58 protein-coding genes, 4 tRNA genes and 1 pseudogene (3 of these 63 running past the window's edge) are annotated in these 54,432 nt (G+C 70.0%); 23 read left to right on the top strand and 40 right to left on the bottom strand.

The window, feature by feature from the left end:
* The 4 genes in view from BLU02_RS01525 to BLU02_RS01510 are tightly spaced (at most 10 nt apart) and all read right to left on the bottom strand, a layout consistent with a single transcriptional unit that may run on beyond the window.
* A protein-coding gene (locus BLU02_RS01525; protein WP_060922598.1) for a helix-turn-helix transcriptional regulator crosses the window boundary here: on the bottom strand, positions 1 to 216 show its 5' end (the start). It extends 777 nt beyond the left edge of the window; only the first 216 of its 993 coding nucleotides appear in the window; it begins with the start codon at positions 214 to 216; the stop codon falls past the left edge of the window.
* Positions 216 to 1,148, bottom strand: coding sequence for an FKBP-type peptidyl-prolyl cis-trans isomerase (locus tag BLU02_RS01520; protein ID WP_060922599.1), 933 nt, complete (start codon positions 1,146 to 1,148; stop codon positions 216 to 218). The genes BLU02_RS01525 and BLU02_RS01520 overlap by 1 nt, the downstream gene beginning before the upstream one ends.
* Positions 1,149 to 1,158: 10 nt before the next feature.
* Positions 1,159 to 2,178 carry a tRNA (adenine-N1)-methyltransferase gene (locus BLU02_RS01515; RefSeq protein ID WP_060922600.1) on the bottom strand — a complete coding sequence of 340 codons (1,020 nt, stop codon included), beginning with the start codon at positions 2,176 to 2,178 and terminating at the stop codon, positions 1,159 to 1,161.
* Positions 2,175 to 2,858, bottom strand: a complete 684-nt coding sequence (locus tag BLU02_RS01510) for an HAD family hydrolase (RefSeq protein WP_324970194.1) — start codon at positions 2,856 to 2,858, stop codon at positions 2,175 to 2,177. The genes BLU02_RS01515 and BLU02_RS01510 overlap by 4 nt, the downstream gene beginning before the upstream one ends.
* Before the next feature lie 88 nt (positions 2,859 to 2,946).
* Here BLU02_RS01510 and BLU02_RS01505 point away from each other — a divergent pair, with 88 nt between their 5' ends.
* Positions 2,947 to 3,795 (top strand): PAC2 family protein, encoded by an 849-nt coding sequence (locus BLU02_RS01505; protein WP_060922601.1) that lies wholly within the window; start codon positions 2,947 to 2,949, stop codon positions 3,793 to 3,795.
* On the opposite strand, the gene BLU02_RS01500 is transcribed toward BLU02_RS01505, so the two are convergent.
* A complete protein-coding gene (locus BLU02_RS01500) occupies positions 3,796 to 4,626 on the bottom strand; it encodes an undecaprenyl-diphosphate phosphatase (protein WP_060922602.1) in 831 nt (276 codons plus the stop codon).
* 47 nt (positions 4,627 to 4,673) lie between these two features.
* Positions 4,674 to 5,969 (bottom strand): M20/M25/M40 family metallo-hydrolase, encoded by a 1,296-nt coding sequence (locus tag BLU02_RS01495; RefSeq protein ID WP_060922603.1) that lies wholly within the window; start codon positions 5,967 to 5,969, stop codon positions 4,674 to 4,676.
* 113 nt (positions 5,970 to 6,082) lie between these two features.
* Here BLU02_RS01495 and BLU02_RS01490 point away from each other — a divergent pair.
* Positions 6,083 to 6,165, top strand: a tRNA-Leu gene (locus BLU02_RS01490).
* 103 nt (positions 6,166 to 6,268) lie between these two features.
* On the opposite strand, the gene BLU02_RS01485 is transcribed toward BLU02_RS01490, so the two are convergent.
* Complete coding sequence (locus BLU02_RS01485) at positions 6,269 to 7,366, bottom strand: VIT1/CCC1 transporter family protein (protein WP_060922604.1); 1,098 nt, start codon at positions 7,364 to 7,366, stop codon at positions 6,269 to 6,271.
* Between the two features lie 130 nt (positions 7,367 to 7,496).
* Positions 7,497 to 9,239 (bottom strand): DEAD/DEAH box helicase, encoded by a 1,743-nt coding sequence (locus tag BLU02_RS01480; RefSeq protein ID WP_060922613.1) that lies wholly within the window; start codon positions 9,237 to 9,239, stop codon positions 7,497 to 7,499.
* A 146-nt stretch (positions 9,240 to 9,385) separates the two neighbouring features.
* Between BLU02_RS01480 and BLU02_RS01475 the strand changes: the two genes are divergently transcribed.
* Complete coding sequence (locus tag BLU02_RS01475) at positions 9,386 to 10,213, top strand: SGNH/GDSL hydrolase family protein (RefSeq protein WP_060922605.1); 828 nt, start codon at positions 9,386 to 9,388, stop codon at positions 10,211 to 10,213.
* 8 nt (positions 10,214 to 10,221) lie between these two features.
* Here the strand turns inward: BLU02_RS01475 and BLU02_RS01470 are convergent, their stop codons facing one another.
* Positions 10,222 to 11,028, bottom strand: a complete 807-nt coding sequence (locus BLU02_RS01470) for a TrmH family RNA methyltransferase (RefSeq protein WP_060922606.1) — start codon at positions 11,026 to 11,028, stop codon at positions 10,222 to 10,224.
* Between the two features lie 65 nt (positions 11,029 to 11,093).
* On the opposite strand from BLU02_RS01470, the gene BLU02_RS01465 reads away from it, so the two are divergent.
* Positions 11,094 to 11,933: a Sir2 family NAD-dependent protein deacetylase gene (locus tag BLU02_RS01465; RefSeq protein ID WP_060922607.1), complete on the top strand. Its 840-nt coding sequence runs from the start codon at positions 11,094 to 11,096 to the stop codon at positions 11,931 to 11,933.
* Complete coding sequence (locus BLU02_RS01460) at positions 11,930 to 12,517, top strand: histidine phosphatase family protein (protein ID WP_060922608.1); 588 nt, start codon at positions 11,930 to 11,932, stop codon at positions 12,515 to 12,517. Before BLU02_RS01465 ends, BLU02_RS01460 begins: the two co-directional genes overlap by 4 nt.
* Before the next feature lie 8 nt (positions 12,518 to 12,525).
* Here BLU02_RS01460 and BLU02_RS01455 read toward each other — a convergent pair whose 3' ends face one another.
* Genes BLU02_RS01455 through BLU02_RS01435 form a run of 5 tightly spaced genes read right to left on the bottom strand, consistent with a single transcriptional unit; the run spans position 12,526 to position 18,468 of the window.
* Complete coding sequence (locus tag BLU02_RS01455) at positions 12,526 to 13,332, bottom strand: HpcH/HpaI aldolase/citrate lyase family protein (protein WP_060922609.1); 807 nt, start codon at positions 13,330 to 13,332, stop codon at positions 12,526 to 12,528.
* Positions 13,329 to 13,817: a MaoC family dehydratase gene (locus BLU02_RS01450; RefSeq protein ID WP_060922610.1), complete on the bottom strand. Its 489-nt coding sequence runs from the start codon at positions 13,815 to 13,817 to the stop codon at positions 13,329 to 13,331. Before BLU02_RS01450 ends, BLU02_RS01455 begins: the two co-directional genes overlap by 4 nt.
* A gap of 9 nt (positions 13,818 to 13,826) precedes the next feature.
* Positions 13,827 to 14,975 (bottom strand): acyl-CoA dehydrogenase family protein, encoded by a 1,149-nt coding sequence (locus tag BLU02_RS01445; RefSeq protein WP_060922614.1) that lies wholly within the window; start codon positions 14,973 to 14,975, stop codon positions 13,827 to 13,829.
* The gene (locus BLU02_RS01440; RefSeq protein ID WP_083370858.1) at positions 14,975 to 16,909 is read right to left on the bottom strand and encodes an acetyl/propionyl/methylcrotonyl-CoA carboxylase subunit alpha; all 1,935 of its coding nucleotides are present in this window, start codon (positions 16,907 to 16,909) and stop codon (positions 14,975 to 14,977) included. Before BLU02_RS01440 ends, BLU02_RS01445 begins: the two co-directional genes overlap by 1 nt.
* A 5-nt stretch (positions 16,910 to 16,914) precedes the next feature.
* The gene (locus tag BLU02_RS01435; RefSeq protein WP_060922008.1) at positions 16,915 to 18,468 is read right to left on the bottom strand and encodes a carboxyl transferase domain-containing protein; all 1,554 of its coding nucleotides are present in this window, start codon (positions 18,466 to 18,468) and stop codon (positions 16,915 to 16,917) included.
* 111 nt (positions 18,469 to 18,579) lie between these two features.
* Between BLU02_RS01435 and BLU02_RS01430 the strand changes: the two genes are divergently transcribed.
* The gene (locus tag BLU02_RS01430) at positions 18,580 to 19,182 is read left to right on the top strand and encodes a TetR/AcrR family transcriptional regulator (RefSeq protein WP_060921987.1); all 603 of its coding nucleotides are present in this window, start codon (positions 18,580 to 18,582) and stop codon (positions 19,180 to 19,182) included.
* Here the strand turns inward: BLU02_RS01430 and BLU02_RS01425 are convergent.
* The 3 genes from BLU02_RS01425 to pdhA are packed head-to-tail and all read right to left on the bottom strand — an operon-like array spanning position 19,175 to position 22,682.
* A complete protein-coding gene (locus BLU02_RS01425) occupies positions 19,175 to 20,557 on the bottom strand; it encodes a dihydrolipoamide acetyltransferase family protein (protein WP_060921988.1) in 1,383 nt (460 codons plus the stop codon). The genes BLU02_RS01430 and BLU02_RS01425 overlap by 8 nt on opposite strands.
* A complete protein-coding gene (locus BLU02_RS17335) occupies positions 20,554 to 21,564 on the bottom strand; it encodes an alpha-ketoacid dehydrogenase subunit beta (RefSeq protein WP_060921989.1) in 1,011 nt (336 codons plus the stop codon). Before BLU02_RS17335 ends, BLU02_RS01425 begins: the two co-directional genes overlap by 4 nt.
* 2 nt (positions 21,565 to 21,566) lie before the next feature.
* Positions 21,567 to 22,682 carry a pyruvate dehydrogenase (acetyl-transferring) E1 component subunit alpha gene (gene pdhA, locus BLU02_RS17330; RefSeq protein WP_060922009.1) on the bottom strand — a complete coding sequence of 372 codons (1,116 nt, stop codon included), beginning with the start codon at positions 22,680 to 22,682 and terminating at the stop codon, positions 21,567 to 21,569.
* A gap of 171 nt (positions 22,683 to 22,853) precedes the next feature.
* Between pdhA and BLU02_RS01415 the strand changes: the two genes are divergently transcribed.
* On the top strand, positions 22,854 to 23,327 hold the full coding sequence (locus tag BLU02_RS01415) for an Lrp/AsnC family transcriptional regulator (protein ID WP_025103414.1): 474 nt from the start codon (positions 22,854 to 22,856) through the stop codon (positions 23,325 to 23,327).
* Here BLU02_RS01415 and BLU02_RS01410 read toward each other — a convergent pair.
* A complete protein-coding gene (locus BLU02_RS01410) occupies positions 23,299 to 24,198 on the bottom strand; it encodes an alpha/beta fold hydrolase (RefSeq protein WP_060921990.1) in 900 nt (299 codons plus the stop codon). The two genes, BLU02_RS01415 and BLU02_RS01410, sit on opposite strands and share 29 nt — an antisense overlap.
* 136 nt (positions 24,199 to 24,334) lie before the next feature.
* Here BLU02_RS01410 and BLU02_RS01405 point away from each other — a divergent pair, with 136 nt between their 5' ends.
* Both BLU02_RS01405 and BLU02_RS01400 read left to right on the top strand, forming a co-directional pair.
* Positions 24,335 to 25,249, top strand: coding sequence for an AraC family transcriptional regulator (locus BLU02_RS01405; protein WP_060922010.1), 915 nt, complete (start codon positions 24,335 to 24,337; stop codon positions 25,247 to 25,249).
* A 185-nt stretch (positions 25,250 to 25,434) separates the two neighbouring features.
* Positions 25,435 to 25,752, top strand: coding sequence for a DUF7882 family protein (locus BLU02_RS01400; protein WP_060921991.1), 318 nt, complete (start codon positions 25,435 to 25,437; stop codon positions 25,750 to 25,752).
* A 53-nt stretch (positions 25,753 to 25,805) separates the two neighbouring features.
* Here BLU02_RS01400 and BLU02_RS01395 read toward each other — a convergent pair whose 3' ends face one another.
* From BLU02_RS01395 to BLU02_RS01375, 6 genes and pseudogenes are all read right to left on the bottom strand, one after another.
* Entirely contained in the window at positions 25,806 to 26,066 is a 261-nt protein-coding gene (locus BLU02_RS01395) for a DUF6458 family protein (RefSeq protein WP_060921992.1), read from the bottom strand.
* Positions 26,067 to 26,174: 108 nt separating this feature from the next.
* Complete coding sequence (locus tag BLU02_RS17905) at positions 26,175 to 26,897, bottom strand: FAD-binding oxidoreductase (protein ID WP_407939471.1); 723 nt, start codon at positions 26,895 to 26,897, stop codon at positions 26,175 to 26,177.
* A gap of 114 nt (positions 26,898 to 27,011) precedes the next feature.
* Positions 27,012 to 27,389: pseudogene (locus BLU02_RS17900) on the bottom strand (globin domain-containing protein); the annotation flags it as partial.
* A gap of 88 nt (positions 27,390 to 27,477) precedes the next feature.
* A complete protein-coding gene (locus tag BLU02_RS01385) occupies positions 27,478 to 27,984 on the bottom strand; it encodes a hypothetical protein (protein ID WP_060921994.1) in 507 nt (168 codons plus the stop codon).
* 147 nt (positions 27,985 to 28,131) lie between these two features.
* Positions 28,132 to 29,898, bottom strand: a complete 1,767-nt coding sequence (locus BLU02_RS01380; protein WP_060921995.1) for a DUF5979 domain-containing protein — start codon at positions 29,896 to 29,898, stop codon at positions 28,132 to 28,134.
* A 306-nt stretch (positions 29,899 to 30,204) separates the two neighbouring features.
* Positions 30,205 to 30,651, bottom strand: a complete 447-nt coding sequence (locus tag BLU02_RS01375) for a DoxX family membrane protein (RefSeq protein ID WP_060921996.1) — start codon at positions 30,649 to 30,651, stop codon at positions 30,205 to 30,207.
* Positions 30,652 to 30,955: 304 nt separating this feature from the next.
* Here BLU02_RS01375 and BLU02_RS01370 point away from each other — a divergent pair, with 304 nt between their 5' ends.
* Positions 30,956 to 33,262 (top strand): prealbumin-like fold domain-containing protein, encoded by a 2,307-nt coding sequence (locus BLU02_RS01370; protein WP_060921997.1) that lies wholly within the window; start codon positions 30,956 to 30,958, stop codon positions 33,260 to 33,262.
* On the opposite strand, the gene BLU02_RS01365 is transcribed toward BLU02_RS01370, so the two are convergent.
* From BLU02_RS01365 to BLU02_RS01355, 3 genes are all read right to left on the bottom strand, one after another.
* Positions 33,232 to 33,516, bottom strand: a complete 285-nt coding sequence (locus BLU02_RS01365) for a hypothetical protein (protein WP_060921998.1) — start codon at positions 33,514 to 33,516, stop codon at positions 33,232 to 33,234. The genes BLU02_RS01370 and BLU02_RS01365 overlap by 31 nt on opposite strands.
* Before the next feature lie 52 nt (positions 33,517 to 33,568).
* Positions 33,569 to 33,642 (bottom strand) — tRNA-Ile (locus tag BLU02_RS01360).
* Positions 33,643 to 33,671: 29 nt separating this feature from the next.
* On the bottom strand, positions 33,672 to 34,208 hold the full coding sequence (locus BLU02_RS01355; RefSeq protein ID WP_060921999.1) for a gamma carbonic anhydrase family protein: 537 nt from the start codon (positions 34,206 to 34,208) through the stop codon (positions 33,672 to 33,674).
* Between the two features lie 130 nt (positions 34,209 to 34,338).
* Here BLU02_RS01355 and BLU02_RS01350 point away from each other — a divergent pair, with 130 nt between their 5' ends.
* Positions 34,339 to 34,824: a Dps family protein gene (locus BLU02_RS01350; protein ID WP_025103404.1), complete on the top strand. Its 486-nt coding sequence runs from the start codon at positions 34,339 to 34,341 to the stop codon at positions 34,822 to 34,824.
* A gap of 63 nt (positions 34,825 to 34,887) precedes the next feature.
* On the opposite strand, the gene BLU02_RS01345 is transcribed toward BLU02_RS01350, so the two are convergent.
* From BLU02_RS01345 to BLU02_RS01325, 5 genes are read right to left on the bottom strand one after another with little or no spacing between them, the layout of a single operon-like run.
* Positions 34,888 to 36,384, bottom strand: a complete 1,497-nt coding sequence (locus BLU02_RS01345) for an amidohydrolase (protein ID WP_060922000.1) — start codon at positions 36,382 to 36,384, stop codon at positions 34,888 to 34,890.
* Positions 36,381 to 37,022 (bottom strand): FMN-binding negative transcriptional regulator, encoded by a 642-nt coding sequence (locus BLU02_RS01340; protein ID WP_060922001.1) that lies wholly within the window; start codon positions 37,020 to 37,022, stop codon positions 36,381 to 36,383. The genes BLU02_RS01345 and BLU02_RS01340 overlap by 4 nt, the downstream gene beginning before the upstream one ends.
* 42 nt (positions 37,023 to 37,064) lie before the next feature.
* Entirely contained in the window at positions 37,065 to 38,063 is a 999-nt protein-coding gene (locus BLU02_RS01335) for an Fpg/Nei family DNA glycosylase (RefSeq protein ID WP_060922002.1), read from the bottom strand.
* A 1-nt stretch (position 38,064) separates the two neighbouring features.
* On the bottom strand, positions 38,065 to 38,550 hold the full coding sequence (locus BLU02_RS01330; RefSeq protein ID WP_060922011.1) for a ribose-5-phosphate isomerase: 486 nt from the start codon (positions 38,548 to 38,550) through the stop codon (positions 38,065 to 38,067).
* 33 nt (positions 38,551 to 38,583) lie between these two features.
* Positions 38,584 to 39,768 (bottom strand): ferrochelatase, encoded by a 1,185-nt coding sequence (locus BLU02_RS01325; RefSeq protein WP_060922003.1) that lies wholly within the window; start codon positions 39,766 to 39,768, stop codon positions 38,584 to 38,586.
* Between the two features lie 170 nt (positions 39,769 to 39,938).
* Here BLU02_RS01325 and pepN point away from each other — a divergent pair, with 170 nt between their 5' ends.
* The 4 genes from pepN to BLU02_RS01305 all read left to right on the top strand — a co-directional run bounded on the left by pepN (position 39,939) and on the right by BLU02_RS01305 (position 45,756).
* Positions 39,939 to 42,491 carry an aminopeptidase N gene (pepN, locus tag BLU02_RS01320; protein ID WP_060922004.1) on the top strand — a complete coding sequence of 851 codons (2,553 nt, stop codon included), beginning with the start codon at positions 39,939 to 39,941 and terminating at the stop codon, positions 42,489 to 42,491.
* Positions 42,492 to 42,572: 81 nt separating this feature from the next.
* Complete coding sequence (locus tag BLU02_RS01315) at positions 42,573 to 43,649, top strand: mechanosensitive ion channel family protein (RefSeq protein ID WP_060922005.1); 1,077 nt, start codon at positions 42,573 to 42,575, stop codon at positions 43,647 to 43,649.
* Positions 43,646 to 44,095, top strand: coding sequence for a globin (locus BLU02_RS01310; protein WP_060922006.1), 450 nt, complete (start codon positions 43,646 to 43,648; stop codon positions 44,093 to 44,095). Before BLU02_RS01315 ends, BLU02_RS01310 begins: the two co-directional genes overlap by 4 nt.
* Positions 44,092 to 45,756, top strand: coding sequence for an FAD-binding dehydrogenase (locus BLU02_RS01305; protein ID WP_060922007.1), 1,665 nt, complete (start codon positions 44,092 to 44,094; stop codon positions 45,754 to 45,756). The genes BLU02_RS01310 and BLU02_RS01305 overlap by 4 nt, the downstream gene beginning before the upstream one ends.
* 31 nt (positions 45,757 to 45,787) lie before the next feature.
* Here BLU02_RS01305 and BLU02_RS01300 read toward each other — a convergent pair whose 3' ends face one another.
* On the bottom strand, positions 45,788 to 46,453 hold the full coding sequence (locus BLU02_RS01300) for a DUF8185 domain-containing protein (RefSeq protein ID WP_083370857.1): 666 nt from the start codon (positions 46,451 to 46,453) through the stop codon (positions 45,788 to 45,790).
* A 50-nt stretch (positions 46,454 to 46,503) separates the two neighbouring features.
* Between BLU02_RS01300 and BLU02_RS01295 the strand changes: the two genes are divergently transcribed.
* Positions 46,504 to 47,391 carry an acyl-CoA thioesterase gene (locus BLU02_RS01295; protein ID WP_060922777.1) on the top strand — a complete coding sequence of 296 codons (888 nt, stop codon included), beginning with the start codon at positions 46,504 to 46,506 and terminating at the stop codon, positions 47,389 to 47,391.
* Between the two features lie 8 nt (positions 47,392 to 47,399).
* On the opposite strand, the gene BLU02_RS01290 is transcribed toward BLU02_RS01295, so the two are convergent.
* From BLU02_RS01290 to BLU02_RS01275, 4 genes are all read right to left on the bottom strand, one after another.
* Positions 47,400 to 47,888 carry an acyl-CoA thioesterase gene (locus BLU02_RS01290; protein ID WP_060922776.1) on the bottom strand — a complete coding sequence of 163 codons (489 nt, stop codon included), beginning with the start codon at positions 47,886 to 47,888 and terminating at the stop codon, positions 47,400 to 47,402.
* A gap of 7 nt (positions 47,889 to 47,895) precedes the next feature.
* Positions 47,896 to 49,575, bottom strand: a complete 1,680-nt coding sequence (gene ettA, locus BLU02_RS01285; protein WP_060922775.1) for an energy-dependent translational throttle protein EttA — start codon at positions 49,573 to 49,575, stop codon at positions 47,896 to 47,898.
* Between the two features lie 80 nt (positions 49,576 to 49,655).
* Entirely contained in the window at positions 49,656 to 50,141 is a 486-nt protein-coding gene (locus BLU02_RS17665; RefSeq protein WP_231919615.1) for a DUF6993 domain-containing protein, read from the bottom strand.
* 9 nt (positions 50,142 to 50,150) lie between these two features.
* Positions 50,151 to 50,606 (bottom strand): single-stranded DNA-binding protein, encoded by a 456-nt coding sequence (locus tag BLU02_RS01275; protein WP_082750102.1) that lies wholly within the window; start codon positions 50,604 to 50,606, stop codon positions 50,151 to 50,153.
* A gap of 206 nt (positions 50,607 to 50,812) precedes the next feature.
* Here BLU02_RS01275 and BLU02_RS01270 point away from each other — a divergent pair, with 206 nt between their 5' ends.
* Complete coding sequence (locus BLU02_RS01270; RefSeq protein WP_060922774.1) at positions 50,813 to 51,085, top strand: hypothetical protein; 273 nt, start codon at positions 50,813 to 50,815, stop codon at positions 51,083 to 51,085.
* Positions 51,086 to 51,113: 28 nt separating this feature from the next.
* Here the strand turns inward: BLU02_RS01270 and BLU02_RS01265 are convergent.
* Positions 51,114 to 51,186 (bottom strand) — tRNA-Arg (locus tag BLU02_RS01265).
* Between the two features lie 61 nt (positions 51,187 to 51,247).
* On the opposite strand from BLU02_RS01265, the gene orn reads away from it, so the two are divergent.
* The 6 genes from orn (at position 51,248) to BLU02_RS01235 (ending at position 53,848) form a co-directional block, all read left to right on the top strand.
* Positions 51,248 to 51,874, top strand: a complete 627-nt coding sequence (orn, locus tag BLU02_RS01260) for an oligoribonuclease (RefSeq protein WP_060922773.1) — start codon at positions 51,248 to 51,250, stop codon at positions 51,872 to 51,874.
* 36 nt (positions 51,875 to 51,910) lie between these two features.
* Positions 51,911 to 51,986 (top strand) — tRNA-His (locus tag BLU02_RS01255).
* A 67-nt stretch (positions 51,987 to 52,053) separates the two neighbouring features.
* Positions 52,054 to 52,683: a LysE family transporter gene (locus BLU02_RS01250; RefSeq protein ID WP_060922772.1), complete on the top strand. Its 630-nt coding sequence runs from the start codon at positions 52,054 to 52,056 to the stop codon at positions 52,681 to 52,683.
* Positions 52,684 to 52,716: 33 nt separating this feature from the next.
* Positions 52,717 to 53,064, top strand: a complete 348-nt coding sequence (locus BLU02_RS01245; protein WP_060922771.1) for a metallopeptidase family protein — start codon at positions 52,717 to 52,719, stop codon at positions 53,062 to 53,064.
* A 2-nt stretch (positions 53,065 to 53,066) separates the two neighbouring features.
* Positions 53,067 to 53,354, top strand: a complete 288-nt coding sequence (gene clpS / locus BLU02_RS01240; RefSeq protein ID WP_060922779.1) for an ATP-dependent Clp protease adapter ClpS — start codon at positions 53,067 to 53,069, stop codon at positions 53,352 to 53,354.
* Positions 53,351 to 53,848 (top strand): DUF2017 family protein, encoded by a 498-nt coding sequence (locus BLU02_RS01235; RefSeq protein ID WP_060922770.1) that lies wholly within the window; start codon positions 53,351 to 53,353, stop codon positions 53,846 to 53,848. The genes clpS and BLU02_RS01235 overlap by 4 nt, the downstream gene beginning before the upstream one ends.
* Positions 53,849 to 53,854: 6 nt before the next feature.
* On the opposite strand, the gene BLU02_RS01230 is transcribed toward BLU02_RS01235, so the two are convergent.
* On the bottom strand, positions 53,855 to 54,432 hold the 3' portion of the coding sequence (locus BLU02_RS01230; RefSeq protein WP_060922769.1) for a nucleoside/nucleotide kinase family protein. 4 nt of this gene lie beyond the right edge of the window; only the last 578 of its 582 coding nucleotides appear in the window; its start codon lies beyond the right edge, outside the window; the stop codon is at positions 53,855 to 53,857.
* A protein-coding gene (locus BLU02_RS01225; RefSeq protein WP_060922768.1) for a hypothetical protein crosses the window boundary here: on the bottom strand, positions 54,420 to 54,432 show its 3' portion. It continues 305 nt past the right edge of the window; only the last 13 of its 318 coding nucleotides appear in the window; the start codon falls outside the window, past its right edge — the gene reads right to left on this strand; the stop codon is at positions 54,420 to 54,422. The genes BLU02_RS01230 and BLU02_RS01225 overlap by 17 nt, the downstream gene beginning before the upstream one ends.

Raw genomic sequence — 54,432 nt, 5'->3', positions numbered from 1 at the left:
GCCGATCGTCTCGATCGGGACGCCGAGCGCGCGCAGCTCGTCCTTGTCCCGCTCGAACATCTTCTCCAGAGCATCCGAACGCGTCCCTGCATCGGCGCGTTGGCGATAGCCGGAGACGTTGTCGAGGATCTGCTGCTTGGTGAGCCCGATCTCCGTCGCCATCAGCGCCACGACGAGGTTCGTCAGGCGCTCTTCGGCAGGGATCCGGGCAGCCATCAGGGTGCGGAGACCGGGGACACGCCGAGGATGTCGACCACGACGGCCATCGCGGCGGAACTCTCGGTCTTCGGCAGGACGACGAGGACCTGGGAGCCGACCGGCTTCCCGACCAACGCGTCGGCCACCGGGGCGGCGATCTGTCGGATGCTGTCGGTGGCGGACTGTCCCCACGTGCTCTGCAGGACGGACTTGTCGTCCCAGTTCACCGCGGTGAAGTGGACGAGTGGCGTCTGCTCGTCGGTCAGCTTCTCGCCGTCTCCGCGGATCAGTGTCTGGACGACCTGCTCCTCCGGGGCAGCGCTGTCGGGGATGATGATGCCCGGGGTGCCGTCGTCGGCGCGCACCACGGTCGGCATGCCCTGCGCGTCATTGAACTGCAGCGTGCCCTCGGCCTTCGGGAGGAAGGCGTCGACGACATCGATCACGAACACTGCGATGTCGTCCTCCCCCATGCCGAAGCCACCGAGGTTCGCCTCGCCGAAGTCCTCCGGGGTCAGACCCGCGACGATGCGCGTGCCACCCGTCGCGCACTCCAGGACATCGGCGAGCCCAGGAGACTGCGTTGCCCAGGAGCCGATCGTCGACGGGCGGGTGTTCCCCTCGTCGTACGTCGTCTGGAAGATCTGCTCGCCCGTCGCGCCGTTGTAGATCGAGATCTGCGCGATGAGCGGCTGGGCGTCATCCACGAGGGCACGCCCGTCCCCCGTGACCGCGTCGGCGTAGGACGTCTCCGTGAGACGCACCGGTGCGAAGATCTCCACCTCGGGCTCGGAGCCGACCTCGCCGCTGACCGTGACGGCGCTGTCAATGCCGTTGGCGTGTCCGTCGCGATCGCATGTGGCATCGGCGGACGAAGAGGTCACGCTGCACCCCGTCAGGGCGAGGGCGGCGAGGCTGAGGGAGGCCAGAACGGCGGACGTTTTACGCACGCGCTCCAGTCTATTCCGTCGGGTGCTCGGATTCGCGCGATGCAGCCGCCAACCGCGCGCCCTCGGCGGCTTTCCCTGCTTCGCGGGCGCGTTTGCGGAGGTTCTTGTCCGTGATCTCGCGATCGCCCACCGCGCCCGGGGTCCACAGCTCCACATCCTCGTCCCTGTAACTGCTCTTCGAGGCCCGACGCTTCACAGACGGGGCCACGGCGCCCGGGGCGAGCCTGCGGGCCGTGAGGAGGAATCCGGTGTGGGCGACCATGCGGTGGTCCGGTCGGACAGCCAGCCCCTCCACGTGCCACCCGCGGACCATGGTCTCCGACGCCTCGGGGTCGGTGAAGAGCCCGGTGCCGCGGATGAACTCGGCGACGCGGGAGAGCTGCGTGGCGGTGGCGATGTAGCAGAGCACGACACCGCCGGGGGTCAGCGCCTCCGCCACCGCCTCGATGCACTCCCAGGGCGCGAGCATGTCGAGCACCACCCGGTCGACGGTGCCGGGCTCGACTTCCGCGGGCAGCGCGGCGACGAGGTCACCGACGACGACGCGCCAGGAGTCGGGGCGCTCCCCGAAGAAGGTCTCGACGTTCGCCTGCGCCACCTCCGCGAAGTCCTCGCGGCGCTCGAAGGAGAGCAGGCGCCCCGTGGAGCCCACGGCCCTGAGGAGCGAGAGCGACAGAGCACCGGACCCGACACCGGCCTCGACGACGGTGGCGCCGGGGAAGATGTCGGCCTGCATGACGATCTGCGCCGCGTCCTTCGGGTAGACGATCGCGGCACCGCGCGGCATCGACATCGCGAAGTCCCGCAGCAGCGGTCGCAGCGCCAGGTACTCGTGCCCGGAACTGTTCGCCACGACCGAGCCATCGGGGAGCCCGATGAGGTCTCGGTGCCGGAGGACGCCGTGGTGGGTGTGCAGCTCGCCGTCTTCGCGGAGCGTCACAGTGTGCAGGCGACCCTTCGGGCCGGTGAGCTGCACGCGGTCGCCCTCACGGAAGGGGCCGCTGGGGCGCGGGGCGGACGTGGTCGTCATCGGGTGGCCTCCGTGATCGCGGCGCGGGAGCCGAAGAGCTCCACGAGGTCGGCGGCACCGCGGCCGTCGAGGGTCGGCCACAGCTCGTGGGCGCCGAGGCCGTCGAGCGGGACGATGTGGGGCACGCCGAGCGTCAGCGCTCCGGAGGCGAGGCCCGCGCGGAGACCGGTCGGGGAATCCTCGATGACCACGACCTCGGCGATGTCCACATCGAGGAGCGCCGCGGCCTGGAGGTAGGGCTCCGGGTGCGGCTTGGGGTTGTCGACGTCGTCTCCGGCGACGACGATGTCGAACGCCTCGAACTCGATCAGCCCGACCACGTCGAGAGCCATCCGGCGCAGCGACATCGTCACCAGTCCGGTCGGGATCCCGGCGGCGCGGAGGTCGCGGAGAAGCTCCTGAGCGCCCGGTCGGAAGGGCACACCCCGGGTCCGCAGCGACTCCTGCACCGCACTCGTGAGGTGCGAGACGATCGCCTCGGGAGCCATGTCGACCCCCGCGCCCTGGAGGATGATCGCGCTGTCGATGAGGCCGCTGCCCACGAGCTGCAAGGCGTCCTCATGGGACCAGGTGCCGCCGAACGACTCCACCAGAGCAGTCTCGGCCGCCATCCAGTACGGCTCGGTGTCGACGAGTGTTCCATCCATGTCCCAGAGGACCGCGCGGGGCTTGTTGCTCACTGAACCCATGCTAGCCGGGCCCGCCCACATCCCCTCGTCGCGGGCTAGCCTGGGGGGATCGAATCCTCGACCGCGAAGGGAGCACGGCATGGACGTTCTCGGTTCACGTATCATCATCGCCGCCTTCGACGGCTGGAATGACGCCGGCGAGGCCGCGACGGGAGCCGTCGGCGCCCTGCAGGCGGCCGGCGGCTACGACCTCGTGCATTCGGTCGATCCGGAGCTCTACTTCGACTACCAGTACACGAGACCGGCGACGCGGCTCGACGCCGAGGGGCGGCGGCAGATGACCTGGCCGGAGGCCGGACTGTGGCGCCCGCGAGACCCGGGCCCCGGCCCGGAGTTCTGGCTCCTCACCGGCGCCGAGCCCGCGCGCACCTGGCAGGCGTTCGCGTCCGAGTTCATCGATGTCGCGCTGCGCGACGACATCACCGGGTTCGTGACCCTCGGCGCGATGCTCTCCGACGTCCCGCACACCCGCCCGATCTCGATCTTCGCGTCGAGCCAGAACGAACAGGTCCGGGAGGCCCACGCCCTGGAGCGTTCGGTGTACGAGGGCCCCGTCGGCATCCTCACCGTGCTGGAGCACTTCGCTGAGAACGCGGGTATCCCCTCCGTGAGCCTCTGGGCCAGCGTCCCGCACTACGTGGCCTCGGCAGCGCCGTCGCCGAAGGTCACCCTGGCCCTCCTCGACCGTCTCGAGGAGCTGACCGGGGTGGACGTGGACCGCCGGCACCTGCGCACGGAGGCCGCGGCCTGGGAGGCGTCGATCGATGCCGCCGCGTCCGAGGACGAGGACATGGCGGAGTACATCCGGCAGCTGGAGCGCACCCGGGACACGTGGGACTCCCCCGACGCCTCCGGGGACGCGATCGCCCAGGCGTTCGAGCGGTACCTGCGTCGCCGCGACGACGGCCGGGGCGACCGCAAGCGCTGATCAGGCGGACGCGGGGATGACACCCATCGCGAGCAGCACGAGCAGCACGCCACCGAGCAGGATCCGGTAGATCACGAACGGCAGGAAGCTGCGCTTCGAGATCCAGTTCATGAAGAACGCGATCACGCCGAGTGCGACGACGAAGGCGACGCCCGTCGCGGCCACCGTGTCGCCGAGCGAGAAGAAGGACGGCTCGCCCCAGCTCTTGAACAGCTGGTAGAAGCCGCTGCCGAAAACGGCCGGGATCGCCAGCAGGAAGGCGTAGCGGGCGGCGGCGGCGCGCTCATAGCCGAGGAAGAGACCCATGGTGATCGTGCCACCGGATCGCGAGACACCGGGGATGAGGGCGAGCGCCTGCGCGAGACCGAAGGCGATGCCGTGCGGGTAGGTCAGGTCGTCGAGCGTGCGCCGCTTGGCACCGACGTGGTCGGCGATGCCCAGGAGGATGCCGAACACGATGAGCATGATCGCCACGATCCAGAGCGACCGGAAGACGGTCTCGATCTGGTCCTGGAACAGGAGCCCGAGCAGCACGATCGGGATGCTGCCGATGATGATGAGCCAGCCCATGCGCGCGTCCGGATCGTTCCGCGGCACCTTGCCGGCGAGGGATCGGAACCACTGGGAGATGATGCGGACGATGTCCCGCCAGAAGAACACGACGACCGCGGCCTCGGTGCCGATCTGCGTGATGGCGGTGAACGCCGCGCCCGGATCCTCTCCGGACGGTAGGAACGTCCCGACGACACGCAGATGGGCGCTGGAGGAGATCGGCAGGAACTCGGTGAGACCCTGGACGATTCCCAGGATCAGTGCTTCGAGCAGGTGCATGGAGAGGCCTTCGTCTTTCGGGACGGCACGGAGCGCGTGGAGACCGCTCAGTACGTGCGCAGCAGATCGGCCAGCACCCGCTGACCGAAGACAAGTGAGTCTACGGGCACGCGCTCGTCGACTCCGTGGAACATCCCGGTGAAGTCGAGATCGGCGGGGAGACGCAGCGGGGCGAAGCCGTAGCCGGTGATGCCGAGAGTGGCCAGCGCCTTGTTGTCCGTTCCGGCTCCCAGAAGGTACGGGATGACCGGTACTCCGGGGTCGTGCCGACCCAGGGCTGCCACCATCGCGTCGACGAGCTCTCCCTCGAACGGCGTCTCCATGCCGATGTCGCGCACCACGGTCTCGATCCGGATGTCGTCGCCCACGATGCGCTGGAGCTCGGCGAGCACGTCGTCCTCGGTGCCGGGGATCACCCGGACGTCGATCAGCGCCTCGGCGCGCTCCGGGATGACGTTGTGCTTGTAGCCGGCGGTGAGGGCCGTCGGGTTGGTCGTCGTGCGGAACGTCGACCGCAGGAAGGCCTCAGCCGGGCCGGCCGCGGCGGCGAGGGCGTCGGGGTCGTCGGCGCTCCGGCCGCTCAGCGCGCTCAGGCCCTCGAGCAGCGCCTCCGTCGTCGGCGTGAGCCGGACCGGCCACCGCGTGCGGCCGATGGCGGCGACGGCCTCGGCGAGCTTAGTGACGGCGTTGTCCTCGTGCAGGCGGCTGCCGTGCCCCGCCCGGCCGGTGGCGACGAGGCGGATCCAGATCAGCGCCTTCTCCCCCACCTGCAGCAGGTACGCCCGACGGTCGTCGACCGAGATGGAGTAGCCGCCGACCTCGCTGATCGCGGCCGTCGCCCCGGCGAACCACTCCGGCCGGTCCTTCACGACGAGCGCGGAGCCCTCGACCCCGCCGTTCTCCTCGTCGGCGAAGAACGCCAGGACGAGGTCGCGCTCCGGCTGCTCCCCCGCGCGCAGGATGTCGGCCACGGCGGTGAGGATCATCGCGTCCATGTTCTTCATGTCCACGGAGCCCCGGCCCCACAGCATGCCGTCCTGCACGGTGCCGGCGAACGGGTCCACCGTCCAGTCCTCGGCGACCGCGGGCACGACATCCAGATGGCCGTGCACGACGAGGGCCGGCTTGGAGCGATCACGGCCGGGGACCCGCGCCATGACGTTCGTCCGCCGCGGGATGGGCTCGTAGTACTCGACCTCGAGCCCCAGCTCCTCCAGATACGCGCCGACGTACTCGGCCGCCTCCCGCTCCCCTTTCGCGTTGCCGCCGCCGTAGTTGGAGGTGTCGAAGCGGATGAGGTCGCTCGCGACGCGGGCGACCTCCGGCAGGGAGGATTCGGTCATGGACTCAGGCTATCGAAACCGCGTGCCACGCCCGGGCGTCACGCTCGGTTCGAGACGCCTCCGAGAACGTGCTAATCTCATTCTTCGGTCGGCAACGATCAAATCCAACACCTGCGCGGGTGGCGGAATGGTAGACGCGCTAGCTTGAGGTGCTAGTGCCCGATAGGGCGTGGGGGTTCAAGTCCCCCTCCGCGCACAGAGAGCGAAGGCCCCGGATCCACGGATCCGGGGCCTTCGTCGTTCCCGCTGCGGTCACGGTGATCCGGTGCGGTCCCGCGCGAGGCGGGACCGCACCGCCGTCACACCGCGCCGACGCCGAAGAGCAGACCCAGCGCGTAGGTCACCGCCGCCGCGCCGAAGCCGATCGCGAGCTGCCGAAGGGCCCGCCGGAGCGGCGGTCCTCCGGAGAGCACGCCGACCATCGCACCGGTGCTGAGCAGCGCGATGCCGACGAGCACGAGCGCGAGCACGATCGCCGCGGTGCCCTCCATGCCGAAGATCCAGGGCAGGACGGGGATGATCGCGCCGGAGGCGAAGAGGAGGAAGCTGGAGATGGCCGCCGTCCAGTCGCTGCCGACGACCTCGTGCGCGTCCCCGCCCTGGACGGCCACCGGCCCCGTGGCTGCCCGGCGGACGCCCTCCTGGGCGGCCTGCACGATGCGGCGGGCCCTGGCGAGGGATTCACCGTGGTCCATGCCGCGGGCGCGGTACACGAGCGCGAGCTCGTTCTCGTCGATGTCGAGGTCGGCCGCGGCCGCCGCGGCGTCCTCGTTCGCCTCGGTGGCGGTGAGGAGTTCCCGCTGTGATCGCACCGACACGAACTCCCCGGCTCCCATGGACAGCGCGCCCGCGAGGAGACCCGCGATACCGCTGAACAGCACGAAGCCGGAGCTCACGCCGGTGGCGCCGATCCCGAGTACCAGGGCGAGGTTGCTGACGAGGCCGTCGTTCGCCCCGAAGACGGCCGCGCGGAAGGAGCCCGAGAGGCGCCGACGGCCCCGCGCGGCGAGGCCGCGGACGACCTCGTGGTGGACCTTCTCGTCGGCGCGCATGGCCGGGGTGGCCCAGCGCTCGGCGTCGTACGGGGAGCGGGCCTCGGCACTCTGGGCGAGGGCGAGGACGAAGATCGAGCCGAAGCGCCCGGCCATCCACCCCAGGAAGCGGGAACGGATTCCCGCCCGCGGCAGGCGCGTCGGTTCGCCGCCCAGAAGGTCGAGCCAGTGCTTCTCGTGCCGGCGCTCGGCCTCGGCGAGCCCGAGCAGGATCGCCCGCTCCTCCCCCGACCGGCGGGCCGCGAGGCGCTGATAGACGGCGCCCTCGGCGCGCTCCTCGACGAGATAGCGAGCCCAGCGCCGTCGATCGGCGGCCGTGGAATCGGCTGCGGCAGGGGCTGTCATGGAACCTCCAGGTGTCACGGTGCCCGGCGTCCGGGCAACCGTTCCACGCTATCCGCGGGGTGTCGCGAAGGCCGCGTCCTGGCCCGGATTGCCAGCATTTCGGGGATCCGAAGCGGCGCCGAGGCCGCCATCAGGAGCGGACGCGTTTGCGCAGTACCTCGATGCGGGACTGCAGCTGCGTCACGGTCGCCTGCGCCACCGCCGGGCCGCCGCAGATACGACGGAGTTCGGCGTGGACGGCACCGTGCGGCTGGCCCGACTGCCGCGCGTAGAGGCCCACCAAGCTGTTCAGGAGCTGGCGCTGCTCGCGCAGGGTGCGGTGCAGCGGTGCGGGCAGCGTCGTGGTCTGCGTCGGCTCGGCCTGGGCCTCCCGGACCTCGCGATGCCGGGACTGGCGGGCCTGCCGCTGCATGAGGAGCTCGTGCACATGCTCGGGTTCGAGCAGGCCGGGGAAGCCGATGAACTCCTCCTCCTCAGGCGTGTTCGGCTCGGCGAGCTGACCGAACTCCTTGCCGTCGAACACCATGCGGTCGAAGTGCGCGACGGAGGAGATCGCCTGGTAGCTGAACTCCTGGGTCAGGGCGTCGGAGGCCTCGTCCTCGCGGTTCGCGCTCTCCAGCAGCGAGTCGTCGAGGCCATCGTCGTCCTTGGACTGCCGGTCGAGCGCGTGGTCGCGCTGCTTCTCCATCTCGTTCGCGAGCTTCATCAGCACGGGGACGTGCGGGAGGAAGACGCTCGCCGCCTCTCCGCGACGGCGGGCGCGCACGAAGCGGCCGATCGCCTGGGCGAAGAACAGCGGGGTGGACGACGACGTCGCGTAGACGCCGACGGCGAGCCGCGGCACGTCGACGCCCTCCGACACCATGCGCACCGCGACCATCCACCGGGCGGTGCCCTCGGAGAACTTCTCGATCCGCTCGGACGCGGTGGCGTCATCGGAGAGCACGATCGTCGGCTGCTCGCGCGTGATGCTGTGCAGGATGTTGGCGTAGGCCCGGGCGACGGTCTGATCCGTGGCCAGCACGAGTCCGCCGGCGTCGGGGATGTGGTGCCGGATCTCGGTGAGGCGGCGGTCGGCGGCGGAGAGCACGGCCGGCATCCAGTCGCCCTCGGGGTCGAGGGCCGTGCGCCATGCCTGCGATGTGACGTCCTTCGTGTTGTCCTGCCCGAGGTGGGTCTCGAGCTCGTCGCCGGCGCTCGTGCGCCAGCGCATCTTCCCCGCGTACATGTGGAAGAGCACGGGACGGACGACGCCGTCGGCGAGAGCGCGGCCGTAGCCGTAGGCGTAGTCGGTGCTGGAGACCCGCGCCCCCGTCTCGTCCGGGAGGTACTCCACGAACGGGATCGGCGCCGTATCGCTCCGGAACGGGGTCCCGGAGAGCAGCAGTCGGCGCTTCGCCGGCCCGTAGGCATCCCGGATCGCGTCGCCCCAGCTCAGGGCGTCGCCGCCGTGGTGCACCTCATCGAGGATGACCAGGGTCTTCGCGTCCTCGGTGAGGTGGCGATGCACCGACGACTTCGCGGCGACCTGGGCATACGTCACCACGACCCCGTGATAGTGCCGTGCCGGAGCCCAGTCGCTGTTGCGGAAGCGCGGGTCGAGACGGATGTGCACGCGCGCGGCGGCATCGGCCCACTGCGTCTTCAGGTGCTCCGTGGGGGCCACGACGATGACGCGGTTCACCTCCCCCATGCGCATGAGCTCGACCGCGAGGGTGAGCGCGAACGTGGTCTTGCCGGCGCCCGGTGTGGCGGCCACGAGGAAGTCACGCTGGTCGGCCTGGAAGTACGCGTCCAGAGCCTCCTGCTGCCATGCCCGCAGCTTGTTCGCCGTTCCCCACGGGGCGCGCTGAGGGAAGGACGGAGAGAGCATCGACTCCACGATAATCGCTCCCACCGACACCGGGGCATCCGCCGCGACGCCGCGCGCGTCCCCCTTCCTGAGCGCCGGCACGGGTAGGCTCGGTCACTGCGCGGCGGTCACCATCGTGCGCGCACGCCTTCGCGAAGGAGAGCCGGATGAGCGATCAGGAATCGACCAGGACCCCGTACGTCGCGAACGAGACCCCGCACCCCTGGCGCCGGTTCGTCGCGATCGGCGACTCGTTCACCGAGGGCATCGGAGACCCGGACCCGGCGGCCCCCGGGGGTCACCGCGGCTGGGCCGATCGCGTCGCCGAGGTGCTCGCCCAGCAGGTCGACGATTTCGCCTATGCCAACCTCGCCGTCCGAGGGAAGCTCATCGCGCAGATCGTCGCCGATCAGGTGGAGCCCGCCGTCGCGCTGCACCCCGACCTCATCTCGATCTGCGCCGGCGGCAACGACGTCATCCGCCCCGGCACCGACCCGGACGCCATCGCCGCACAGCTCGAGGACGCGGTGGCGCGCCTGTCGTCCACCGGTGCCGCGGTGATCCTCTTCACCGGCATCGACACGGGGTTCACGCCGGTCTTCCGTCCCTTCCGCGGCAAGGTCGCGATCTACAACGAGAACGTCCGCGCGATCGCGGAGCGGCACGACTGCATCGTCGCGGACCAGTGGGCGCTGAAGGTCGTGCAGGACGCCCGCTTCTTCGACGACGACCGCCTCCACTACAACGCGCTCGGCCACCACGAGGTCGCGCGGATGGTGCTCCGCGCCCTCAACGTGCCGAACGACCTCGAGGCCATGCAGCCCGAGCCCCTGCCCCTGCGCACGTGGCGCGCCGCCCGCGGCGAGGACCTCGGCTGGGCGAGGGAGCACCTCGTGCCCTGGGTGCTCCGTCGTCTCCGTCACCAGTCCTCCGGCGACCACATCGCGGCGAAGCGCCCAGAGCCCTCCCCCGTCATCCTCCCCGGCAAGGAGTGACGCGCCTCTCACTCCACGGGAGCGAGTGCCCACAGCGCGACGGCGGCGGCCGAGGCGACATTGAGCGAATCCACGCCGCCGGCCATCGGGATCGTCACCACCGTGTCCGCACTGTCGAGGGCGGTCCGCGTGAGACCGTCTCCCTCCGCGCCGAAGAGCAGCGCCACCTTCGCGGGCCGCTGTGCCGCATACAGCCGGAGATCCACGGCTGTGTCGCTGAGTGCGAGGGCGGCGATGTCGAAGCCCTGCTCACGAAGATCCGAGACCGCCGAGGACCACTCGTCGATCCGGGTCCAGGGCACCTGGAACACCGTGCCCATGCTCACCCGGACGCTGCGACGGTAGAGCGGGTCGGCGCAGCGCGCCGACACCAGCACCGCATCCGCCCCCAACCCGGCGGCGGCACGGAAGGCCGCACCGACGTTGGTGTGATCGCCGAGGTCCTCCAGGACCAGCACCAGCCGTGCGTCGCGCACCACGTCCGCGACCGGCGCCAGAGCCGGGCGGTGCATCGCGGCGAGGGCCCCTCGGTGCACCTGATAGCCGGTGACCTGTTCCGCGACCTCGTCCGGGACCACGAGCACCGGAACGGCGCGCTCCCCCAGGATGCGCCGTACCTCGTCGACGCGCCGGGCCGAGACCAGCACCGATCGGGGTTCGTGCCCGGCGGCCAGCGCACGCTCGATCACCTTGGCGGTCTCGGCGATGTAGAGTCCCTCCGCGGGCTCGCGGACGGCGCGGAGGGCGGTGTCGGTGAGGCCGCGGTAGTCGTCCAGCCGCGGGTCGTCGATGTCGGTCACATGCTCGAGGTCCACCGCTCCACTCTGCCATCCCGGTTCTCGCCCACCCCACGCCCCGTAGACTCGAGCGAGGAGGTCCTGTGAGCGTGACGAACACCGCCGAGCCGTCGGCCGAGCTCTCCCACGCCGCCGACCTGCTGCGCGGCAAGCGGATCGCCCTCCTCACCGGCGCCGGCATCTCGACCGACTCTGGCATCCCCGCCTACCGTGGCGAGGGGGCGCGCACCCGCAGCGATCCCATGACGATCCAGACCTACCTCGGCGACGAGGCCGCGCGACGTCGCTACTGGGTCGGCGGGCACCTCGGGTGGCGCGCCTTCGCCCAGGCCGCCCCGAATCCCGGCCACCGAGCCCTCGCGGAGATGGAGTCCAGAGGCGTGGTCTCGGGCGTCATCACCCAGAACGTCGACGGCCTGCACCTCCGCGCGGGCAGCTCGCACGTCATCGAGGTGCACGGGACCATGCGCCGCGTGCTCTGCCTGCACTGCGGCCAGGTGTTCGACCGTCGCGACATCGCCGTGCAGATCGAGGAGCGCAATCCCTGGATCACGGTTCCGGAGAACGTGGCGCTGGCCCCGGACGGCGACGTGCTCCCGGAGAGCACCGATGGCTTCGTGATCCCGACCTGCACCGTGTGCGAGGGCATGCTCAAGCCCGACGTGGTGTTCTTCGGAGAGTACGTGCCGCAGGACCGCTTCCGTGCCGCGGAGTCGTTGCTGCGCTCCAGCGATGCGCTCATCGTGGCCGGCTCCTCTCTCGTCGTGAACTCCGGCGTGCGGCTCGTGAACCGTGCGCGTCGGCGTGGCATCCCTCTGATCATCGTCAATCGCGAGCCGACCCGCGCGGACGCCTGGGCGGATGTCACCATCGCCGCCGGCACCAGCGACGTGCTCCCCGCCCTCCAGGAGATGCTCTCGTGACCTATCTCACTCTCATCCGCCACGGTCAGACCGACTGGAACCTCGCCCGCCGCATCCAGGGGTCGACCGACATCCCTCTGAACGAGACGGGGCGCGAGGACGCACGGTGGGCGGCGGAGAAGCTCGCCGGCACGACGCACCATGCCGTCTACACGAGCCCGCTCGTGCGGGCGAGCGAGACCGCCGGCATCATCGCGGAGCGCCTGGGGCTGGAGATCGCGGGCGTGGTCCCCGACATCCGGGAACGGGAGTTCGGCGACGGGGAGGGCATGCTCGTCCCCGACTACATCTCGACCTACGGCGACTGGCACGCCGAGGTCCCGGGGGCGGAGTCGCTGCACGAGGTCGGCGTCCGCGCCATCGCCGCGCTGCACCGAATTGCGCGCGACGCCCGGCGGAGGTCGGCGCCGCAGGCGGAGTCGGTGCTCGTGGTGACCCACGGCGGCGTCATCCGCGCCGTCATCGACCACGTCTCCGGCGGCACGCTCCCCCGGGACGGCGAGGTGCTGCGCAACGGCTCCGCGCACCGGTTCGTCGCGGCACCCGGCTACCTCCGGCTGCTCGAGGAGACGCCCGTCCTCTGACGGGACGGTCAGCCGGCGCGGGAGACCACGGCGCGCGCGTGGCGCAGGACGGGCTCGTCCACCATGCGCCCCTGGAAGCGGAACACACCGCGTTCCTGCGCCGCAGCGGCGAGGACCTCGCGCGCCCATGCCACGGTCTCGGCGTCCGGGGCATACGCCGCCCGGATCACCGCGACCTGACTCGGATGGATGCATGCCGTCGCCCGGAACCCGGACGCCGCCGCATCCTCCGCCTCCCGCTCGAGCCCCGCGGTGTCGCCGATGTCGACGTGCACCGCGTCGATCGCCGCCTTGCCGTGCGCACCGGCCTCCAGGAGCACCCGGGAACGGGCGTAGCGCGCGATGTCACGGTAGCGACCCTCCGCGTTGCAGGACGAGGTGCCGCCGAGGGAGGCCACCAGATCCTCCGCGCCCCACATCAGTCCGGCGACCGCCGGGTGCGCGGCGATCTCGGGCGCCCCATGGATCCCGCGCGCCGTCTCGCACAGCGCGAGGAGCGAGTAGTCCGCGTCGAAGGCGTCCAGGCTCTCCGCGCTCTCCGTCTTCGCCACCATAACGGTCCGGAACGGCGAGCGAGCCAACGCCTCGAGGTCGTCCGCGAAGGCCGCGGAGTCCGGAGCGTTCACCCGCACGATGACGCGCGCGGGGTCGAGGTCCGCGGCGACGATGTTCTCGCGGGCCTCGCTCTTCGCCTCCGGCAGCACGGCGTCCTCCAGGTCGAGGATCACGGCATCCGCCCGTTCCTGGGCCTTCGCGAAGCGCTCCGGGCGGTCCGCCGGGCAGAACAGCAGGGCAGGGCCGAGGTCGAAGGTCATGCGGCGTCCTCCTCCGGCCGGCAGCGCACCAGCACCGTGCGGACGGCGGTCGCGACCACGGTGCCGTCCTGATTGCGTCCGGTGTGCGCGAGCTGCACGATGCCCTGACCGGGGCGGGACGACGAGAGCCGCTTGTCGACGACGACGCTCTCGGTCGTGAGCGTGTCCCCGGCGAACAGCGGATGCGGGAAGGCGATGTCGCCGAGGCCGAGCTGCGCCACCAGCGTCCCCTGTGTCAGCTGGGCGACGGAGGAGCCCACCATCGTCGACAGCGTCCACATGGAGTTCATGAGGCGCGCGTGGAAGGGCCCCTGGGCATCAGCGAACGCGGCGTCCAGATGCAGCGCCTGGGCGTTCATCGTCAGCGTCGTGAAGAGGACGTTGTCCGCTTCCGTAGCCGTGCGACCGGGGCGGTGCACGTACCGGACGTCGGTCTCGAACTCCTCGTAGTACAGGCCGCGCTGCACGATCTCGCGCATGGTCATGCCTCCACGCTACCGGGCGAGCCCGAGCGCCCTGGCGATCACGAGGAGCTGGACCTCCGTGGTCCCCTCGCCGATCTCGAGGATCTTGGAGTCGCGGTAGTGGCGCGCCACCGGGAACTCGTTCATGAACCCGTTGCCGCCGAAGATCTGCGTCGCGTCACGGGCGTTGTCCATCGCGGCCTCGCCCGCGACGAGCTTCGCGATCGCCGCCTGCTCGGCGAACGCCTCTCCGGCGTCACGGAGGCGTGCGGCGTGGTGCCAGGCGAGCCGCGCGGTGTGCACGCGCGCCCGCATCCGTGCCAGCGTGAACTGGGCGTTCTGCCGCGTGCTGAGGGCGCTGCCGAAGATGGTGCGGCTCTTGGCGTACTCGACCGCCGCCTCCAGGCACCCCTCCGCGGCGCCGGTCGACAGAGCGGCGATCGCGATGCGGCCCTCGTCCAGGATGCTGAGGAAGTTGCGGAACCCGCTCCCCCGCTCGCCGAGGAGATTGTCCGCCGGCACCCGCGCTCCGTCGAACGTCAGCGGATGGGTGTCCGACGCGTTCCACCCCACCTTGTCGTAGGGCGGTTCGACGGTGAATCCCGGAGTTCCGTTCGGGACGATGATCGTCGAGATCTCCTTGCGCCCCTCGCTCTGGCCGGTGACCGCGGTGACCGTCACGAACCGGGTGATCGGAGTGCCCGAGTTGGTGATGAACTGCTTGGAGCCGTCGATCACCCACTCGTCGCCGTCGAGCCGCGCCGTCGTCCGCGTCGCCCCCGCATCGCTTCCCGCCTCGGGCTCGGTGAGCCCGAACCCGGCCAGGGCGCGTCCGGCGAGGAGATCCGGCAGCAGCTCGCGCTTCTGCTCCTCGGTGCCGAAGCGGAAGACGGGCATGGCTCCGAGGCTCACCCCCGCCTCCAGGGTGATCGCGATCGACTGATCGACGCGCCCCAGGGCTTCGATCGCGAGGCCCAGCGCCATGTAGTCGCCGCCCTGCCCGCCGTACTCCTCGGGGAAAGGCAGTCCGAAGAGGCCGAGCTCTCCCATCTGCCGCACGACCTCCATGGAGAGCGTGTGCGTGCGATCCGCCTCGTACGACTGCGGCGCGACGACCGTGTCCGCGAACTCGCGTACCATCGCGGCGAGCTCGCGCTCCTCCTCGGTGAGATCGTGCATCATCGGTCCTCCTCCGTCATCGTCACGCGGGCGACCGGTTGGTCGCGCCGCACCTGGTCGCCGACCGCGACCAGCAGCCGCACCACGCCGTCGTGCGGCGCGAGCACGGGGTGCTCCATCTTCATCGCCTCGATCGCGACGAGAGGCGCTCCCGCCCGGACCGCCGCCCCGTCCTCGACGTGAACGGCCACGACGCCGCCGGGCATGGGCGCGCGCGCCTCTGGCTCCGTGGCCCTGGCCTCGCGTCCCGCGGCGGCGAGGCGCCTGCGCATCCGGCCGCGGCGGTCCAGGGGACGCAGCCGGAGCGTCCGTCCTTCCTCGCTGACCCATATCGCGCCCTCGGCGTCGCGGGCCGCGTGCACCCGGTCGGAGCGCATCAGGGGCGGCGTCGCGCGCACGATCTCGTCGTCGTCGGTGAGCAGGGTGACGGGTTCGGGGGCGTGCGGCGCGGCCCCGAGACGCCATCCCGGGAGGCTCTGCCACAGCGGGCCGGCTCCCTCCCGCGCGGTGACCGCCTCGGGGCGGTTCTGCACCACGCCGGCGGCCGCCGCGAGCTGCGCCGCGGACGGGGGCGTCGGTGCGAGCGGGAGCAGGGTCTCGATGAGGCCGGTGTCGAGGTCTCCCTCGCGCACACGGCGATCCTGGAGGAGCCGGCGCAGGAACGCGATGTTGGTCTCCACGCCGAGCACCACGGTGCGCGCGAGAGCGTCGTCCAGGCGCTGCAGCGCCGTCTCCCTGTCTTCCGCCCACGCGATGACCTTCGCGATCATCGGGTCGTAGAACCCGCCCACCACGCTCCCGGACTCGACGGCCGCATCCACCCGGACGCCCGGAGGCGCCTCGAAGAGCACCACGGTCCCCGTCGAGGGGAGGAACCCGCGTTCCGGCGACTCGGCGTACACCCGCGCCTCCACGGCATGACCGGTCGTGCGGGGCTCGAGGTCGAGCGGCTGTCCATCGGCCATGCGCAGCTGCAGCGCGACGAGGTCGAGTCCGGTGACCTCCTCGGTCACCGGATGCTCCACCTGCAGCCGGGTGTTCATCTCGATGAAGAAGACGTCTTCCGGGGCGTCCGCGTCGACGAGGAACTCCACGGTGCCGGCCCCGACGTAGGCGACGCTCTCCGCTGCCCGCACCGCCGCTGCGAGCAGCCGGTCGCGGGTCGCGGACGGGATCCCGGCGGACGGCGCCTCCTCGATCACCTTCTGATGACGCCGCTGGAGCGTGCACTCGCGCTCGCCGAGCGCCACGACGGTGCCGTGGACGTCGCCGAACACCTGCACCTCGATGTGTCGCGGTCGGCGGATGAGACGCTCCAGGATGAGCGCGTCGTCGCCGAAGGCGGATGCCGCGACCCGTCGGGCGGAGCTGAGCGCGCTCGCCAGACCCGTGCTGTCGGCGACGACCTCCATGCCCTTCCCGCCCCCGCCGGCGCTCGGCTTCACGAGGAGGGGGAATCCGACCGCCTCCGCCTCCTCACGGATCTCCGCGTCGGACAGCCCGCGCGCGTCGAAGCCCGGCACCACGGGCACGCCGCTGCGGCTCACGTGCTCACGGGCTCGCGCCTTGTCGCCCATGATCTGCAGGGCCTCGACGGTGGGGCCGATGAAGACGATGCCGCTCTCCGCACACGCCTCCGCGAGCCCGACGCTCTCGGAGAGGAATCCGTAGCCGGGATGGACGGCCTCCGCTCCGGAGGCACGAGCCGCCGCGATGACGGCATCGATGTCGAGGTACGACTCCGCGGCCGGCGCGGGACCGATGCCCGCGGCGGCATCCGCCTCGCGGACGTGCGGGGCATCCGCGTCCGCATCGCTGTAGACCGCGATGCTGCGGATGCCGAGGTCGCGGAGGGTCCGGATGATCCGGCGCGCGATCTCCCCGCGGTTCGCGACGAGGACCGAGGAGAACGAGAGGGAAGGCGAGTGCGACATGGGGCTCACATCCGGAAGACGCCGAAGCGCGGCTCGGGCAGGGGGCTGCGGGCGACGACGTCCAGAGCGAGGCCCAGGAGGTCGCGGGTCTGCTCCGGGTCGACGATGCCGTCGTCCCACAGCCGCGCGGTCGCGTAGTACGGCTCGCCCTGTTCCTCGTACTGCGCCCGGATCGGCTCCTCGAACGCCGCCCGCTCCTCCGCGGTCCACGACTCGCCGCGCGCCGACAGCTGGTCGTCCTTCACGGTGGCGAGCACCGAGGCGGCCTGTGCTCCGCCCATGACCGAGATCCGACTCGCCGGCCAGGTCCACAGGAACCGCGGAGAGTACGCACGTCCGCACATCGAGTAGTTGCCCGCTCCGAAGGAGCCGCCGATGATGACGGTCAGCTTCGGGACGCGGGTGGTCGCGACGGCCGTGACCATCTTCGCCCCGTCCTTCGCGATGCCACCGGCTTCCGCGTCAGACCCGACCATGAAGCCGGTGATGTTCTGCAGGAAGAGCAGCGGGATGCCGCGCTGATCGCAGAGCTCGATGAAATGCGCACCCTTGAGCGCCGACTCGCTGAACAGGACGCCGTTGTTCGCGACGATGCCGACGGGGTGGCCGTGCAGCCGCGCGAAGCCCGTCACCAGGGTGGTGCCGTATTCGGCCTTGAACTCGTGGAAGGTGTCGCCGTCGACGAGGCGCGCGATGACCTCGCGCACGTCGTAGGAGGCGTTGACGTCCACCGGAACGACGTCATACAGGGAGCCGGCCTCCGCCGGGGCACGACTCTCCCCGACGTCCCAGGCCGGGGCGAGCGGCGGCGGCAGCGTGGCGACGATGTCGCGGAGGATCTCCAGGGCGTGCTCGTCGTCGTCGGCCAGGTGATCCACGACGCCGCTGCGACGGGCGTGCAGCTCCCCTCCCCCGAGCTCCTCCGCCGTGACCACCTCGCCGATCGCCGCCTTCACCAGCGGCGGCCCGCCCAGGAAGATCGTGCCCTGTCCACGGACGATGACGGTCTCGTCGCTCATCGCCGGAACGTAGGCGCCTCCGGCCGTGCACGAGCCGAGGACCGCCGCGAGCTGCGGGATGCCCTGCGCGGACAGCCGCGCCTGGTTGAAGAAGATCCGTCCGAAGTGATCCCGATCCGGGAACACCTCATCCTGGCGAGGAAGGAAGGCGCCACCCGAGTCCACGAGGTAGAGGCAGGGCAAGCGGTTCTCGAGGGCGATCTCCTGCGCCCGCAGATGCTTCTTCACGGTGAGCGGATAGTAGGTCCCGCCCTTCACGGTGGCGTCGTTGCAGACCACCATCACGTGCCGGCCGTGGACCAGGCCGATACCCGCGATGACACCGGCCCCGGGTGCCTCGCCGCCGTACAGGCCGTCGGCCGCGAGCGGCGCGACCTCGAGGAACGGACTGTCCTCATCGAGGAGGCGCGCCACCCTGTCGCGCGGCAGCAGCTTGCCGCGGGCGACGTGGCGCTCACGGGAGGCGGACGGCCCGCCCTGCGCTGCCGCGGCGAGACGGTCGCGGAGCTGCTGGGCGAGCGCTTCCTGGGTTGCCGGCATCGTGACGTCCTCCTCGACCCACGTCGCGCCGGGCGGGAACCTGGCGCGCTGCATGCATTCTCGGTTAGTGTTCACTAACCCGTTGATTCAGGTTAGCGAGGATTAACTGAGATGACAAGCCCCGCCACCGCCCGCGACCGCGCCAAGGCGGAACGCTCCGACGCGCTTCTGCACGCCGCGGCACGGCTCTTCGCCGCGCGCGGGTACAGCGGCGTGAGCCTGGAGGACATCGGCGCCGCCGTCGGCGTGTCCGGCCCCGCGGTGTACCGCCACTTCGCCGGGAAGCAGGCCCTTCTCGGCGCGGTCCTGGTCAAGGTCAGTCAGGATCTCGTCGCGGGCGGACGACGCGTGTCCGCGGAGACGACGGCAGCCGACGAGCGGATGCGCGGACTCATCCGCTTCCATGTCGAGTTCGCGCTGGGCAACGCCGAGGTGATCCAGGTGCAGGACCGCGACCTCGCCTTCCTCGACGACGACGACCGCGCCGAGGTCCGTCGCCTGCAGCGCGCCTACATCGAGCTCTGGATGGATGCGCTCGCCGCCCTCGATCGTCCGGAGCCCCTCGACCGCGACGAACTGCGGCTGCGCGTGCAGGCGTGCTTCGGTCTCATCAACTCGACCCCGCACAGCACCCGCGCCGCGACGAGAAGACACACGGCCACCGCGACCGTGCTGGTCGCGATGGCCGAGGCCGCGCTGCGCGCCGCTAGCTGAGCAGCATCGCCCGCCCCGGATCCTCGAGGATGTCCGCCACGTCCTTGAGGAACGTCGCGCCCTCGGCCCCGTCCACGAGGCGGTGGTCGAAGGACAGGCTCAGGGTCATGAGCTGACGCAGCGCGATCTCCCCGCGGTACTCCCACGGCTGCCGACGCACGGCGCCGACCGCGAGGATGCCGGACTGCCCCGGCGGGAGGATCGGCGTTCCGGCGTCGACCCCGAACACCCCGATGTTCGACAGCGAGAACGTACCTCCGGCGAGTTCGGCCGGCGAGGTCTTCCCCGCACGCGCGGTCTCCGCGAGCGCACGGATCGCTGCGGACAGCTCCACCAGATTCATCCGCTCCGCGTCCCGGATCATCGGCACGATGAGACCACGGTCGGTCGCGGCGGCGATGCCCAGGTCGACGAAGCCGTACTCGACGATCTCCCCGGACTCCTCATCCCACCGCGCGTTCAGGCCCGGAGCACGGCGCAGGGCGAGGCAGACCGCCTTCGCGACGACGGCGAGCGGGCCGATCCGGTGCTCCGCGAGCACTCGGTCCTCGCGGAGGCGTGCCAGCATCTCCATGGTCGCGGTCACATCGACCGTGTGGAACACCGTGACGTGCGGGGCGGTGAAGGCGCTCTGCACCATCGCCGCCGCCGTGTGCTTGCGGACCCCGCGGATCGGGATGCGCGTCTCCCGCGGCCTCCCCTCCGCGCGCGGGAGGATTCCGGATGCCGCGGTGGTCTCGCGCTCAGACGTCCCCGCGGGCCGTGACGGCTCCGCTCCGACGCGCTCGGCGTAGGCATCCACATCCGCTCTCGTGATCACACGGTCCCCGACGGCGGCGGCGACGAGGACGAGGTCGACGCCCTGTCGTTTGGCGTAGGCGCGCACCGGAGGGGTGGACCGTGGTCGCTCCAGAACGGGCTCGACCGCGACCGATGGCGTCGCATCGTGCGGTGCCGCCTCGAGAACGGCCGTGTCGGCCACCGAGGCCCCGTCGGCAGCAGCGCCTCGGCGTCGCGCCCGGCGCGCGGGGCGCCCGCTCGAGGTCGGGGCGGCGCCGTAGCCCACGAGATTGGGCTGCGCCTTCTCCGCGGCAGCCTCCTGCTCGCCACCGGACGGCGCCGCCGGAGGGTCGTCGCCCTCGATGTCGAAGGCGATCAGCGGCGCTCCCACGGCGACGGTCTCTCCCGCGTCCGCGTGGAGGGTCGAGACCGTGCCCTCGTATGGCGACGGCAGCTCGACGACCGCTTTGGCGGTCTCGACCTCCGCGAGGGTCTGGTTCAGCGCGACGCTGTCGCCGGGCGCGACGAGCCATTGCACGACCTCGGCCTCGGTGAGACCTTCGCCGAGGTCCGGAAGACGGAATTCGGCGATCATGCGTCAGCTCCCGTCAGGCTGTGCGGGCGATCCATCACGCGGTCGACCGCATCGAGGATCCGGTCGAGGTCCGGAAGGTGGTACTTCTCGAGCTTGGCCGGCGGGTACGGCACGTCGTGGCCGGTGACCCGCAGCGGGGCGGACTCCAGGTACTCGAAGCAGCGTTCGGTCACGCTCGCGATGACCTCCGCGGCGAGTCCGGCTTCCCGGGAGGCCTCATGCGCCACGACCACACGCCCGGTCTTCCGCACCGAGGCGGCGACGGAGTCGTAGTCCACCGGCGAGAGCGACCGCAGATCGATCACTTCCAGGGCGATGCCCTCGTCTTCCGCGGCCTCCGCCGCCTGCAGGGCGGTGCTCACCATGGCCCCGTACGTGAGGACGGTGACGTCGGTGCCCGGGCGTACCACCCGCGCGAGTCCCATCGGCGGCGCGTCCGCGAGCGGGGCTTCGAGGTCGACCTCGCCCTTGTGGTGATAGAGCCGCTTGGGCTCGAAGAACACGACGGGGTCGTCCGACGCGATCGCCTGCCGGAGGCTCCGATAGGCATCCTCCGGATTCGAGACGGCGACGACCCGCAGGCCGGCGGTGTGCGCGAAGTACGCCTCCGGAGACTCGGAGTGATGCTCCGCGGCACCGATGCCACCGGCCCAGGGGATCCGAATGGTGATCGGCATCTTCACACGCCCCTGGGTGCGGTAGTGCAGCTTCGCGACCTGGGAGACGATCTGGTCGAAGGCCGGGTAGACGAACCCGTCGAACTGGATCTCGACGACCGGGCGGTAGCCGCGGAACGCGAGGCCGACGGCCGTGCCGACGATCCCGGACTCCGCGAGAGGCGTGTCGATGACCCTGGCTGCCCCGAACTCGTCGAGGAGGCCGTCCGTGATCCGGAAGACGCCGCCGAGCTTGCCGATGTCCTCCCCCAGGAGCACGACCTTCTCGTCGTCGCGCATCGCCTGGCGGAGACCGGCGCCGAGCGCCTTGCCGAGAGTGAGCTCCATCATGGTCACGCCTCGCCCTCGAACGACGCGAGATAGGCGGCGTACTCGTCGCGCTGCCGCTCCAGCCCCGTGTGCGGCTCGGCGTAGACGCCGTCGAAGACCGCCAGGGGCGGACGGGTGACCATGCCGAGGCAGGTCGCCCGCATCTCCTTGGCGACGGCGTCCGCAGCCGCCTGCGTCTCGGCGACGTGCTCCGCGGTGAGGTCGCCGGTGGCGCGGAGGTACGCCTCGAGGCGCGCGATGGGGTCGCGGCGCCGCCACGACTCCAGCTCGGCCTCGTCCCGGTACCGGGTGGGGTCGTCCGCAGTGGTGTGCGGACCCATCCGGTACGTCACCGCTTCGATGTACGCCGGCCCCTTTCCGGAACGCGCGTGCTCCAGCGCCCAGCGCATCGCGGCCAGGCAGGCGAGGACGTCGTTGCCGTCCACGCGCAGGCTCGGGATCCCGAACCCGGGGGCACGCCCCGCGATCGGATACTGCGACTGCACCGTGACCGGCTCGGAGATGGCCCAGTGGTTGTTCTGACAGACGAACACGACCGGCGCCTGGTACGACGCGGCGAAGATCATCGCCTCGTTGACGTCGCCCTGACTGGTCGCCCCGTCCCCGAAGTAGGTCACGGCGACCTCCGGCGCGTTCTCGTGCCGGATGCCGAGGGCGTAGCCGACCGCGTGCAGGGTCTGGGCGCCGATGATGATCTGCAGCGGAGCGACCCGCAGGGCCGCGGGATCGTAGGCCGCCCCCTCCTCGCCGCGCCACATGCGCACGTAGTCGCCGGGCTCGGCGCCCCGGGCGTAGATCACGCCGGTCTCGCGGTAGCTCGGGAAGACGTAGTCCTGCGGATCGAGGGCCCGGGCGGTGCCGATCTGCGTGGCCTCCTGTCCCTGGCAGGGTGCCCAGAGCCCGAGCTGACCCTGGCGCTGCAGTGCGACGCCCTCGGCGTCGATGCGGCGGAGGATGACCATGTCGCGATGGAGGGCGCGCAGCTGCGCGGCGTCGACATCGGCGACGAACGGGTCGAGGCGGGCGTTCGCGACGCGCGTCCCGTCCGGAGCGAGGATCCGCTCCGAGAGCTCCAGATCCTGGGCGGTGTCCGCGATGGGGGTGGTCTGCGGCGACATCATCGTCCTCCTCGTCCCTGGCGGCCCTCGTGGGGCGACGCACAATGGAGCCGGCGTCATCACCGGCATGGTCTGAGGGTACGTCCGGTCAACACCTCGCTCAAGCAACTGAATGCCGATTGAGCATGTTGCTCATTTTTCTCCAATGACGTGCTGCTAGGGTTTGGCACTATGCCTGGACTGGACCGGATCGACCTGGAGCTTCTCGCCGCGCTCGCCGACGACCCGCGCGTGACGATCGTCGCTCTCGCCGAACGCATGAGCCTGTCGCGCAACACCATCCAGGCGCGGATGGCCCGGCTGGAGCAGAGTGGCGTCTTCCTCTCCTACGAGCGCGCCTTCTCCCCCGACGTCCTCGGGTTCCCGCTGCAGGCGTTCGTCAGCATCGGCGTCCGCCAGACCGAGCTCCCCCGCATCATCAACGAACTGGCGCGCATCCCGGAGGTCGTCCAGGCGCACGGTCTGAGCGGCTCCATCGACCTGCTGGCGCGCGTGGCGTGCCGCGACGCCCGTCATCTGTTCGACACGGACGCCCGGATCCTCTCCATCGAGGGTGTGGAGCGGACCGAGACCTCGCTCGCCATGGGTGAGGTGATCCCGTTCCGGGTGGCCGGGCTCATCGGCCTCGCGCGACGGGAATCCTGAGGAACCGACGGATCGCCCCGGCTGCTTCCGCCGGGGTCTCGTAGTGGATCAGGTGACCCACCTGGGCGATCTCGACGAGAGACGCGTCGGGGAAGAGCGTCACCAGCTTCCGTTCCGCCTCGATCGGGGTGATGTCGTCGCGCTGTGCGGCGATCAAGAGTGTGGGGACGTCGATCGCGGGGGCGAACTCCCTGACGTCGTGCGAGACGCTCGCGACGAAGGCGTCGTGCAGCACGTCGCGATCGGAGAATCGCGAGAAGTAGGTGTCGTGCTGGTCGTGGATGAAGCGGCGCAGCTCCGGATCCCGCGTCTTCGCCATGGTCATGCTCATCACGCGGACGATCACCCGGTTCCGCAGGAGCGCGGTCCCGATACGCGACGGGAGCTTGGCGCCGAGCGCGTAGTAGAGCACCGCCAGCCGGGTCATGATCCCCTTCGGCCCCTCGAGCGCCGGTGCGCCGATGGGGTTCACGAGGATCAGCCGCGGCGTCTCCAGTCCTCCGGCCACGGCGGCCGCGCTCACGATGGAGCCGAAGGAATGGCCGAGGATGACGGCACCCGGCGCCGTGGCCGCGGCGAAGTCGGTCAACCACCCCGCGTACTCCTGCAGGTCGTGGCGCCGACCGGGCAGCGGCGCGGACTCCCCGAACCCGGGCAGATCGGGCGCGAGCACGCGGAGCCCCGGAAGGAAGGCGAGGACCGACTCGAGGCCGTGGTGCTCGCCTCGGAAGCCGTGGACCGCGATGACGGTCGTCTCGGCGTCCTCCGGACCGTAGACCCAGTACGCCGTCGTTCCGCCGCGCACCTCCACCTCTTGGCGCTGCACCGGAATCCGGCTCAATCGCTCCGCATACGGAGAAGGCACACTCATGGTCCGAGTCTACGAGGACTCGGCACTCCCGCCTTCCCAGCGGATACCCCCGGGGCGTCCCCACCGTCTTGTCAGTGGCGTGGGTTATTGTCCAAGAAGCCCCGGCCGCCCGGACGAGGCCCAGCAAGGAGTGTCGGTGCAGTTCACGTCCACGGACATCGAGCAGGTGGAGTCCACCTGGCAGCAGTTCGTGCCCTCGGCGACCCTCCAGGACGTGGACCCCCGCCGGTTCCGCTTCGACTGGCGCTCGGTGGAGGCGGCGTCCATGTCGCTCGTCCGCTATCAGCTCGCGGCCCAGGTGCACTCCCGTGCCGAGCCGGAGGATCAGCTATTGGTGTGTCGGGTCGATGCCGCCGATGCCCGGATCTGGTCGGGCCGGCAAGGGCTCGACGCGGGTCAGCCATGGCTCACGGACGGCGTCCGGGTCGAGGCGAAGTGGAACCAGGTCGCCCGCGTCCGTGCTCTCGTGTTCGATCGCGCGGCGGCCCGCGACTCGATCAGGCAGATCACCGGCGACGACCGCCTCGAGCTCCGCGCCACCGGGCTCGCTCCGCACACACGCGAGGACGGAGCGCGGTGGGAGCGGATGTTCTCTTACATCGACGGTTCGTTCGGAGCGGACGGGACCGACCCGCTCATCGCCGCCGAACTCGAGCGCCACGCCCTCCTGCTGACGATGTCGGCGTTCCCCACCACCTTCAGCGAGTCGCTGCACCGTCCGGCCCAACGCTCCGCGGCACCCGCCTCGGTGCGCCGCGCCCTCGCCTTCATCGAGGACAACGCACACCTGCCCATCACGGTGGACGACGTCGCGGCGGCGGCCTACATGTCCACCCGGGGTCTGCAATATGCCTTCCGCCGCGCGCTCGACATGACCCCGAACGAGGCCCTGCGGCGCGCCCGGCTCGACGGCGCGCATCGGGATCTGCGACACGGCAAGGGCACGTCGGTGTCCGCGATCGCGCGCCGGTGGGGCTTCAGCAACGTCTCCCGGTTCGCCGTAGCGTACCGCGAGGCGTACGGGAATCCTCCCGTCCTGACCGCACTGTGACGGCCGACTGACACCGCGCGCATACTCTGTTCGCACCACACGGCGCGTCGCCCTGATGCGCACGATGTCGTGCGCAAATTGGCTAGAGTCCAAGTATCCCCGGGAGCGGTCTGCCGTCTTCCCCCAACGTTCCCAAGGAGCGCCATGAACATTCCCGCAGCCCCCGCCGCGAAGGTCGGCTGACGATGGGCAGCCTGTACTACGGCGACACCCAGACGCCGATCCAGATCGAAGACCGGGCGCTCGCGCACCTCAAGGTCGTCATCGCCACGAAGCTGCGGCGGAACGAGAGCTTCACGCTCTCCTGGCGTCACCCGGAGGGCGACGCTCCCGGCCGGTCCACGCTGTGGCTGCACCCGTCGATCCCGCTCCGGTTCGTCTTCGACGAGGCCGAGACGCCCGAGCTGAGCCGTCGCTGGATCGAGGAACTCGCGCACTCGGCGAACTCGAGCGGGGGCATCACCCTCGTCGAGGAACATCTCGAAGGCGCTGACGTCGTCTGACGAGAAGGGCCGCGGGTTCTCCCGCGGCCCTTCTCCATTCCGTCTGCGTCCGTTCAGAGCCCGTCGTCGGAACTCGAGCTGACGGACCGTCGGGTCGTGGGCTCCCCGGTCGCCGGGTCGACGTACGTCCGCGACACCGTCTCCGTTCGGCGCCGGCGGGCGAGCAGCACGATGCCGATGAGGAAGATGATCACGCCGGCACCCATGAGGATGTAGCCGACGATGTCCAGGTCGACCCACGGCACGTCGACGTTGATCGCGAACACGAGGATCGCTCCGATGACGAAGAGCGCGATTCCGCTGCCGATGCTCATAGTCTCTCCCGTTTCCGCGGCGCGTTGCCGCTCTCGGGGAGCCTGTCAGCTCTCCGCGGCCCCGACGAGGGGCTTGACACGGCCGCCCTCAGAGCTTTCGGCACATGCTCACGCGGCACCGGACTTCGGCTGACGAGCCCAGCGATCCGGGCCGAAGACCTCGTACTCGATGCGCTCCGGCGCGATGCCGCGTGCCATCAGGGTGCCTCGAATCGCCTGCATGAACGGCAGCGGCCCGCACAGGAACACCCGCGCCGTCTGCGGGAGTTCGATGTCGGCCAGGTCCATCCGGCCGGAGCGCACCGCCGGGCCCTCCGCTCCACTCGCCGAGTACCAGGTCAGGGTGCGGACGTCGCTCAATCGCTGCGAACGGTCGCGCACGTCGGCGACGAGAGCATGGGTCTCCGGCTCCCGGTCCACGTGGAACAGGTGCACCGGCCGCTCGGGACGCCGCTGCGCGAGATCGTCCACGATCGCCGCCACCGGCGTGATGCCGATTCCGGCCGAGATCAGGACCAGCGCGTCGTCAGAATCGTCGAGGAGCAGATCCCCGGAGGGCTGGGAGACGTCGAGCACCGTCCCCACGTGGGCGTTCTCGTGCAGCCAGCTGGAGACCTGACCGTCCGGTACGCCCTCCGAGCCACGCACGCGCTTCACTGTGACGCGCAGCGCCGCACTGCCGGTCGCGGAAGAGATCGTGTATTGGCGGGGCTGACGGGTGCCGTCCGGGAGGTCGACCGCCACGGCAACGTACTGCCCGGTGCGATGGGGCAATCGGTGACCATCGACCGGCTCCAGCACGAGGGAGATCACGTCGCGTGCCTCCTCCACCCGTTCCACGACGCGGTGCGGCCGCCACGGGTGGTCCGGATCCGTGCCCGCCTCCACATAGAGGCGGGCCTCCTCCGCGATGAGAGAGCAGCCGAAGAGCCAGTACACCTCATCCCAGGCTGCGCGCACATCCGGCGTGACCGCCTCGCCGAGGACATCGTCGACAGCAGCCAGGAGGTAGCGGCCGACGATCGTGTACTGCCGGGCCGACACCCCCAGCGAGACGTGGCGGTGGGCGATACGCCGCATCACCGGGGAGAAGTCCGGCGCGTCGGGATCGATGAGGTGCACGGCGAACGCCACGACGGACGCCGTCAGCGCCTTGGGTTGATCGCCCTGGACCTGATGCGCGCGGTTGAAGACGTTCAACAGCTCAGGATGCGCCTCGAACATCCGCCGGTAGAACAGGGTGGTGATCTCGTCGGCGTGGTCGGCGACGACGCCGGCGGTGGCGCGGACGATGACTTCGGAGTCCGTGGAGAGCTGCATGGCTGCCTTTCGGTCGGTGTCCGTTCAGCCTCTCGACGACGGGCGCACCACGTCGCCGCGGATACCGTGGAAAACAGGACTCCGACCCGCTTCACCTCGCGTAGCCGTAGGACTCGACCCGCGGGAACGCGAGCCCATCGCCGTCGCCCGTCCACACGCCGGTGAAGCGCAGCACGACATCGTCTCCGGCGTCGAGCGGCCCGTCCCACGCGACGGTGTTCTCCGCCGCGGAAGGGCGGCCGGAGGTCGCTTCCAGCGTCGACACCGCCCAGGTCGAGTCGTCGAGGAGGCCGTCCAGGCGGAACGTGAGCGCGCTCTTCGTGGAGTCCACCTCGCCGTTGTTGAGGAACTGCATGGTGTACGTCACGGTGTCCCCCACCTGGGGGTCGGTCGGACTCATGTTGAAGGTGTACTGGAAGAAGAGACAGGCGGATCCGACGCGCTGCGCGAGCACGCCCGTGCTCAGCGGCTTCGAGGCGGCCGGGTCCGCAGGTGTCGCCTCCGCGTGAGCGGCGGGAGCGAGCGCCGCTCCACCGAGCGAAAGAGCGGCTGCGATGCCGAGGGCGGCAGAGGCACGGGCAATGAGCGTCTTGTTCATGAGAGATGCCTTTCTCCGACGCGCTGCGGCGTCGGCGTGGTCGTCGAGGGAGAGTCCTCGACGACCACTAGACGCCGAACGGCACGATCGATCACGCGACGACGAAGAAGTCGTCGCGTGATCGATCTGCCTGGCCTCTCCTAGTCCTCAGTCACCGGTGCGCGAACCCGCCATCCGATGGCGGACGCCGAGCGCTGTCAGTCCCGCAAGCAGCAGCAGCGCTCCCAGGGCGAGCGGGCCGGCGGGCCCCTCGGATCCGGTCAGGGCGAGCTCACCACCCGGAGGGGGCGGAGGAGTGACGGCGGTTCCATTGGTAAGGACCACCCCGACCGTCGCGTCTTCGGAGATCGTGAGCGTCGCGCCGCCTTCGCCGACGTCGACTCCTGCGCCGGTGAAGCGCGGGCTCTTCCACGTGACGCCATCCACGGCGTTCGGCGCCTTCTCGTGAAGCGTGACGACCGTACCCACCGGCAGATCCGCGAGTCCCTCGCTCTCGCCGGCACGGATCGCGAGTTCACCGGCGACGCGCTGCCCCGCGAGCTCGTACGAGTACTCCACGGTGAAGGTCTGGTGTTCGGGAACGAGCGAGGCTCCGGCACCCGTGACCTTCTTGGTCACCGTGAAGCCCCCGACCGGCGGCGGCGTGACCGTCGTCGGGTTGGTGAGCGTCACCGCGACCGTCGTGCCCCGTGCGATGGTGACGGTAGCGCCGCCATCGATGATCGCCACATCGGCGCCGGAGAAGACCGGCGCCTGCCAGGTCATGCCGTCGACGTCCGCGGGCGTGATCTCCGATAGGGTGACGACCGTTCCCGCCGGCAGATCGTCCAGGCCATCGGTCTGCCCGGACCGCAAGGCGAGCTCGCCCTCCACCGCCTGTCCTGCGCGCTGATACGAGTAGGCCACCCGGAACTCGCGGTCGTCGGGCACCAGAGCCGCGCCGGAACCACTGACCTCCTTGGTCACGGTGAACCCGCCGACCGGGAGCACCCCTTCGCCATCGCCCCCGCCCTGGGAGTAGATGACCGGTGTGCTCTCGGTGACCCAGCGGGAGCCCGTCACGGTGTTGTGGAACGCATCACCGGGACGGACGTCGGCGGGCAGAGCCGTCTTGTAGCGGAGCACGTAGATCGCGTCGGCGACGATCGGCGCGTTCACCGTCACCGTGAACGACTCGGAGCTGACCTCCGTGACGGTGAAATCGCTGCCCGACTGCAGCCCCGTCGACACGGTGTACTTGCCACCCGCCCAGTCCTTCGCGAGCACGTACGCCACCGTGACGGACGCGGGATCGAGCACGAGACCGGCCGTGAACGTGTCGGTGAGCGTCGGAGTCTCCCCGGCCAGCGCGGAGGACGGGATGTTCACACCCCAGGCGATGTTCCGACCGTCGAGCGTCACGTCGCCCCACTTGGTCGGGGTCGTCGGCGCCGGGAACTCCGGGACCGGCCCGATCCCGCCGGGGACGTCGACCGGGACGACGGTTCCGCCGCCCGTCGTGAACGGGATCTCGGTCAGCGCGGTCTCCTCGTCTGCCCTGGCACGGAAGTGCAGGGTGCCGCTGACGTCGGTGTGGCTGTCCACGTAGTCCGTGAGCGTGCACACGAGCTCACCGGTCGACACCTCGCAGTTTCCGACGGTCTGGCCGTCCGGCGCCGTCAGGGCGAAGGAATCGCGCACCCCGGTCAGGCTCGGGCTCGTCGGAAAGGCGAGGCGGAACGTGTCCCCCGCGGTCGCCGTGTCCGGCACTGCCCAGGTCGCTTCGAACGCGATCCGGTCCCAGACCTTGATCTGGTCGGTGGGTTCGGTGATGGTCAGCGAGGTGATCCCCGCGACCTCCGCAGCGCGGGCCGTAGCCGGCGTCGCGATGACGGCCGCCAGGCCCGCCAGACAGATCGCGAGCAGACCACCCACGACCGTCGTCAGGCGCGTTCCCCGCGCGCCCGATTTGATTGCATGCTGAATGACTGGCACTTTCGACTCCCCAGATGATCGATGAACACGCGCGGATGGCTTCTTCCGCGCGAGTGATGTCCCCAGGAAGGGATGCAGAACGGCGCGTTCTGTTACGCGGTTCGGCCGCACGGGTTTCTCGCGGCACGTGCAATATGCCGTGATCCTGCGGAAAACGGCGTCATGAAACGGTCACCTCGTCATCTCTCCTGTGACGGATCGCTTCCCCTTCCGACGCGTCCGTCCGTCTGTAGAGGCATTCGCCGTCTACCTGGTGCCGGGGGCATCGTTGTCTCTCCCCGCTCCCGGCACCTCCTTTCGCAGCGCATCGATGCTCCACCGGTAGCGCTTAAGCCCCGCGAGCAGGATCGCGGCGGCCGTGAAGACGAAGACCGGGTATCGGAACGGCGCAAGCGGCCCGAGGAAGACGAGCATCGTCACGCCGAACGTCACCGTGAGTAGCGCGGCGACTCCCGCCGCGAGCCGGGTCCACAGCCCGACTGCCAGCAGCAGAGCGAGGACGGTCTCCAGAGCCGTCGCCAGCACGGCCGCCGTGTCCACCACCAGGTCGACGGGGACAGGGACGAGCTGTGCCGTGTACGCACGGAAGATCGTCCACGCCCCCCACGACACGCCGTCTTCCCCCGGGCCACCGAGGGCCCCGAAGCGATCGGCGACCGCGAGGGCGAAACTCGCCGCGATCGCGAGACGCAACGCGAGCTGCCCCCCCGTCCTCGATCCGACGTCGCGTCTCCGCGTTCGGCACACTCGTGGTCGACATGGCTCCTGCTCCGATCCGGAGGCTGACGGGCGTCGAGACCTCCAGAGGAAAGACGGGAGAATGTGGCGACGATTACGGCAGGGCGCGCATCACGCGGCGGCTGGTCGCACCTGCCCCTCAATCCCGGAAGGCTGGAATACCACGACCGGGAGCATCGTCGCTGAGTCCACCCACGGTCTACGCTCATGCGAGTTTCACCTGCCCGCCGGGTGGTGAGCGACGTAAGGGGGAAACACCATGGGGTTCGACGCGCGCGAACGACTCCTCGCCGCAGGTCTCGGCCTGGTTCTCGCGACAGGCACACTCCTCGCCCCGATCGGCGCGACCGCCGTCGTGCTGCCACCGGCGAAGGACCTCCCGCTGCTCGTCACATACGTCGCCCGGGTCTGCGATCAGTACACCGACGTCATGGCGAACAAGGCCCGGAACAACCTCATGGAGTCGCTGCGTGATCTCGGCGCGGACACGACCTACCCGGCGAACGGCATCATCACGGTCGCCGATGAGGAGGCAGGATCCCCGAACTGTTCCCCCCTGACGGACTGGCGTCTCACCATGGGCCGCTCCCACCAGGGGAAGTCCGCTGCGACTCTGAACCTCTCGACGGTGACGCAACCGTTCGCCTCCACTATCGTCACGAAACCGAGCGTGCCGGAACTCGACGCGCAGGGAGCGGACACCGGCCGCATCATCGAGGGGGCCGTGACCGTCGAGCTCGACTCCACACAGGCGCAGATCGTTCGATCCGGGCAGACGCTTTGGGTACAGGGCGGCACGCCCTCGGAGCCTCTGAACGGTCGACAGGAAACGCACGGATATGCGGCGCTGCGGTGTGCACAGGACGCCGTCAACGGAGACAACGTCGAGTTCCTGTCCTTCCCGAAGAACCAGACCCACGTCTTCTGCTACTACTACGCGGTCTCTCCCCCACCGGAGTCCGGGACGATCGTCGTCCGGAAGCAACTCGCTCCCAGCTCGCTCGGGCAGGGCACGTTCCGGTTCGACGGCAACCTGTCGTATGCGGACACGAACCGAGACGGCGTCAACGACTTCACCCTTTCCCCGTCCGCCTCCTCACCCGCGTCGCAGACGTTCATCCGGGGCGCGGTCGGAACGGGCGAACCGGCATGGGAAGTCACCGAGGCGCCCACGGATGGATGGCAGCCTACGGGCCCTCCCGTGTGCTCCAGCGCGGGAGGGACACCGGTGACGATCACGGAGATGACCGCGCAGATCCGCCTTCTCGCCGGCGACACGGTCACGTGCACATTCACGAACGAGCGGGTCCGCACCGGTCCGGGAACCCTGTCCAAGCTCACCGTGGGCGCCGGGGGCACCTTCCCGTTCGCGATCGACGTTCCCGCCCCAGGAGCCGACCGACAGACGACCGTCACCACCGCCGGTGACGGCGACCAGGCTCTCGTTGCCGAATCGCTCGGTTCGACGCCCGGCACATACACCGTCACGGAGACGCTCCCCGCGCCGACCGGAGCAGGGTCCTGGGAAGCGCAGGGCGCGCAGTGCAACGGTACGGAGGTTCCCCTCACCGCCGACGGGCAGCAGCGGACGGGGACCGTCGAGATCGGCGAAGGCGAGACCTTCGACTGTGTCGTCACCAACCGGTACACCCCGGGCGGGTCGATCACGATCCGTAAGGCGACCACCCCCGTGGCGGGCAGCGCAGGATTCGTGGTCACGCCGAGGGAGGGCGCACGGATCACCCCCGGAACGTCGGCTGTCTACCAGGCGGTGGCCACGACGACGACGGTCGGTGAGTTCGTGGAAGCGGAGTGGGAGGGTCCGGCCGCTGACGCGTTGACCGTCGAGCCCTCGGCGCATTACGGCATCGTCGAGCTCCTCCCTGCGCCGAGCGCCGAAGGATCCTGGAGTCTCGCCTCCGCCGACTGCGGCGCGAATGCGGCCACCGTGGACACGGAGAGTGCCAGCGTCGACGTCATCCTGACTCCGGAGAACCCGGATGCGATCTGCGACTTCACCAACGAGTTCCAACCCGCGGGGCACCTCTTGGTTGTGAAGAACGGCAGCGACGACGTCGCGTTGCGTGCCGGAGACGCGAGATTGGAGGTGCAATGCACCCCCGACACGTCCTACTCCTTCGCTCTCCCCGTCGGAGCCGGAACCGCGGATGCGGGAAACGCGACCGTGTTGGAAGCCCACGAGTGCAGGGTCATCGAAACCGAGACCGGCGCCGCACCCGATACGACCGTCGCCACCACCGCCTCGATCACCATCGACGGGGGCGCCCCCGTCGCGCTCGAGCCTTTCGACGCCCCATTCCCCGTCCGCCCAGGGGTCGACACGGTGGTGACGATCGACAACCGGTACACGGCTGATCCAGCGCCGCCCCCCACCCCGTCGCCGTCACCGTCGATCAGCCCCACCGGCGGTTCCGGGGCAGAGGATCTCGCCCGCACCGGGGTCGACCGTGGGTTCCTCGCCATCATCGTCGCCCTCGGAGCTGCCACGGTCGCCCTCGGCCTGGTCCTGCTCCTTTACCGGCGACGCACATCGACACGTCGATGATTCCCCTGCGCCCGGCGGGTGCTGTACATGAGCAGGGTCAGCACCGCGGCCAGGAGCGTGCCGATTCCGGCGACGGCCAGGGCGCCGGCAGGTCCGACGGCGACGACGAGGGGCGCGGCGAGGGGCGTGCCGGTGACACCGGCGGTCTGGGTGACGCTGCCCATCGCTGCCAGGGCGCGACCGCGGGTGCTTTCGGGAACTGCCGACACGACGATGAGGCGGATCGCGGCGACGTGGATCGTGGGAATGAGCACGTGATTCGCCTCCTAGATCCGCGGAATTACGCTGATCGAGAGGTTTGAGCGGTAGGGCGGGTCGGACTTGAACCGACGATCGTTGGGTTATGAGCCCACTGCCTTAACCAGCTTGGCCACCGCCCCGTACCGCCCCAGCCTAGCGGGGCGAGGTCTCACGCCTCGCTCGCCTGCGTGTGCGTGGCAGCATGCTCCAGGTAGATCGCGGCATTCGCCAGCAGCGAGGCGCGTTCGTCGTCTGAGAGCGATCTGCGCACCTTCGCCGGCACGCCTGCCACCAGGGACCCCGGCGGCACCTCGGTCCCACCGAGCACGACGGCACCGCCGGCGATCAGGCAGCCCTCTCCGATCACGGCGCCGCTGAGGATGACGGCCCCCATCCCGATGAGAGAGCCGTCACCGATCGTGCAGCCGTGCACGACAGCGTTGTGCCCGATCGACACCCGTGACCCGACGAGGACGGGATGCCCGGCGTCGACGTGGACCGACACGTTGTCCTGCACGTTGCTGCCAGCGCCGATGACGATCGGCGAGGAGTCACCGCGAAGCACCGCGTTGTACCAGACGCTGGCACCGGCTCCGAGGGACACCGCGCCGACGATGCGGGCGCCGTCCGCGACGAAGGCGGTGTCGTCGAGCTCGGGGGTGCGATCCGGGAGGGCGAGGACGGAGGCTCCGGCAGCGATGCTCATGAGGCGAGACTACCCTCACTCCCCCGGAATCACGCGGAAGTGAGTGGAGCCTCAGCTTCCTTGCGGAATGCCTGAGCCTGAGTAACGTTGTACTCGTCAGACAGAGAACTTCATTCGGAGGAGCAAGAAGATGAGCAAGGCCCAGACCGTTTCCACCACCGCCATCGACCCGACTGTGGCCGCCGGTGCGGCGCAGTTCCTCTCCCCCGTCGTCCTCGGCCTCCAGGCGCTGACCGTCAACGGCAAGCAGGCGCACTGGCACGTCCGCGGCGCCAACTTCGTCGGCGTGCACGAGCTGCTCGACACGATCGTCGCCCACGCGGGTGACTTCGCCGACACCGCGGCCGAGCGCATCGTCGCTCTGGGCCTGCCGATCGACGCGCGCGTGAACGCCGTCGCCGAGAAGGCAGGCGCCACCGGCGTTCCCGCCGGCTTCGCACAGTCGGACGAACTGATCCGAGCCGTGATCGCCGACATCGACGCGATCCTCGTCGACGTCAAGGCAGCCGTCGAGGGCCTGGACGAGGTCGACCTCACGAGCCAGGACGTGGCGATCGAGATCCAGCGCGGGCTGGAGAAGGACCGCTGGTTCCTCGTGTCGCACATCGCGGCCTGACACCACGCACACGACGAAGGGCGGCTCCGATCCGGGGCCGCCCTTCGTCGTGTGCGCGGCGCCTCAGGCGACGTGCGTGAGGCGACCGCCGAGCAGCGTCGTGGTGACGGGCATCGTCCGGAGCCCCGTCGCGTCCGCAGTGCGAGGATCACTTCCGAGGATCACGATGTCTGCGCCCTGACCGGGGCGGAGCGACGTGCGGACACTCGCTTCGAGGGCCTGCTCCAGCGTCACCCGCTCCTCCGGATGCCAGGCGGCCCGATCGTCGTCGGTCCGCCACACCGCCGCGGAGATCGCGTGCCAGGGGTCGAGCGGCGCGACCGGCGCATCGGAGCCGAAGCGCACCTCCGCACCCGCCGACAGCAGCGAGGCGAGCGGGTAGCCGATCGCGGTCTGCTCCGCCCAGTGGTGCTCGACCAGGTCGCGGTCGTCCACCGCATGCTGGGGTTGGACGCTCGCGCGCACCCCGAGCCGGGCGAATCGGGTGAGGTCGGCGTGCCGCACCAGTTGCGCATGTTCCATCGACCCTGTGGCACCGGAAGCGCCGAAGGCGTCGAGGGCCGCCGTCACAGCGCGATCGCCGATCGCGTGCACGGCGGCCTCGATCCCCGCTCCCGCCGCAGTGGTCAGCAGCGCCGTGAGCTCCTCCGGAGGCACCGTCAGCACCCCGTAGTTCGCGGGGTCGCCGGGGTAGGAGTGTGAGCACGCCGCGGTACGGGTGCCGAGCGAGCCGTCGCTGATGACCTTCAACGACCCGACCCGCACGAGGGATCCGACCAGCCCGGTCGGATCCGACACCGCAAGGCGCTCCCCCGTGCGGAGGCCCGTGGTGATGGCCCGATCGAGATCCGCCGGGTAGAACGCGAACTCGACACGGTGCGCGGCGAAGCCCGCGAGGATCCGTCGCGGCCAGGCATCGGCGTTCCACGCCATGTCGAAGTCGACCAGACCGGTCACACCCCGTGCCGCGGCCGCCGCCCCCGCACGGATGACCGCCTCATCGCTGTGGGCAGGGTCGACGGCATTGAGCCGGCGGGAGATCTCGAACGCGTCCTCCTCGCGGAGCAGACCGTCGTCCGCGCGGAAGCCCTCGCGCGCCAGGGCCGCCGAGTTCAGCCAGACGCTGTGCACGTCCGCATTGATCAGGTAGGTGGGCACGACGCCGGTCTCGGCATCGAGCGCGGCCACGGACGGCCGATCCGGCCACAGCGCGTCCCGGAACCCCGCGCCGATCCGTCGTCCGTCGGGCAGCACGGGCGCATCGCGCATCAACCTCGCGGCCCCGGCGGCTGAGTCCGCTTCCCCCAGAGGGACGCGCTCCGCCGCGAGAGCCCACTGCACGGTGTGCACATGGTTGTCCCAGAGCCCGGGCACCGCCCAGGCACCGTCGGCCTCGATGACCTCGCCGCGCGCCGGCAGGGCCCCGGTCGGCGCGATGTCGACGATGCGTCCGTCGGCGAGGTGGAGGTCGACCGGCTCATCGTCCAGCAGGAACTCCCGCCCCGGACCCACGGGGCGGACGGCACGAACCGTACCGACCTCGACGCCGAGGGCGCTCACGCCCCGCCACCCGTCCGCGCGTCCTGCGCACGACGCATCTCCGCGGCGAGGGCGGCGTTCGCGTACGGCCCTTCGGCATGCAGCGCCGCGATCACCGCCTCGATGGTCTCCGCAGGCTTGTTCTGGCTCAGCTTCCGCTTGGCGACGACCTTCGTCGGGGTGAGACGGAAGCCGACCGTTCCGGATTCGAGTCTCTCGATGAAGGCCGCGTCGTTCGGACGCTCCCACATCAGGCGCGGGTCGGGCAGGCGCGACTCGAACCGCGCGACCAGGGCATCGAGCACACGGAGGTTCTCCGCGGTGCTGAGGATCTCGGGAACGCCCGACAGGTGCACCGCGGTGTAGTTCCAGGTCGGCACCGCGGGGACGTCGCCGTACCAGCCCGGAGAGACGTACCCATGCGGCCCTTGGAAGGCGAGCAGGATCTCCCGCTCCCCCAGGCCGTGGATGGCGTCGTCCGGGCGGCCCACGTGCCCCACGACCGTCAGATCATCGCGGTCGTCGTCGAGGAGGACGGCATAGTGCGAGGCGACCAGACCGTCCTCAGGCGCACTCACCACCGTCGCCCACGGGTTGGCATCGATGAGGCGGCGGATCTCGGCCACATCGGCGAGCGTGAAGCTCGGATTCTGTCGCATGGATCCCAGCCTAGAGCGGCGGGAGCCCCGAAGATCCCGCCCTCAGGCCTGACAGCGCGGGCACCAGTACAACTTGCGGGCGCCGATCTCCTCCAGCGCGATCTCGGTCCCGCACACCCGGCACGGCAGGCCCGCCCGGTGGTAGACCCAGTGGCGGTCGTCGCGGCTCGCCATCGCGGCGCGGTACTGCTCGGGAGACAGCCCGTCCATGGTCATCATCTGGCCGGTCTCCACGCCGATGGCCAGCAGCCGCACCCAGTCATGCCAGAGCGCCCTGACGACATCCTCCGGGACGTCGCGGCCGGGCGTATGCGGGTTCAGCCTCTGCCGATAGAGCATCTCGGCGCGGTACACGTTGCCGATGCCGCTGACGACCGCCTGGTCCATCAGCAGCAGGGCGATCGGGGTCGGCTTCTTCCGCACGGCGCGGACGAACCGCTCCTCGTTCTCCGCCGGATCGCCGACGAGCGGATCGGGACCGAGCTTGGCGACTGTCGCCAGCATCTCCTCGGGGGTCTGCAACACGCACGCCGTGGGACCGCGCAGGTCGGCCACCGTGATGTCGGTCATCAGTCGCAGGCGCACCTGACCCACCACAGGGGGCGGCCATTCGTCGATCTCGTCGGTCAGCCCCTTGGTCTGCTCGGACATCCGCACGTGGACCCTGGCGCGCCGCGGTGCCCCGATCGAGGCGAGCGAGTTCTCCCCCGCGTCGTCGAGGATCGTCTCGTCGAGAGTGGTGCCGCGCTGATTGGTCTGGCCCATCCGGCCGTTGGCCGACGCGATGGTGGGGTCGACGAGGATCTCCCCCGCGAAGTCCCAGGCACCGTAGAGACCGAGGTGCACGCGCAGCCAGAGGTCACCCTCCGCTTCGAGGAACATCTGCTTGCCCACGGCCTGCACGCTCACGGCCTGACGTCCGTCGAGCACCGCGGCGCCCTCGGCGAAGCGTCCCTGCGGGCTGGAAGCGCTCATCGTCTTGCCGACGAAGTTACGATCGAACTGCCGCGCGATGCGGTGGACGGAATGTCCCTCGGGCATGTCAGGCTCGGGGGTCCGGGAGGAGCGAGCCGTCGCGCTCGAAGTCGGCGATCTGTCCGATGCGCCGGACGTGCCGCTCGTCGCCGGAGAACGGCGTGGCGATGAACCGGTCGATGAACGCCGTGACCTCGTCGTAGGTGTGCTGACGAGCTCCGATGGAGATGACGTTCGCGTCATTGTGCTCCCGCGCGAGTTCGGCCGTGGAGAGGTTCCAGACGAGCGCTGCGCGGACCCCGGCGACCTTGTTCGCGGCGATCTGCTCGCCGTTGCCCGAGCCGCCGAAGACGACACCGAGCGCCGGCACCCCGGTCGCCTGATCGACGACGACGGCCTGCGCCGCCCGGATGCAGAAGGCCGGGTAGTCGTCGAGCGCGTCGTACTCCACCGGACCGTGGTCGATCACCTCGTGCCCTGCGGCGCGGAGATGCTCCTGCAGCCGCGTCGAGAACTCGAGTCCGGCGTGATCGGTGGCGATGTGGATGCGCATGTTCTCCATCCTAGGATCCGCTCCGTCCGCGACTCAGGGGGCGATGCCGGCCGCCGCGGGCTTGAACCCCGCGCGCACGTTCTCGCAGCACCCGGGACGGCAGACGTCGAAGGCGCCGGGCAGATCGGTGACGTGCGGACGCTCCGCGTTCGGGCGCCCCTGCAGGCGCTCCTCGATGAGGTCGACGATGCCCTCCACGAAAGCCTCGCGGACACCGGGCGTCGGCGTACGGACGAAGGCGAGGCCCGCCTCCTCCGCGGCCTCGGCGGCCTCGGTGTCGAGATCCCAGAGGACCTCCATGTGGTCGCTCATGAAGCCGACGGGGACCACGATGACCGCCTTGCGACCGCGCGCCGGGAGCTCCGCGATCACGTCGCAGACGTCGGGCTCCAGCCAGGGCTGCGACGCGGGGCCCGAACGGGACTGGTAGACGAGCTCCCAGGGCACGTCGGCGGCTCCCGGGATGGCGGCCCGCACCTGCTCCATCGTCCACTCCGACACGGCGAGGTGCTGCGCGGCATAGGCCCCGCCCTCGCCCCAGTCGATGTCGCGGGCGCCGGAGCGCTCGGCGTCGGCGGTCGGGATGCTGTGCGTGGAGAAGAGGACCTGGATCTCGGTCGGCGCGAAGCCCTGGTCGAGGTAGGTCTGCACCGACTCCCGCACGCCCGCCTCGAAGGCCTCGACGAAGCCGGGGTGGTCGTAGAAGGGGCGGATCTTGTCGATGGTGACCGTCTCGCCGAGGCCGGTGTCGGTCAGCACGCGGGCGAAGTCCTCGCGGTACTGGCGGCAGCTGGAGAACGAGCTGTACGCGCTCGTGGCGAAGGCGAGGAGGGTGGTGTGGCCGTTGGCGGACGCCTCGGGCAGCACGTCCTCGAGGTACGGACCCCAGTTGCGGTTGCCCCAGTACACCGGGAGATCGATCCCCCGGGCCACGAGCGCCTTCTCCAGCGCCTCCTTGAGCACGCGGTTCTGGCCGTTGATCGGGCTCACGCCGCCGAAGTGACGGTAGTGGTGCGCGACCTCCTCCAGCCGCTCATCCGGGATGCCCCGACCGCGCGTCACGTTCCGGAGGAAGGGGATCACGTCCTCCTGGCCCTCCGGGCCGCCGAAGCTCGCCAAGAGGATGGCGTCGTAGGCGACGGGCGTGGTCACATAGGGGTCGCCGCCGGCAGCGGCGGGCGAGGCAAAGGGAACGACATTCGGCTCGATCGCGGTCACCCCTCCATCTTCCCACCTCCGCGGACGACGAGCGTCCGCACGACCGTGACTATCCCCGGTTCGTGAGGATCGACGGCGCGCGCGTCGCTCTGGCGTAGGCTGTCATGGTTGCCGTCGGCGCCAACTGCGCCGACCCCCGGTTACATCCCCTCACCCCTGGGAGTACAGCTTTGCCTGGAGAGAACCTCACCCGAATCGAAGCGCAGGAGCGCCGCGACGTCGTCGACACGCACTCCTATGAGGTCGCCCTCGATCTGACCAAGGGCGCCGAGGTCTTCGGCTCCCGGAGCGTCGTGCGCTTCTCCGCGTCCCCCGACAGCTTCACCTTCATCGACCTCATCGCCCGCGACGTGCGCGAGATCTCGCTCAACGGAGAGCAGCTCGACCCGCGCGAGGTCTTCGCCGACTCCCGGATCGCGCTCGCCGGTCTGCAGGAGGAGAACGTCCTCGTCGTCGACGCCGACTGCCTCTACACCAACACCGGCGAGGGCCTGCACCGCTTCGTCGACCCGGTGGACGGCGAGGTGTACCTCTACTCGCAGTTCGAGGTGCCCGACTCCCGTCGCGTGTTCGCCGTCTTCGAGCAGCCCGACCTCAAGGCCACCTTCCAGTTCACGGTGACCGCCCCCGCGGAGTGGAAGGTCGTCTCCAACTCCCCCACCCCCGAGCCCATCGTCCACGACGACGGCGTCTCGGCCACCTGGGGCTTCGAGCCCACGCCCCGGATCTCCTCCTACATCACGGCTCTCGTCGCCGGACCGTACGAGGCGACCTTCTCCGAGCTCACCAGCGCCTCGGGACGGGTGATCCCGCTCGGGGTCTACGGACGCAAGAGCCTCTGGCAGCACCTGGACGCCGACTACATCTTCGACAAGACCCGTCAGGGCTTCGCCTACTTCGAGTCCAAGTTCGGCGTGCCGTACCCGTTCGCCAAGTACGACCAGCTCTTCGTCCCCGAGTTCAACGCCGGCGCGATGGAGAACGCGGGAGCGGTGACGTTCACCGAGACGTACGTCTTCCGCAGCAAGGTCACCGACGCCGTCAAGGAGCGTCGCGTCGTGACGATCCTCCACGAGCTCGCCCACATGTGGTTCGGCGACCTCGTCACCATGAAGTGGTGGAACGACCTCTGGCTCAACGAGTCGTTCGCCGAGTGGGCGTCCACCATCGCGACGGCCGAGGCGACCGAGTGGACCGAGGCCTGGACGACCTTCAACGCGATGGAGAAGACCTGGGCCTACCGCCAGGACCAGCTCCCCTCCACGCACCCGATCGTCGCCGAGATCAACGACCTCGAGGACGTGCAGGTCAACTTCGACGGCATCACCTACGCCAAGGGCGGCTCGGTCCTCAAGCAGCTCGCCGCGTGGGTCGGCATCGAGGCGTTCTTCGCCGGTGTCTCGCAGTACTTCCAGAAGCACTCCTGGGGCAACACCGAGCTCAGCGACCTCCTGACGGAGCTGGAGGCCACGAGCGGCCGCGATCTCGGTACGTGGTCGAAGAAGTGGCTGGAGACGGCCGGGGTCAACACCCTCGAGCCCGTCGTGGCCGAGGACGACAACGGCAAGATCTCGCGCTTCGCCATCACCCAGACGGCTCCGGCCGACTACCCGACCATCCGTCCGCACCGTCTCGGCATCGGCTTCTACTCGCTGCAGGACGGCGCGCTCACGCGCACCCATCACATCGAGGTCGACGTGGACGGCGACCGCACCGAGGTCCCCGAGCTCCAGGGCCTCGACCGTCCCGACCTCATCCTCCTCAACGACGACGACCTCGCGTACGCGAAGATCCGTCTCGACGAGAAGTCGCTCGCGACAGCGATCGCCCACCTCGCCGACATCCACGACCCCCTCGCCCGCTCGCTCGTCTGGGGCGCCGCCTGGGACCAGACCCGCGACGCGGAGACGGCGGCGTCCGACTACATCGACCTCGTTCTCGGCAACATCGGCCGGGAGACCGAGTCCACCACGGTCCGCACCACCCTCGCGCAGCTCCGGACGGCCGCGACGCTCTACGTCGCCCCGGCGGAGCGCGAAGCCGCACGGCTGAAGGTGGCCGACGGTCTCTGGGCGCTCGCCGAGTCGGCGGAGGCCGGCAGCGACAGCCAGCTCCAGTTCGTCACCGCCTTCGCGAACAACCTGGTGACGCCGGAGCACGCCGGCATCGTCGGGCGTCTGCGCTCGGGTGAGGAGACGCTCCCCGGACTCGATGTCGACGCCGACCTGAGCTGGCAGCTCCTCGTCGGCCTCGCGACCATCGGTGCGACCGACGCCGGGGCCATCGACGCCGCGCTCGCCGCCGACAACACCGCCAAGGGTGCGGAGTTCGCCGCGCAGGCGCGCGCCGCGCTTCCGGATGCCGCCGCGAAGCAGGAGGCCTGGGACGCGCTGATCGCACGCGACGACGCCCCGAACACGATCGTCCGCTCGGCAGCCCTCGGCTTCGTCCACCCGGCGGGTGTGGAAGTGCTGGGCGCCTTCGTGCCGCAGTACTTCGACATGCTCCTGCCGGTGTGGGAGTCGCGGACCTACCAGATCGCGCAGTACCTGGTCGTCGGGCTCTTCCCCACCGCTCTCGCCGACGTCGCGCTGCGCGATGCGACGCGGGGCTGGCTCTCCGCGCACCAGGACGCGCCGCCCGCCCTGCGCCGGCTCGTGCTGGAGAACCTTGCGGACGTGGAGCGTGCCCTCGCCGCGCAGTCCCGCGACGCCGAGGACTGACCCTCCACCACCGACACCGACACGGGCCTCTGCCGCCGCTCTTCCAGCCGGCGCAGAGGCCCTCTCGGTACCATCGACACGATGCTGATTTCCGCTGAGACGACCCCCACGCCGACGCCCGCCGAACTCCCCGCGTGGGTGGTGGACATGCTCGCGCTGCTGACCAAGGTCGGCGGCAAGCTCCTGCAGATCGCCCTGATCATCGGCGCCTGCGTCCTCATCGCGCTCGTGCTGCGCCGGGTGATCAGGCGGGTCGTGCACCGCATCGTCGACACCGCCAAGAACAAGGCCGCCGTCGACGACACCCAGGCACTCGAACGCTCCCCGCTGGCCGACATGCGACTGGTCCAGCGCACGCGCACGCTCGGCACCATCCTGCAGAACATCGTCAACGTGATGCTCGTGATCATCGCGATCATCCTCATCGTCAACGCGATCGACAATGCTCTCCTCGGCTCGCTCACCCTTCTCACGGCGGCGGTCGGTGCCGGTCTCGGTTTCGGCGCCCAGAACATCGTCAAAGACGTGCTGAACGGTATCTTCCTCGTCGCCGAAGACCAGATCGGCATCGGCGACGTCGTCGACCTCGGGCTGGCGAGCGGCGTCGTCGAGTACGTCAGCGTGCGCGTGACCCAGGTGCGGGACGTGAACGGGACCCTCTGGTATGTGCGCAACGGAGAGGTCACCCGGATCGGGAACATGTCGCAGGGCTGGGCGCGCGCGATCGTCGACATCGGTGTGGCACCCGATTCCGACCTCGAACAGGTCGAGCACATCCTGCTGGAGACGGCGCAGGGCCTGGCGAAGGACCCGAAGTGGCGCACCCGCATCGTGGAGAAGCCGGAGCTGTGGGGCCTGGAGTCGGTGGACGGCGACGCCCTCGTGGTGCGCGCCGTCATCAAGACCAGGGCGAACGCGCGAGACGACGTGGCGCAGGAGCTCCGACGCCAGCTCCGAGCCGCTCTGCTGGAGAAGGAGATCGACGTGCCGCGTCTCGCGGACGTCGTGCCCACCGGATTGGAGGGTGCGCGCCGCGTGCGGGGCGCCAACCCGCCGAAGACGCGCCCCAACGCCGTCACCGGGGTGCCCGTGATCCCGGATCGCGGCATCTGGCGGCGCAAGAAGAACACCGGCGGCGACGGGAGTGCAGACAAGTGACGTTCTACGACGAGGTCGGCGGGCGCGAGACGTTCGCGAAGATCGTCTCGGTCTTCTATCGCGAGGTCGCCCTCGACCCGGTGCTCAAGCCGATGTACCCGGAGGAGGACCTCGGTCCGGCCGAGGAGCGGCTGCTGCTGTTCCTCGAACAGTACTGGGGCGGCCCGAGCACCTACGGCGAGACCCGTGGGCACCCCCGCCTGCGGATGCGTCACATGCCCTTCCGCGTCGACCCCGACGCCCGCGATCGTTGGCTTCGTCATATGCGCACGGCTCTGGACGAGGCGCAGTTGTCCCCGTTGCACGAAACCGCTCTCTGGGACTACCTGGAGCGCGCCGCATATGCCATGGTGAACACATTCGAGCCGTCCGGCATCGGCACGGCTCCCCAGGGGCGCACGACCCTGGAGACCCGCACCCGTCAGGATTCAACGGAGACCCCATGACGACCACACCCCCGACCGCAGACGTCCTGGTGATCGGTTGGGGGTTGGCAGGTCTCGTGGCCGCCGCGGAAGCCCTCGAGGCCGGACGTCGCGTCGTCATCGTCGATCAAGAGCCGCGGACGAACCTGGGCGGGCAGGCGTGGTGGTCCTTCGGCGGGCTTTTCCTCGTGGACTCTCCGGAACAGCGCCGCCTCGGCATCACCGACTCGCTCGAGCTCGCGACCCAGGACTGGTTCGGCACCGCCGGATTCGACCGCCCCGAGGACGAGTGGCCCCGGCGCTGGGCAGAGGCCTATCTGCAGTTCGCGGCCGGCGAGAAGCGCTCCTGGCTCCGCGCCCGCGGTGTCGGCTTCTTCCCGGTGGTGGGCTGGGCCGAGCGGGGCGGCTACGGCGCCCTCGGTCCGGGGAACTCCGTCCCCCGCTTCCACATCACCTGGGGCACCGGGCCGGGGATCGTCGCCCCGTTCGCGGCCGCCGTCGAGCAGGGAGAGCGCGAGGGACGGCTCACCGTCCTCGCCCGACACCGCGTCGAGGAACTCGTGCTCACCGACGGACGCGTGACCGGTGCGCGCGGGAGCGTGCTGGCGTCGGACGGTGCCGCCCGGGGCGTCCCCTCATCCCGAGACGTGATCGCCGCGTTCGAGATCGACGCGGCGGCGACGATCGTGGCCTCTGGGGGCATCGGCGGAAACCATGACCTCGTCCGAGCGGCCTGGCCCTCGCGCCTCGGCACTCCCCCGGCGCACATGCTCTCCGGCGTGCCTGCCTATGTCGACGGCTCGATGCAGACCGTGAGCGCCGCCGCCGGAGCCCGCCTCATCAACGGCGACCGGATGTGGCACTACGTGGAGGGCATCACGAACTGGGACCCGGTGTGGCCGCAGCACGGCATCCGCATCCTGCCCGGGCCCTCGTCGCTGTGGCTCGACGCGACCGGACACCGGCTCCCCGTTCCGCTCTACCCTGGCTTCGACACCCTCGGCACGCTCGAGCACCTGCGGCGGACGGGCCACGACCACTCCTGGTTCGTGACCTCGCGGCAGATCGTGGAGAAGGAGTTCGCGCTGTCCGGCAGCGAGCAGAACCCGGATCTCACCGGCAAGGACGTCGCCCTGCTCCTCAAGTCCCGCCTCGCGAAAGGGCCGACCGGACCCGTGCAGTCGTTCCTCGACGAGGGCGAGGACTTCATCGTCGAGAACGACCTGGAGTCGCTGCTGGAGCAGATGGCGGCCCACCCCGGGGGCGAGCTCCTGGACATCGAGGCCGTGCGCCGCGAGGTGGTCGCCCGCGACCGGGAGATGGCCAACGACTTCAGCAAGGACCCGCAGATCGGCATGCTGCGCTCGATGCGGGCCTATCGCGGTGACAAGCTCATCCGCACCGCGGCCCCGCATCGGCTCCAGGACCCCGCCGCCGGGCCGCTGATCGCGGTCAAGCTGCACGTGCTCACCAGGAAGTCCCTCGGGGGGATCAACACGGATCTGGACGGTCGCGCCCTGGATGGAAGCGGCGCGCCGATTCCGGGTCTCTTCGCCGCGGGCGAGGCCAGCGGCTTCGGCGGCGGAGGGGCGCACGGCTATCGAGCCCTGGAGGGCACGTTCCTCGGCGGGTGCCTGTTCTCCGGCCGTCAGGCGGGTCGCGCAGCGGCTGCCGTCGGCTGATCCCGAGCTGCCCGCCGGTCCCGCGATCGCGTCAGGCGCGGGTGCCGGTGGCTCGCACGCCGGTCAGCCCGGAGGCCACGGGACCGCGGGCGAGCACGTGGCCGCGGCGGAACGCGAGCCGCGTCCAACGACCGGAACGCGTGACGGGCACGTCCTCTTCGCCGGAGATGAATCCGAGCGCGTCTGCCGCGAAAGCGACGCCGCGCGGCAGGCCGCCGAGGTCGTCGTCCGGCTCGCCCCAGATCGCCGCGCGGAGCGCGCGCACCGCCTCTTCGCCGGATCCCGGTCCCGCGCCGTGCGCGACCGCGGAGATGCCCCACTGCGCGCGCTGCGCGATGACGGAGGCGGTAAGGGTCGACTCCAGTGCCCACCCCTGTCGTGGGGGCGCGACACCGGCCCACGCGGGTGAGAGAGCGGTCTCCGGCAGGGCGAGGCGCTGCGGGTCGTCCGTCGACCTCAGGGCGTCGATCACGAGGTCGCACTCGAGCTCCGGGTCGGCTCGGACGATGCGCATGGCAAGGATCGTCGGCGTCTGATCGAAGAGCCCCTGAGGCGCGAGGACCGCCGTGGTGAGGGCCAGCACGCCCTGATGAGCCTGGAGCCGCACACCCTCGTCGGACACCCGGGCCGCGCGGCCCGTGAACGTGAGGACATCCTTCGCCGTGTCCGGATCGGCGAGCAGGAGCTGAGGGGTCACGCGTTCTAAACTACCAACGAGCGGCGACCCCGGGCCGCGGAGGGGAACACATGAGCGCCGACGAGCACGCCATCCAGACCGTGGAGCGTCTTCTCGACGTCCTCGACCTCGACGCCACCCAGGCGCGGACCACCGAGGACATCTTCACCGGCTCGTCGCACCCGATGCCGAGCGGCCGCATCTACGGCGGACAGGTGCTCGCGCAGACCCTCGTGGCCGCGGAGCGCACGCTGCCGGAGGACCGCGCCGTCCACTCGATGCACGGCTACTTCCTCCGTCCCGGCGATGCGAGCCAAGGGATCACCATCGCCGTCGACCGTATCCACGACGGACGTTCGTTCTCCACCCGCCGCACCCAGGCGTACCAGAACGGCGTGCCGATCTTCTCGATGATCGCCTCGTTCCAGGATGCCGATCCCGGGGTGGAGCACGCCGAGCCCATGCCCGCCGGTGTGCCCGTCCCGGAAGACCTCGCCCCCGATGAAGACCGTGTGCCCGGGCTCGCCGGAGGCGCGCGACGCATGCTGAGCGAGCGTGCCGCGGACATCCGCCACGTCGACTCCCCCCTCTACCTGCCGAACGATGACGAACGGGTCCCCCGGCAGGCGGTGTGGATGCGACTGCGCGCCCCGCTCCCCGACGACCAGCGGCTGCATCGGGCCGCGCTGGCCTACCTCAGCGACATGACGATCCAGGAGTCGATCCTGCGCGCACACGGGGTCTCCTGGTCACTTCCCGGCCTGAAGGTCGCGAGTCTTGACCACGCGATGTGGTGGCATCGCCCGGCGCGCGTGGACGAGTGGCTCCTCTATGTGCAGGAGTCGCCGAACGCCCGCGGCGGTCGCGGACTCGCTACGGGGCGCGTCTACACCCGGGAGGGCACGCTGGTGGCGAGTGTCGCGCAGGAGATCATGATCCGCGTTCCCGAGGATCGCTGACGCATCGCTCAGCGGTGCGCGTACTCGATGGAGGGACCGACGTACGGCTCCCACGCCTCGCGCATCTCCGCCGTCAGGCGTGTCGGCCGTCCGGTACCCGCGTCGACGAGCACGATGATCGCGGTGGATCGCGCGTAGAGCTCACGCGGCTCGGCGGCGGGGTCGTTGTGCACCTCGTAGCAGACCTCGACGCTGGACCCGCCGAGCTTCCCGAACCACATCTGCACCTCGAGCGGGCGCCGCTGGTACGGAACCGGAGCGAGGTACTCGATCTCCTGCCGCGCGATGAGGGTCAGGATCCCCTCCTCGATCCCGGAGTCGAGGACGGCGGTGGACGGCGCCTCCTCGCCGGGTCCCGCCCGCCAGAACGCGCGGACGCGCGCCTCCTCGAGCAGCTTGAGCATCGAGGTGTTGTTGACGTGGTTGAACGCATCCAGATCGCCCCAGCGGAGGTGGATCGGGATGTGCAGGCGGGAACCCGGCGAGTCAGTGCCCATAGCCGACTCAGTCGCGGGTGAGCTTGCGGTGCGTCGACCGGTGGGGCTTCGCCGCATCCGGGCCGAGTCGCTCGATCTTGTTCTGCTCGTAGGCCTCGAAGTTGCCCTCGAACCAGTACCACTGGTCGGGCTTCTCGTCCGTGCCCTCGTAGGCGAGGATGTGCGTCGCGATCCGGTCCAGGAACCACCGGTCGTGAGTGATGACCACCGCACAGCCGGGGAATTCGAGCAGCGCATTCTCCAGGGAGCTCAGCGTCTCGACGTCGAGGTCGTTGGTCGGCTCGTCGAGGAGGAGCAGGTTGCCGCCCTCCTTGAGGGTGAGCGCGAGGTTCAGACGGTTGCGCTCACCACCGGAGAGCACGCCGGCCTTCTTCTGCTGGTCCGGGCCCTTGAAACCGAACTTCGAGACGTAGGCCCGGGACGGGATCTCGGTCTTACCGACCGTGATGAAGTCCAGACCGTCGGAGACGACCTCCCACAGGGTCTTGTTCGGGTCGATCGACGACCGCGACTGGTCGACGTAGCTGATCTTGACGGTCTCGCCGATCTTCAGATCGCCGCCGTCCAGGGGCTCCAGCCCGACGATGGTCTTGAACAGGGTCGTCTTTCCGACGCCGTTCGGGCCGATGACGCCGACGATGCCGTTCGGCGGAAGGCTGAAGCTCAGGCCGTCGATGAGCGAGCGGCCGTCGAAGCCCTTTTGGAGGTTCTTGGCCTCGATGACCACGTTGCCGAGTCGAGGACCGGCGGGGATCTGGATCTCCTCGAAGTCCAGCTTCCTCGTGCGCTCCGCCTCGGCCGCCATCTCCTCGTACCGGGCCAGACGCGCCTTCGACTTCGTCTGGCGCCCCTTCGCGCTGGAGCGGACCCAGTCCAGCTCGTCCTTCAGGCGCTTGGCGAGCTTCGCGTCCTTCTTGCCCTGGATGTCGAGGCGCTCGGCCTTCTTCTCCAGGTACGTGGAGTAGTTGCCCTCGTAGCCGATGAGCCGTCCGCGGTCGACCTCGGCGATCCACTCGGCCACGTGGTCGAGGAAGTACCGGTCGTGGGTGATGGCGATCACGGCGCCCTTATACGACTGGAGGTGCTGCTCGAGCCAGAGCACGCTCTCCGCGTCGAGGTGGTTGGTGGGCTCGTCGAGGAGCAGCAGGTCGGGCTTCTGCAGCAGCAGCTTGGCCAGCGCCACACGGCGCTTCTCGCCACCGGAGAGCGGAGCGATGGCCGCGTCGCCGGGAGGGGTGCGGAGGGCGTCCATCGCCTGCTCGAGCTGAGAGTCGAGGTCCCAGCCGTCCGCCGCGTCGATCTCCTCCTGCAGCGTCCCCATCTCCGCGAGGAGCGCGTCGAAGTCGGCATCCGGGTCGGCCATCAGCGCGGAGATCTCGTTGAACCGGTCGACCTTCGCCTTGATGGCGATGCCGTCCTGGATGTTCTCGAGGACCGTCTTCGACTCGTCGAGCTCCGGCTCCTGCATGAGGATGCCGACGGAGTACCCCGGCGAGAGCTTGGCCTCACCGTTGGACGGGGTGTCGAGCCCGGCCATGATCTTGAGGATCGTCGACTTTCCGGCGCCGTTGGGGCCGACCATGCCGATCTTCGCGCCCGGCAGGAACGCCATCGTGACGTCGTCCAGGATGAGCTTCTCACCCACCGCCTTGCGGGCACGAACCATGGAGTAGATGTACTCAGCCACCGAAAACCGCTCCTTCTGTTGGCGTCGAAGATCGACACTCCAGCCTACCGGCCGCGAGTGGGCTTATCTGTGTACGCGAGTCACCAGTCGATCGGCCGCGTCGCGCCCACCAGGCACCGCCCGCCGGCGAGCTGGGGCATGACCGTGGTCACGACGGCACCGGTGGAGGGACCCACCTGTCCAATCAGGCACTCCTCCTCGCCCCAGCGGACCGAGAACTGGATGCTCTCCGCCGGGTTCCCGACGGTGGACTGGTCCGGCGTGAGCTGCATAGCCTCCCGATCGAATCCCGCCGCGACGAGACCGTCGACGTACGCGCGCCCCTCCCCGCGTTGCTCCGTCCCCCAGACCTGCTCCGCCACTGCCGTGAACACGGGGAGGTTGTCCTCGGCGCTCCCGTCCGACACCAGGGCAGGAGCGGCGGACGGCGTCGGATCAGCGGTGGCTGTCGCCGTGGGAGTCGGCGTCGCCGTGGGCTCCGGCGCGCATCCGGTTAGGACGGCTACCGAGACACCGGCGACGAGCACGAGCGCCGCAGCGCGGGACGGGAGGACCGATCGGAGCACGAGCAGAGTCTAGGCCGCCTCGGTCTCCACAGGCTGATCCCACGCGTCGCGCGCCTCGTCGTCCGCCGTCGTGTGATCGCCGCTTTCCCCCGCCTCCGCGGGCGAGGGCCGAGCGCTCGGCCGATATGCCGTGGTCCCCCACCGGAGATCGTGCCCGATCGTATCCGCGTCGATGTCGACGCTCGTCCCTTGCTTCCCGTTGCTCTCCCACGGTCGCACCCGGAGTCGTCCGGAGACGATGACGCTGTCCCCCACCCGCAGCGAGGCCCGCGCGTGTTCGGCGAGCTGACGGAAGGCCGCAATCGAGAACCAGTTGGTCCCTGCGTCCACCCACGAGCCGCTCGCCGCGTCGAAGCGCCGGTGCGTGCTCGCGAGCCGGAAGTTCGTGACGGGCACTCCTGCGCTCGTCCGCCCGGGTGTGGGCTCCGTCGCGACTCTCCCGACGACGGTCACGGTGTCGATCATCTGTTCGTCCTCTCGCTGCCGGCTCGGCGGCCGGATGCGCTCCAGCGTGCACCCCGCCGAGCAGGTGGCGGGGACGCGATCCCGTGATCCGTGGACGGGCGCGGGTGGCGGTGCTTTGTGCAGAAGAAGCCAGGTCATCGCGGGATACCGGAGCGCGCGCGAATGTCGGTGGTCGGTCGTACGTTCGAACCATGGAAGGAGAGACCATGACCACCGCCACCGCTTCGATCCCCGCTCCCGGAGTCCCGCTAGCAGCCCCGCCGCTCGCGTCCCGTCGAGAGCACCTCGTCCGTGCCGCCGATCACCTGTGGCGCGTCCAGGACAACCGCGACCACGTCCTCGGCCATCTGCGGGTGGTGGCCGACCCTCTGGGCCTCCGTTACCGCGCGGAACGGCTGCACCTGGCGACGGGCGGCTTCCGGCTGATCGGCGAGTTCTGGCGCGCGGATGACGCGGTCGACGCGCTGCGGCACTGCTGACAGCGGCCGTCTCGACCGGATTTCCCTGCGCCCCCGGCAGGATTCGAACCTGCGACCAAGAGATTAGAAGGCTCCTGCTCTATCCCCTGAGCTACGGAGGCGGACCTCTCTACCGTACCGCGCTCCCCCGGTGGATGTCGGGGCCGTCGATAGGATGGCGACATGATGACTGCTTCGGAGAACGACCGCCTCGTCTGGATCGACTGCGAGATGACGGGTCTCGATCTCGCGGTCGACGAACTCGTCGAGATCGCCGTGGTGGTGACCGACTTCGAGCTCCGTCCGCTCGACCCCGGCTTCCAGGTCGTCATCCGTCCGAGCGCGGACGCGCTCGCGCACATGAACGACTTCGTCACCGCCATGCACGAGACCTCGGGACTCATCGACGAGATCCCGCACGGAGTCACCCTCCAGGAGGCGGAGGAGCAGACGCTGGCCTACATCCGCCGCTTCGTCCCGCTCGAGCGCCGCGCGCCTCTCGCCGGCAACACGATCGGCACCGACCGCATGTTCCTCGCGAAGTACATGCCGCAGGTCGACCAGTGGCTGCACTACCGGAACGTCGACGTCTCCAGCATCAAGGAGCTGTCCCGTCGCTGGTACCCCCGGGTGTTCTTCCAGGCTCCGGCGAAGGACGGCGGCCACCGTGCGCTGGCCGACATCCTGGAGTCCATCCGCGAACTCCGCTACTACCGGGAGGCCGTCTTCGTGGACGAGCCCGGGCCTTCCAGCGACGACGCCAAGGAGATCGCCGCGCGCACGGTGTCGGAGTTCGCCCCGAACATGTAATAGACTCGTGGGGTTGCCTGTTTCGGCGGGCGCATGGTGGGTATAGCTCAGTTGGTAGAGCGCCTGGTTGTGGTCCAGGAGGTCGCGGGTTCAAGCCCCGTTACTCACCCCAGCTCGAAGAGGCTCGGACCGGTTCGGTCCGAGCCTCTTCGTCTCTCCTGCGGCCCTAGACTGTCCTGGTGTCACTGGCGGTCTGGTTCTCTCTTCTCACCGCATCCGTGGTGATCAGCTTCACGCCGGGGGCCGGCGCGATCAACACGATGTCCAACTCCCTCACGCAGGGCTGGAAGCGCTCGATCTGGGGAATCATCGGCCAGCAGATCGCGCTCATCGTGCATGTCGTGATCGTGGCTGCCGGTGTCGGGCTCCTCGTCTCGCGCTCGGACGTCCTGTTCAACCTCATCCGATACGCCGGCGCCGCCTATCTGGTGTACCTCGGCATCCGGTTGATCCTGACCCGCCCCGCTCCCGCGCTCGATGACGCGCCGGATCCCGTGGATGCCCGGGAGAGCCACTGGTCGATGATGCGCCGCGGGTTCTGGGTCAACCTGCTGAATCCCAAGGCGATCGTCTTCTTCCTCGCGTTCATCCCGCAGTTCATCCGGCTGGACCAGCCTCCGCTCCCCCAGTATCTGGCTCTCGTCGCCACCGTCGTGGTCGTCGACGTCCTGGTGATGTGGGGGTTCTTCGCCACGGCGGCGCGCCCCTTCCGGCGCCTCACCCGCTCTCCGCGCGGCCAGCGGATCCTCAACACCGTGTTCGGAAGCCTCTTCATCGGCGTCGCGGCGCTGCTCGTCCTCCTGCACTGAGGAACCCGGCGCCGTCCCCGTAGGCTGGAGGGGATGGACATGGACGCCGCGGCCTTCGAGGCCCTCGTGATCGACGAGCTCGACCAGCTGCCCGATGAGATGGTCGAGCAGCTCGAGAACGTCGTCTTCGTGGTGGAGGATCGTCCCGAGGACGGGAGCCTGGATCTCCTCGGCCTGTACGACGGCCTCGCGTTGCCGGAGCGCACGCAGTATGGGATGGGTGAGCTGCCCGACCGCATCATCGTCTACCGGGAACCGCACCTCGCCCAGTGCGAGGGCATCGACGAACTCCGCGACGAGATCCACACCACCCTCGTCCACGAGATCGCGCACTTCCACGGCATCGACGACGCGCAGCTGCACGAGCTCGGGTGGGCGTGATCATGTCGACTGCTCTTCCCGAGGTCGATGAGGCCACCGATCTCTGCGCTGCGCCCCTGGAGCCCTGGGAGGTCGTCGTGTGGAACGATCCGGTGAATCTGATGAGCTACGTCGTCCGCGTCTTCCGCACGTACTTCGGCTACACCCGCGAGCATGCCACCCGTCTCATGCTCGCCGTCCACCACGACGGACACGCGATCGTCGCCACCGGACCCCGCGAGACCATGGAGGTGCACGCACAGGCGATGCACGACTACGGGCTCTGGGCTACCGTCAGGAAGGCCGCATGAACACCCCACCGATCACCGTCTCGGTCGCCACGATCGAGGGCATGCACCTGGCCCGGCTCGTCGATGACTTCATGGACCTGCTCCGGGATTCCGAAGGCGGCGACCCTGGGGTGGCGCGGCTGACCCCGAACGCCTACCCGGACGATGACGAGGCTTCGGCCGCCTTCGCGTCGGCCACCCGCGCGGATCTCCTCGACCGCCGGCTCCACGATGCGCGGGTGATGCGCACGGCGCTGCAGGTGTTCGACCCCGACGCCGAGGTGACCGATGAGGGTGCCCGTGTTCCCCGCGACGTCGTCGTACGCCGCGAGGACGTGGACGCGTGGCTCCGCACCCTCACCGCCATCCGGCTCGTCATCGCCACGCGGCTCGGGATCACCGACGACGAACCCGACGTCGGCGGTGACGGTCAGGCGGTGTATGACTGGCTGGGATACCGTCTCGAGCTGCTCATCGAGGCCGTCGACGAGAGCGACGCCGATGCCCTCCGCTGAGCGGAATCAGGGGACCTCGATCACGCGAGTGGCGAGTTCCCTCGGACGGTCTCGCTCGAGGTGACGGCGCTCCTGCGCCGCCCACCGGTCCCAGTGCGGGCGGTAGGTGTCCCCATCCCGCGCCAGCGCACGGGCCTTCCGCGACGACTCGCCGGACTCCACCCAGATCCGGACGTCGGCCAGGCGTGCGGTCGAGGGCCGCAGGATCCCGCTGCCCTCGACGATGACGCCGAGGGCCGGATCGACGGCGTGGGTCTCCGCCTCCTCGCCGCGGTCCCAATCCCATCGACGCCAGGTCCCGAGGAGTCCGCGCCCGTGCGGGCGGAGGATGCCATCGAGCGCGCGTTCCGCCCCGTCATCGAGCCCGTCCCAGCCCGGGTAGAGGGAGTCCAGGGCGATGACCTGCACGCGTCCGGTGACCGGCCAGGCTCGCGCCACGCGCGCGGCCAGAGAGGTCTTGCCTGCACCGCTCCCCCCGTCGATCAGCACGACGGGATTGGACGCCGCGAGGGCGCGGACGTCCTCCGCGATCAGCGTCGCCGCGTGCGAGAGCGCCGCTGCGACCGCATCATCACTTCTTGAGG

The organism is Microbacterium paraoxydans (assembly GCF_900105335.1).
Taxonomy (GTDB): Bacteria; Actinomycetota; Actinomycetes; order Actinomycetales; family Microbacteriaceae; genus Microbacterium; species Microbacterium paraoxydans.
Note: the sequence above shows the minus strand (reverse complement) of the source record. Positions and strands in the feature narration are given on the sequence as shown.

Excerpts from the sequence above, each read along its gene's own strand:
- BLU02_RS01515 (WP_060922600.1), bottom strand. The coding sequence starts at position 2,178 with ATGACGACCACGTCCGCCCCGCGCCCCAGCGGCCCCTTCCGTGAGGGC.
- BLU02_RS01505 (WP_060922601.1), top strand. The coding sequence starts at position 2,947 with ATGGACGTTCTCGGTTCACGTATCATCATCGCCGCCTTCGACGGCTGG.
- BLU02_RS01500 (WP_060922602.1), bottom strand. The coding sequence starts at position 4,626 with ATGCACCTGCTCGAAGCACTGATCCTGGGAATCGTCCAGGGTCTCACC.
- BLU02_RS01495 (WP_060922603.1), bottom strand. The coding sequence starts at position 5,969 with ATGACCGAATCCTCCCTGCCGGAGGTCGCCCGCGTCGCGAGCGACCTC.
- BLU02_RS01485 (WP_060922604.1), bottom strand. The coding sequence starts at position 7,366 with ATGACAGCCCCTGCCGCAGCCGATTCCACGGCCGCCGATCGACGGCGC.
- BLU02_RS01480 (WP_060922613.1), bottom strand. The coding sequence starts at position 9,239 with ATGCTCTCTCCGTCCTTCCCTCAGCGCGCCCCGTGGGGAACGGCGAAC.
- BLU02_RS01475 (WP_060922605.1), top strand. The coding sequence starts at position 9,386 with ATGAGCGATCAGGAATCGACCAGGACCCCGTACGTCGCGAACGAGACC.
- BLU02_RS01455 (WP_060922609.1), bottom strand. The coding sequence starts at position 13,332 with ATGACCTTCGACCTCGGCCCTGCCCTGCTGTTCTGCCCGGCGGACCGC.
- BLU02_RS01450 (WP_060922610.1), bottom strand. The coding sequence starts at position 13,817 with ATGACCATGCGCGAGATCGTGCAGCGCGGCCTGTACTACGAGGAGTTC.
- BLU02_RS01445 (WP_060922614.1), bottom strand. The coding sequence starts at position 14,975 with ATGCACGATCTCACCGAGGAGGAGCGCGAGCTCGCCGCGATGGTACGC.
- BLU02_RS01440 (WP_083370858.1), bottom strand. The coding sequence starts at position 16,909 with ATGTCGCACTCGCCTTCCCTCTCGTTCTCCTCGGTCCTCGTCGCGAAC.
- BLU02_RS01435 (WP_060922008.1), bottom strand. The coding sequence starts at position 18,468 with ATGCCGGCAACCCAGGAAGCGCTCGCCCAGCAGCTCCGCGACCGTCTC.
- BLU02_RS01430 (WP_060921987.1), top strand. The coding sequence starts at position 18,580 with ATGACAAGCCCCGCCACCGCCCGCGACCGCGCCAAGGCGGAACGCTCC.
- BLU02_RS01425 (WP_060921988.1), bottom strand. The coding sequence starts at position 20,557 with ATGATCGCCGAATTCCGTCTTCCGGACCTCGGCGAAGGTCTCACCGAG.
- BLU02_RS17335 (WP_060921989.1), bottom strand. The coding sequence starts at position 21,564 with ATGATGGAGCTCACTCTCGGCAAGGCGCTCGGCGCCGGTCTCCGCCAG.
- pdhA (WP_060922009.1), bottom strand. The coding sequence starts at position 22,682 with ATGTCGCCGCAGACCACCCCCATCGCGGACACCGCCCAGGATCTGGAG.
- BLU02_RS01415 (WP_025103414.1), top strand. The coding sequence starts at position 22,854 with ATGCCTGGACTGGACCGGATCGACCTGGAGCTTCTCGCCGCGCTCGCC.
- BLU02_RS01410 (WP_060921990.1), bottom strand. The coding sequence starts at position 24,198 with ATGAGTGTGCCTTCTCCGTATGCGGAGCGATTGAGCCGGATTCCGGTG.
- BLU02_RS01400 (WP_060921991.1), top strand. The coding sequence starts at position 25,435 with ATGGGCAGCCTGTACTACGGCGACACCCAGACGCCGATCCAGATCGAA.
- BLU02_RS01395 (WP_060921992.1), bottom strand. The coding sequence starts at position 26,066 with ATGAGCATCGGCAGCGGAATCGCGCTCTTCGTCATCGGAGCGATCCTC.
- BLU02_RS01385 (WP_060921994.1), bottom strand. The coding sequence starts at position 27,984 with ATGAACAAGACGCTCATTGCCCGTGCCTCTGCCGCCCTCGGCATCGCA.
- BLU02_RS01370 (WP_060921997.1), top strand. The coding sequence starts at position 30,956 with ATGGGGTTCGACGCGCGCGAACGACTCCTCGCCGCAGGTCTCGGCCTG.
- BLU02_RS01355 (WP_060921999.1), bottom strand. The coding sequence starts at position 34,208 with ATGAGCATCGCTGCCGGAGCCTCCGTCCTCGCCCTCCCGGATCGCACC.
- BLU02_RS01350 (WP_025103404.1), top strand. The coding sequence starts at position 34,339 with ATGAGCAAGGCCCAGACCGTTTCCACCACCGCCATCGACCCGACTGTG.
- BLU02_RS01340 (WP_060922001.1), bottom strand. The coding sequence starts at position 37,022 with ATGCGACAGAATCCGAGCTTCACGCTCGCCGATGTGGCCGAGATCCGC.
- BLU02_RS01335 (WP_060922002.1), bottom strand. The coding sequence starts at position 38,063 with ATGCCCGAGGGACATTCCGTCCACCGCATCGCGCGGCAGTTCGATCGT.
- BLU02_RS01330 (WP_060922011.1), bottom strand. The coding sequence starts at position 38,550 with ATGCGCATCCACATCGCCACCGATCACGCCGGACTCGAGTTCTCGACG.
- BLU02_RS01315 (WP_060922005.1), top strand. The coding sequence starts at position 42,573 with ATGCTGATTTCCGCTGAGACGACCCCCACGCCGACGCCCGCCGAACTC.
- BLU02_RS01305 (WP_060922007.1), top strand. The coding sequence starts at position 44,092 with ATGACGACCACACCCCCGACCGCAGACGTCCTGGTGATCGGTTGGGGG.
- BLU02_RS01295 (WP_060922777.1), top strand. The coding sequence starts at position 46,504 with ATGAGCGCCGACGAGCACGCCATCCAGACCGTGGAGCGTCTTCTCGAC.
- BLU02_RS01290 (WP_060922776.1), bottom strand. The coding sequence starts at position 47,888 with ATGGGCACTGACTCGCCGGGTTCCCGCCTGCACATCCCGATCCACCTC.
- BLU02_RS01275 (WP_082750102.1), bottom strand. The coding sequence starts at position 50,606 with ATGATCGACACCGTGACCGTCGTCGGGAGAGTCGCGACGGAGCCCACA.
- BLU02_RS01270 (WP_060922774.1), top strand. The coding sequence starts at position 50,813 with ATGACCACCGCCACCGCTTCGATCCCCGCTCCCGGAGTCCCGCTAGCA.
- orn (WP_060922773.1), top strand. The coding sequence starts at position 51,248 with ATGATGACTGCTTCGGAGAACGACCGCCTCGTCTGGATCGACTGCGAG.
- BLU02_RS01245 (WP_060922771.1), top strand. The coding sequence starts at position 52,717 with ATGGACATGGACGCCGCGGCCTTCGAGGCCCTCGTGATCGACGAGCTC.
- clpS (WP_060922779.1), top strand. The coding sequence starts at position 53,067 with ATGTCGACTGCTCTTCCCGAGGTCGATGAGGCCACCGATCTCTGCGCT.
- BLU02_RS01235 (WP_060922770.1), top strand. The coding sequence starts at position 53,351 with ATGAACACCCCACCGATCACCGTCTCGGTCGCCACGATCGAGGGCATG.